Source organism: Parapedobacter defluvii, from assembly GCF_014642075.1.
Lineage (GTDB): Bacteria > Bacteroidota > Bacteroidia > Sphingobacteriales > Sphingobacteriaceae > Parapedobacter > Parapedobacter defluvii.
Window position 1 is genome coordinate 1 of record NZ_BMIK01000012.1, and the last position, 57671, is coordinate 57671.

45 protein-coding genes (1 of these 45 running past the window's edge) are annotated in these 57671 nt (G+C 46.6%); 35 read left to right on the plus strand and 10 right to left on the minus strand.

Annotation, left to right across the window (positions count from 1 at the left end; all coding sequences use genetic code 11):
* Positions 1-152: 152 nt before the first annotated feature.
* The 7 genes from IEX60_RS15970 to IEX60_RS16000 all read left to right on the plus strand — a co-directional run bounded on the left by IEX60_RS15970 (position 153) and on the right by IEX60_RS16000 (position 8984).
* Complete coding sequence (locus IEX60_RS15970) at positions 153-2900, plus strand: helicase-related protein (protein ID WP_188752393.1); 2748 nt, start codon at positions 153-155, stop codon at positions 2898-2900.
* An 18-nt stretch (positions 2901-2918) separates the two neighbouring features.
* Positions 2919-4259 (plus strand): RNA/DNA-binding domain-containing protein, encoded by a 1341-nt coding sequence (locus IEX60_RS15975; RefSeq protein ID WP_188752394.1) that lies wholly within the window; start codon positions 2919-2921, stop codon positions 4257-4259.
* A gap of 16 nt (positions 4260-4275) precedes the next feature.
* The gene (locus tag IEX60_RS15980) at positions 4276-5247 is read left to right on the plus strand and encodes a virulence RhuM family protein/type II toxin-antitoxin system death-on-curing family toxin (protein WP_188752395.1); all 972 of its coding nucleotides are present in this window, start codon (positions 4276-4278) and stop codon (positions 5245-5247) included.
* 4 nt (positions 5248-5251) lie between these two features.
* Complete coding sequence (locus IEX60_RS15985) at positions 5252-5611, plus strand: hypothetical protein (protein ID WP_188752396.1); 360 nt, start codon at positions 5252-5254, stop codon at positions 5609-5611.
* A gap of 39 nt (positions 5612-5650) precedes the next feature.
* A complete protein-coding gene (locus IEX60_RS15990) occupies positions 5651-7237 on the plus strand; it encodes a DUF3843 family protein (RefSeq protein WP_188752398.1) in 1587 nt (528 codons plus the stop codon).
* Positions 7238-7248: 11 nt separating this feature from the next.
* Positions 7249-7764: a DUF6155 family protein gene (locus IEX60_RS15995; RefSeq protein WP_188752400.1), complete on the plus strand. Its 516-nt coding sequence runs from the start codon at positions 7249-7251 to the stop codon at positions 7762-7764.
* Between the two features lie 110 nt (positions 7765-7874).
* Positions 7875-8984, plus strand: coding sequence for a Fic family protein (locus IEX60_RS16000; protein ID WP_188752401.1), 1110 nt, complete (start codon positions 7875-7877; stop codon positions 8982-8984).
* A gap of 215 nt (positions 8985-9199) precedes the next feature.
* Here the strand turns inward: IEX60_RS16000 and IEX60_RS16005 are convergent, their stop codons facing one another.
* Positions 9200-13540 (minus strand): translocation/assembly module TamB domain-containing protein, encoded by a 4341-nt coding sequence (locus IEX60_RS16005; protein ID WP_188752403.1) that lies wholly within the window; start codon positions 13538-13540, stop codon positions 9200-9202.
* Between the two features lie 58 nt (positions 13541-13598).
* Here IEX60_RS16005 and tsaD point away from each other — a divergent pair, with 58 nt between their 5' ends.
* Together tsaD and mgrA are read left to right on the plus strand one after the other, a co-directional pair.
* Complete coding sequence (gene tsaD, locus IEX60_RS16010) at positions 13599-14600, plus strand: tRNA (adenosine(37)-N6)-threonylcarbamoyltransferase complex transferase subunit TsaD (RefSeq protein ID WP_188752405.1); 1002 nt, start codon at positions 13599-13601, stop codon at positions 14598-14600.
* Positions 14601-14643: 43 nt separating this feature from the next.
* Positions 14644-15678 (plus strand): L-glyceraldehyde 3-phosphate reductase, encoded by a 1035-nt coding sequence (gene mgrA, locus IEX60_RS16015; protein ID WP_188752408.1) that lies wholly within the window; start codon positions 14644-14646, stop codon positions 15676-15678.
* A 1-nt stretch (position 15679) separates the two neighbouring features.
* Here the strand turns inward: mgrA and IEX60_RS16020 are convergent, their stop codons facing one another.
* From IEX60_RS16020 to IEX60_RS16035, 4 genes are all read right to left on the minus strand, one after another.
* Positions 15680-17059 carry a LutB/LldF family L-lactate oxidation iron-sulfur protein gene (locus tag IEX60_RS16020; RefSeq protein WP_188752409.1) on the minus strand — a complete coding sequence of 460 codons (1380 nt, stop codon included), beginning with the start codon at positions 17057-17059 and terminating at the stop codon, positions 15680-15682.
* Positions 17060-17107: 48 nt separating this feature from the next.
* Positions 17108-18856, minus strand: coding sequence for an aspartate--tRNA ligase (gene aspS, locus IEX60_RS16025; RefSeq protein ID WP_188752411.1), 1749 nt, complete (start codon positions 18854-18856; stop codon positions 17108-17110).
* A 75-nt stretch (positions 18857-18931) separates the two neighbouring features.
* Positions 18932-19615, minus strand: a complete 684-nt coding sequence (locus IEX60_RS16030; protein WP_188752413.1) for a response regulator — start codon at positions 19613-19615, stop codon at positions 18932-18934.
* 157 nt (positions 19616-19772) lie between these two features.
* Complete coding sequence (locus IEX60_RS16035; RefSeq protein WP_229717597.1) at positions 19773-20177, minus strand: hypothetical protein; 405 nt, start codon at positions 20175-20177, stop codon at positions 19773-19775.
* A gap of 406 nt (positions 20178-20583) precedes the next feature.
* On the opposite strand from IEX60_RS16035, the gene mraZ reads away from it, so the two are divergent.
* The 18 genes from mraZ to IEX60_RS16125 all read left to right on the plus strand — a co-directional run bounded on the left by mraZ (position 20584) and on the right by IEX60_RS16125 (position 42614).
* Positions 20584-21057 carry a division/cell wall cluster transcriptional repressor MraZ gene (gene mraZ / locus IEX60_RS16040; RefSeq protein ID WP_188752417.1) on the plus strand — a complete coding sequence of 158 codons (474 nt, stop codon included), beginning with the start codon at positions 20584-20586 and terminating at the stop codon, positions 21055-21057.
* On the plus strand, positions 21050-21955 hold the full coding sequence (gene rsmH, locus IEX60_RS16045) for a 16S rRNA (cytosine(1402)-N(4))-methyltransferase RsmH (RefSeq protein WP_188752419.1): 906 nt from the start codon (positions 21050-21052) through the stop codon (positions 21953-21955). The genes mraZ and rsmH overlap by 8 nt, the downstream gene beginning before the upstream one ends.
* Before the next feature lie 6 nt (positions 21956-21961).
* Complete coding sequence (locus tag IEX60_RS16050; RefSeq protein ID WP_188752421.1) at positions 21962-22369, plus strand: FtsL-like putative cell division protein; 408 nt, start codon at positions 21962-21964, stop codon at positions 22367-22369.
* A 22-nt stretch (positions 22370-22391) separates the two neighbouring features.
* Positions 22392-24485, plus strand: a complete 2094-nt coding sequence (locus tag IEX60_RS16055; RefSeq protein ID WP_188752422.1) for a PASTA domain-containing penicillin-binding protein — start codon at positions 22392-22394, stop codon at positions 24483-24485.
* Positions 24482-25939 carry a UDP-N-acetylmuramoyl-L-alanyl-D-glutamate--2,6-diaminopimelate ligase gene (locus IEX60_RS16060; protein ID WP_188752424.1) on the plus strand — a complete coding sequence of 486 codons (1458 nt, stop codon included), beginning with the start codon at positions 24482-24484 and terminating at the stop codon, positions 25937-25939. The genes IEX60_RS16055 and IEX60_RS16060 overlap by 4 nt, the downstream gene beginning before the upstream one ends.
* A gap of 7 nt (positions 25940-25946) precedes the next feature.
* Complete coding sequence (mraY, locus tag IEX60_RS16065) at positions 25947-27191, plus strand: phospho-N-acetylmuramoyl-pentapeptide-transferase (protein WP_188752425.1); 1245 nt, start codon at positions 25947-25949, stop codon at positions 27189-27191.
* Between the two features lie 2 nt (positions 27192-27193).
* Entirely contained in the window at positions 27194-28567 is a 1374-nt protein-coding gene (murD, locus tag IEX60_RS16070; protein ID WP_188752426.1) for a UDP-N-acetylmuramoyl-L-alanine--D-glutamate ligase, read from the plus strand.
* Between the two features lie 56 nt (positions 28568-28623).
* Positions 28624-29799 carry an FtsW/RodA/SpoVE family cell cycle protein gene (locus tag IEX60_RS16075; RefSeq protein ID WP_188752427.1) on the plus strand — a complete coding sequence of 392 codons (1176 nt, stop codon included), beginning with the start codon at positions 28624-28626 and terminating at the stop codon, positions 29797-29799.
* Between the two features lie 32 nt (positions 29800-29831).
* Positions 29832-30947: an undecaprenyldiphospho-muramoylpentapeptide beta-N-acetylglucosaminyltransferase gene (gene murG / locus IEX60_RS16080; RefSeq protein WP_188752428.1), complete on the plus strand. Its 1116-nt coding sequence runs from the start codon at positions 29832-29834 to the stop codon at positions 30945-30947.
* Between the two features lie 13 nt (positions 30948-30960).
* The gene (gene murC / locus IEX60_RS16085; RefSeq protein WP_188752429.1) at positions 30961-32316 is read left to right on the plus strand and encodes a UDP-N-acetylmuramate--L-alanine ligase; all 1356 of its coding nucleotides are present in this window, start codon (positions 30961-30963) and stop codon (positions 32314-32316) included.
* Positions 32309-33166 (plus strand): cell division protein FtsQ/DivIB, encoded by an 858-nt coding sequence (locus tag IEX60_RS16090; RefSeq protein WP_188752430.1) that lies wholly within the window; start codon positions 32309-32311, stop codon positions 33164-33166. The genes murC and IEX60_RS16090 overlap by 8 nt, the downstream gene beginning before the upstream one ends.
* A gap of 16 nt (positions 33167-33182) precedes the next feature.
* On the plus strand, positions 33183-34517 hold the full coding sequence (ftsA, locus tag IEX60_RS16095) for a cell division protein FtsA (protein WP_373285056.1): 1335 nt from the start codon (positions 33183-33185) through the stop codon (positions 34515-34517).
* A gap of 139 nt (positions 34518-34656) precedes the next feature.
* A complete protein-coding gene (gene ftsZ, locus IEX60_RS16100; RefSeq protein ID WP_188752432.1) occupies positions 34657-36354 on the plus strand; it encodes a cell division protein FtsZ in 1698 nt (565 codons plus the stop codon).
* Positions 36355-36575: 221 nt separating this feature from the next.
* The gene (locus IEX60_RS16105) at positions 36576-37820 is read left to right on the plus strand and encodes an aminotransferase class I/II-fold pyridoxal phosphate-dependent enzyme (protein WP_188752433.1); all 1245 of its coding nucleotides are present in this window, start codon (positions 36576-36578) and stop codon (positions 37818-37820) included.
* Between the two features lie 285 nt (positions 37821-38105).
* The gene (locus tag IEX60_RS16110) at positions 38106-38291 is read left to right on the plus strand and encodes a BF3379 family histone-like protein (protein WP_188752434.1); all 186 of its coding nucleotides are present in this window, start codon (positions 38106-38108) and stop codon (positions 38289-38291) included.
* Positions 38292-38400: 109 nt separating this feature from the next.
* A complete protein-coding gene (locus IEX60_RS16115; RefSeq protein ID WP_188752435.1) occupies positions 38401-39336 on the plus strand; it encodes a PorP/SprF family type IX secretion system membrane protein in 936 nt (311 codons plus the stop codon).
* A 105-nt stretch (positions 39337-39441) separates the two neighbouring features.
* A complete protein-coding gene (locus tag IEX60_RS16120) occupies positions 39442-41415 on the plus strand; it encodes a T9SS type B sorting domain-containing protein (RefSeq protein ID WP_188752436.1) in 1974 nt (657 codons plus the stop codon).
* Positions 41416-41471: 56 nt separating this feature from the next.
* Entirely contained in the window at positions 41472-42614 is a 1143-nt protein-coding gene (locus IEX60_RS16125) for a sugar phosphate isomerase/epimerase family protein (protein WP_188752437.1), read from the plus strand.
* 2 nt (positions 42615-42616) lie between these two features.
* On the opposite strand, the gene IEX60_RS16130 is transcribed toward IEX60_RS16125, so the two are convergent.
* A complete protein-coding gene (locus tag IEX60_RS16130; RefSeq protein ID WP_188752438.1) occupies positions 42617-43258 on the minus strand; it encodes a response regulator transcription factor in 642 nt (213 codons plus the stop codon).
* 365 nt (positions 43259-43623) lie between these two features.
* Between IEX60_RS16130 and mscL the strand changes: the two genes are divergently transcribed.
* A complete protein-coding gene (gene mscL, locus IEX60_RS16135; protein ID WP_188752439.1) occupies positions 43624-44034 on the plus strand; it encodes a large-conductance mechanosensitive channel protein MscL in 411 nt (136 codons plus the stop codon).
* Positions 44035-44067: 33 nt separating this feature from the next.
* On the opposite strand, the gene IEX60_RS16140 is transcribed toward mscL, so the two are convergent.
* A complete protein-coding gene (locus IEX60_RS16140; RefSeq protein ID WP_188752440.1) occupies positions 44068-44946 on the minus strand; it encodes a ChaN family lipoprotein in 879 nt (292 codons plus the stop codon).
* Between the two features lie 133 nt (positions 44947-45079).
* Here IEX60_RS16140 and rpmH point away from each other — a divergent pair, with 133 nt between their 5' ends.
* From rpmH to IEX60_RS16170, 6 genes are all read left to right on the plus strand, one after another.
* Positions 45080-45238 carry a 50S ribosomal protein L34 gene (gene rpmH, locus IEX60_RS16145; RefSeq protein WP_188752441.1) on the plus strand — a complete coding sequence of 53 codons (159 nt, stop codon included), beginning with the start codon at positions 45080-45082 and terminating at the stop codon, positions 45236-45238.
* 65 nt (positions 45239-45303) lie between these two features.
* Positions 45304-45687: a ribonuclease P protein component gene (locus tag IEX60_RS16150; protein WP_188752523.1), complete on the plus strand. Its 384-nt coding sequence runs from the start codon at positions 45304-45306 to the stop codon at positions 45685-45687.
* Positions 45684-45938 (plus strand): membrane protein insertion efficiency factor YidD, encoded by a 255-nt coding sequence (gene yidD / locus IEX60_RS16155; RefSeq protein ID WP_188752442.1) that lies wholly within the window; start codon positions 45684-45686, stop codon positions 45936-45938. The genes IEX60_RS16150 and yidD overlap by 4 nt, the downstream gene beginning before the upstream one ends.
* Positions 45939-45970: 32 nt before the next feature.
* Positions 45971-46669, plus strand: coding sequence for a tRNA (adenosine(37)-N6)-threonylcarbamoyltransferase complex dimerization subunit type 1 TsaB (gene tsaB, locus IEX60_RS16160; protein ID WP_188752443.1), 699 nt, complete (start codon positions 45971-45973; stop codon positions 46667-46669).
* A gap of 500 nt (positions 46670-47169) precedes the next feature.
* Positions 47170-50280: a SusC/RagA family TonB-linked outer membrane protein gene (locus tag IEX60_RS16165; RefSeq protein WP_188752444.1), complete on the plus strand. Its 3111-nt coding sequence runs from the start codon at positions 47170-47172 to the stop codon at positions 50278-50280.
* 17 nt (positions 50281-50297) lie between these two features.
* Positions 50298-51950 carry a RagB/SusD family nutrient uptake outer membrane protein gene (locus IEX60_RS16170; protein WP_188752445.1) on the plus strand — a complete coding sequence of 551 codons (1653 nt, stop codon included), beginning with the start codon at positions 50298-50300 and terminating at the stop codon, positions 51948-51950.
* 72 nt (positions 51951-52022) lie between these two features.
* Here IEX60_RS16170 and IEX60_RS16175 read toward each other — a convergent pair whose 3' ends face one another.
* Positions 52023-52925 (minus strand): magnesium transporter CorA family protein, encoded by a 903-nt coding sequence (locus IEX60_RS16175; RefSeq protein WP_188752446.1) that lies wholly within the window; start codon positions 52923-52925, stop codon positions 52023-52025.
* A gap of 148 nt (positions 52926-53073) precedes the next feature.
* On the opposite strand from IEX60_RS16175, the gene IEX60_RS16180 reads away from it, so the two are divergent.
* Positions 53074-54570 (plus strand): glycoside hydrolase family 130 protein, encoded by a 1497-nt coding sequence (locus tag IEX60_RS16180; protein WP_188752447.1) that lies wholly within the window; start codon positions 53074-53076, stop codon positions 54568-54570.
* Here IEX60_RS16180 and IEX60_RS16185 read toward each other — a convergent pair.
* Complete coding sequence (locus IEX60_RS16185; RefSeq protein WP_188752448.1) at positions 54559-55569, minus strand: glycosyltransferase family 4 protein; 1011 nt, start codon at positions 55567-55569, stop codon at positions 54559-54561. The genes IEX60_RS16180 and IEX60_RS16185 overlap by 12 nt on opposite strands.
* A protein-coding gene (locus IEX60_RS16190) for a glycosyltransferase family 4 protein (protein ID WP_229717599.1) crosses the window boundary here: on the minus strand, positions 55520-57671 show its 3' portion. 137 nt of this gene lie beyond the right edge of the window; the window shows 2152 of its 2289 coding nt (coding positions 138-2289); its start codon lies beyond the right edge, outside the window — the gene reads right to left on this strand; its stop codon occupies positions 55520-55522. Before IEX60_RS16190 ends, IEX60_RS16185 begins: the two co-directional genes overlap by 50 nt.

Sequence of the window (57671 nt, forward strand, 5' to 3'; positions counted from 1 at the left end):
AATATCTGGTAGTGCAATCCGAAAAAATGAAAATAATATATTAGGTTTGAAATTAGTTGTCCAACAAAAGGGCAGTATCATAAAACAACCAGCTTGCAAAGCGGAAAGGCTTCATAAGTGTTTCATCGTTAACTGACATTCTTGCCAAGAAGTTGTTAAATATTGGAGTAAATCCTGGTGGTCCAAAAGCATCTTTACTAAAAAGTCAATACGGACATAATTGGTTTGAGGAATATGTTTTTGATGACGGAGAAGTTCAATTCAAATGTAAAGAGGATGACGAATTACATGGGAAGATAAAAAGTTCTTTACAATCTGAAATATTATCCAGTCTATTCTCAGGTCGAAATAGATCCCTTGAAGCATTGGGCATCGGCTATGTTGTGGCAGATATTAGCGATTATAAAAGTTATCCTAAAGAATTTATACAAAACAGTATTAGAATATTGGGAGAGTGTGGAAGGATTTATGGGAAATATGAGAATGAACAATCTTCTATTCCTGAAGGACTATGGAAATACTGGCGAAAATGTTATGGTTTCGGGCGATATCGTTCAAATGGATTAAAGGATAATTTTGAAGAAATCTTGCTCGAAAATCGCCTAATAAAAAGTCAGGATGATATTCGACTTACTGGGTATGGATTGAAACTAAAGTATTACAACAGCGGTGATCCAATTTACGAATGTAGTGTGTGCGGTAATATACAATTGGTTAATTTCAAGAATATATGTACACATTGTTGTAATGAAGCGGTTGAAGAAAGAAACTATGGGGAGCTATCAGAACAATTAGAAAATAACTATTACCGGTATAATGCAGGCCTGCTGAAAGGTAATCCCACTCGTTTGCACTGTGAAGAGCTTACCGGACAAACAGGTGCTGCGGAAGCCAGCACACGTCAAAGAAGATTTCAAAGCCGGTTTTTGAAAGACGAAAATAATCTTGTGGAGGAAATTGATTTGCTGAATGTGACCACAACAATGGAAGCTGGCGTTGACATTGGTTCGTTAATGGCAGTGATGTTGGGCAATGTCCCTCCTCAACGGTTCAATTATCAGCAGCGGGTTGGACGTGCGGGAAGAAGGAATGCGTCGTTATCCATTGCATTAACGATAGCCAAGGGAAATTCGCATGATCAAGCACATTATAACCAGTCTTTTCGGATGGTGTCTGCAACCCCAACCGACCCTTATCTCGAAATGGGCCAAATAGACATCATGCTGCGTTTTGTTTATAAGGAAATATTCCACCAAAGTCTAAAGGGTAAAGATATCGGCGGATCGGACGTACATGGTGCTTTTGGCAATGTGGAAGATTGGCCATCAAGACGCTCCCTCATAGAGGGGTTTATTGAGGACGAGAGTGCTATCTGCGAAATCATCGATGCCTTTAAAACGGAAACAAGAATCTCCCTTAGTACAAAAGAGATTTATCAAAGGCGGGTTAAAAATGAGTTTCTAGTCAAAGTTGACAGAGTAGTTAAAGATGATACGTCGTATCCGCAAAATGAATTAGGAGAACGACTTGCAAATGCTGGTTTGTTTCCTATGTTCGGTTTTCCGACGCAAGTGAGAACATTATACGAAGAAAAGCCAAACAGAAATAACAATAATACGATTCAACGAGAATTGGATTTGGCAATTTCCGAATTTGCCCCAGGGAGTGAGATTGTAAAAGATAAAAAAGTGTTGACTGCGGTTGGGGTACTTGGCTATAAAATAGAAAAAGGACGCTATGTTGAGGTAGATGGTAGAGGGAATTTAAGATCATTAAACAGGTGTATGAATTGTAAAACAGTTTATACTGAACCTGTTGACGATACATGTAAAGTGTGCGACTCAAGCGATATTGAAGCATTTGAAGCAATTGCTCCAATAGGTTTCTATATTGAGAAAGATAGGGAGCCTCGTGATTTCGACGGTAGATTTGAATTTAATAACCGTGCAGGAGAAGTTACTCTGGATCCTAATTCAAAACTGGAGACCACAAGAGAAATTAGAAATTTGGTAATAAAATCAAATGCTGATCCTGAAAGTGGAATCGTGCATATGGTCAATGATAATGGAGGTGAGCTATTCTCGATGGGTAATTTGGAAGGTAGCAAGGCCTGGGTCGTAAAAGACCTTTTGAAAGAGAAGAATAGACGGGTTATTGGTCAAGGGGAATACGCATTTATTTCATCTAAACACACAGGCGTTATTACTCTTTCTTTAAAAGGTGTCGACAAAAACAAATATGAATTCAAGTCTGGAGACATATATCAGCAAGCTGCGTTCTTGTCATGGGGCTACTTGATTCGTAAGGCGATATGCAGTATCTTAGATATTGAAACCAATGAATTTGATATCGGATATCGGATTTCGCCTGAAACGAAATTCCATGAAATTTATATGGTTGAGAGGGCTGTGAACGGCGCGGGTTATTGCTCTTACCTTAATGGTAAAGAAGATGAAAATATCGCAGCAGAAGTTTTTATCAGTCAGCTAATTCAAAATGGGGCCGATAATAATCTGTACTCTTTCTTATTAAACAGTAATCACAAAGATTGCACTTCCTCATGCTATGACTGTTTGAGGGATTATTATAATCAGAAGTATCATAATTTGTTGAACTGGCGATTGGCATTAGACTTAGCGGGTTTGGCTAATGATGAACGTTTTGAATTGAATTTTAGGCAAGAATATTGGCAAAATTTTTTTAATGGGGATTTGAGAACTATATTGAAAAATAAGGATAATTATACTTTGGAAGAGGATAATGGGGTTTTCTATTTGAATTCAGATGTTCGCCGGACATTGATTGCTCATCCGTTTTGGAGCGAGTCTTTTATTGAAAGGATTTTGAAATCAAGTGGAGCTGATGTCGACAGTAAATATATCAATGACATTATTTCTTAGTTAAAAAACGATTACAAAATGCCCGAAACCAATCGCATAGAATACAAACGCGAGCCCCATACCGATGTGGATATTGAAAAGGAGGTAATCGCCTTTTTGAATTACTACGAAGGCGGTGTGATTTATATCGGTGTTGACAAGACAGGTAACGTAATTGGTGTCGCGGATGCGGACGGTGATGCGCTAAAGATCAAAGACCGTATCAAAAACAATATTTCCCCATCGGCCATGGGCTTATTTGATGTGGTGGTTGAGGAGCGCGAGGGTAAGGAAATTGTCAAAATCACTGTGGCCAGTGGCAGTGAAAAGCCGTACTTCAAAAAGAAATATGGGATGACCGAGAAAGGTTGCTTCATCCGTATCGGTACAGCAGTGGAGCCAATGCCGCAGGGTATGATTGATAAACTGTTCTCCACCCGTCCCCGTAATCCCATTGGCAAAATCCGATCGAACCGTCAGGACTTGACCTTTGAGCAGCTTCGTATTTATTATGAGGAAAAGCGCAAGCCGCTCAACAATCAATTTAAAAAGAGCTTGGAGTTACTCACTGAAGATGGTACGCTCAATTATGCAGCTTATCTGTTGGCTGATGAAAACGGTGTTTCCATCAAAGTAGCGAAATATCGCGGTACGAACCGGGTAGACCTCATTGAAAACAATGAATACGGCTATTGCTCGCTTATCAAAGCCACGAAAAGCGTATTGGATAAAATTGAATTGGAAAACCGGACGGCGACTCAAATCACGTCCAAAGAACGGATAGACCGCAGGCTTTGGAATCCGGTGGCCATCCGCGAGGCCGTGATAAATTCGATTGTGCATAACGACTTTACCCGAGAGGTGCCACCCAAATTCGAGCTATTTGCCGATCGTATCGAAATTACTTCCGCAGGTACATTGCCGGAGAACCTCAATGAAGATGATTTTTTTGATGGTGTTTCTATCCCAAGGAATCGGGAACTGATGCGGGTGTATCGGGATCTGGAATTGGTGGAACAGCTTGGTTCTGGCGTGCCACGGATTTTGGAAAGTTATGGAAAGGAATGCTTCCGGTTTATGGGTAACTTTATCCGGATGACGTTTCCGGCATCGGAGTCGGTCACCCCCCAAGTCACCCCCCAAGTCACCCCCCAAGTCACCCCCCAAGTAGAGCGATTGTTGGCGGTATTTACGGGAGAGCACAACAGGCAGGAATTGCAGGACTTTATTGGGTTATCAGATAGAAAAAATTTCCGGGAGAATTATTTGAATCCGGCCATTCAAGCGGGGCTTGTAGAATTGGTCGACCCTAATAATCCGACAAGCAGCAAGCAGCGTTACGTATTGACGGCGTTGGGAAAGCGGATAGTAAGTCAGTGAGCTAAGCGAATAGGAAATGAAAAGCCAAATCGAAATATACCAAGCCAGCGATGGCCAAACGCAGATTGAAGTAACGTTCGAGAAAGATACTGTGTGGCTTACACAAAAAATGATGGCTACCCTTTTCCAGACTACCGTTCCAAATATTAATATGCATATTAAGAATGTCTATGAGGAGAAAGAATTAGCCGAAGCGGCAACTATTAAGGATTTCTTAATAGTTCGAAAAGAAGGACAACGGGAGGTTAGGCGGAATCAGAAATTCTATAACCTTGATGTCATCATTTCCATTGGATATCGTATTAAATCACAGGTAGCTACGAGATTCCGCCAATGGGCTACCCAACGTTTAAAAGATTACCTTGTGCAGGGTTACGCCATCAACAAAAAACGTTTGGCACAGAAGCAGCAGGAGGTGCAAACGCTGAAAGACGGCATTCGTATCTTAAGCCGGGCCATCGAAGGCAAAATAGGGGATGCGGGCTTGGAGTGGTTGAACCAATTTGCCAGCGGGTTGGAACTGCTGGATGACTATGACCACGAACAATTGGATGCCAAAGGTGCGACCAAACGCCCGGCCGTTTATCCTGAAATGGACGATTACCAACAGGTTATCGATACGATGAAAGCGGATTTCGAATCTGCCGTGTTTGGTAAGCAGAAGGATGGCAGCTTCCAAAGTGCCATCGCACAGATAGCCAAAGGTTTCGGAGACGAGGATTTCTACCCGTCTATTGAAGAAAAAGCGGCCACGTTGCTCTACCTCATTGTAAAAAACCACGGTTTTGTAGATGGCAATAAGCGCATTGCCGCGACCTGTTTCCTGCTGTTTCTGGAAAAAAACGGATTGCTGTATACAAAGGACGGGCAGACAATCATTAGCAACGAGGCGTTAGCCAGCCTCACACTGTTTATAGCGGCAAGTAAACCTGAGGAGATGGAAACAGTAAAAAAATTGGTTATCAGTGTGCTGAATAGAAATCAATAGCGATATGGAAGAAATGGAAGATGAGTTGGAATACTACGAAATGCTCAACCGTGATGCGATTGTGGTGAAGCCGAAGAAACCGCTTTTCGATTGGGCAAACAGTCTGACACCCGATGAAGATCCGGTGCCGGAGTCGAAAAGAGGGAAAATTTACCTTATTAAGGAGAAGGATACGGAAGAAGCCGTGGATCGTTGGCTCCGCAGGAATTTCGACAGGATTTTCACGGCCGAGCTAGCCGATTGGTGGCTGGATGAAAACGACTGGCCGGAGAAGCGGACGTTCAAGCTTTTTAAGGAATGGTTCGATTACGAAATAGACCAGTTGGTGCTGGATATGGAATCGGAAGATATTTTGAAGGATTGACCGTGGAAGAGTTTTATATAGCATCATTTATGAGTGTAGATGGAATTATCATATGTTAGTAAAGAGTGGTTTCTCGCACGGAAACCATATCACAGGCTCACGGCATACGACCAGTTTTACCTGAAAATCTGCCGCGACCTTTATCGCATCATCCGAAGGGCGATCGGCAACCATGAGTCCAGCAATTCGGAAAGCCGCGAACTGGCCTACCGGATTACTGCCTATTTTGAAGACGTGGTAAATGGTATCGGCTTCTGGGAAGTGGTGGTGGGCCATTTCAAAAACGTATATGGCAAACGCATTCCCTTCTTCAGCAAAGTGCAACTCGATGAGTGGGAAGAGGATTATGAGGATATCAATCCCGCAGATATCCACTTCTTGATCTACCAGCATTTTGCCGTGCTTCACCGCGAAAATTATAAGGTGTCCTATGTCGATGTGCTTTGCATAGACATGCTTCGCGAGGAAATCGTGGATTACCTCGATGCCATTGAAGAAGTGAAGCTCACGGATTTCTACAGCACTTTTTTGCAGGTGCCCGATGATTTTTTCGAACTGAAGGATGTGCTTAGCTGGCTGGTTTACGAGAGTTATCTTTTTGGAAACGAGTTTTCAGCCCGGCTCATTGATTTTGAAGAGAAGTTACTTGAGGAGGCCGATCCATCCATGTTGGAACGCATCAATATGCTTCGGTATGCCGAAAAGGATCGCCTGATGTTTACCGTCCCATCCGCCCTTGGCGCGCTGCACCCGTTGGATATATGGGCTGGGGCACTTAAGGATAAGCCAAGCGATAGGGCATTGCTGCTTGGTTTGAAAGAACAGGTCTACGGGGTGTTCGAAATAGAAAACGAAACGGATACGCATTACCAGTTTCGGCATACGTATACCCACGAGCGCTATGCGGTAGCTAAATCATCCTTCGGCAGCCCTTATGACGCCAAATACGCACAAACCAAGCTTGTTAATTTCAGGGGGGAGTATTTGATAACCGGTTTGATTTTCGAACCATTCGATTTCTCCAAGCCCGTGGATATTTCCGCCTATAATGAGCGGTATCAATACCCCTTCCTCAGGCACCATGGAGGCTTCCGCCAAAAGCTTGCCGAAACCCTGAAACAGCAATACCATACGGCCGTGGAGTTTTTTGGCACGCCGTGGAATGTATTCCCGAGCAAAAAGATATTTGCCGAGCGTATGGATGCCTTTCTTAAGTGGCAGTATCAACGCGCAAAAGAGGAAAATGATGAGCTCAACGATGAGCCGGGAAGCTTTCCCATGCCAGACGATACGGAAGAGTCTACCGTGCTTTACTTTGTGTCGGACGACTGGACGGTGGAGGTCATCTATTCCCCGGAAGAGATGGATGAATGTGTAGCGGGGTTCAAGACAGTTTATGAGTATTTCTATAGTGATTTACTTACCCGTGGATTTGCCACTACGCGGCTGCTCCGATACATATTCAAACATAGGCGTATTCATCAACCACAGCGCAACGGGGCAGATTTCGGGTGGCTGGACGATATCATTGATTTTGAAGCTTTACTGCATATTTATTTTCCGGAAGAATTTTCCACCTACCTGCCGCCAAGGATGACGGTAAAGGGGTTTGAGGTGCATCGATAAATTACTCGCTTATGTCTTTTACCACCGTAAAGAAAGAATTGAACAAGCTTGACAAGGCCAAGCTCATTGCCCTAATGGGAGATTTGTATAAGAAGCACAAAAATGTGCAGGAGTATCTCGACCATTTCGCTAATCCGGATGAGGATGCGTTGTTTGAAAAATATAAAGAGCGGGTTATCCAGGCATTCTTTCCGTTAAGGGGATGGGATTATGATTTGCGAAAAGGTAAGCAGGCCATTTCCGATTTCAGGAAGTTGGAGCCGTTACCGTGGCAACTGGCGGATTTGATGTTGGTCTATGTGGAAACGGGAGTTGAATTTACCAATCAATTTGGCGATATCAATGAAACGTTCTACAATAGCTTGGAAAGCGTTTACCATCAAACGTTGAAGCTGCTCAAAAAAGAACGGCTGTTGCCGAAATTTGAGAAGCGACTGCGTAAAGTGTTGACCGATACGAGTGATATGGGGTGGGGCTTTCACGACACGCTGTCTGATTATTTCTTTGAGTATTTCGATGAAGCTTGACAAAAGATGTTCCATACCCTCACGTTGTCCAGCAGTAGTGAGCCGAATAAAACTTGTAATCGGCTCAATTTATATTTATATTTGAGCCGATTAAGAAATGCAATCGGCTCATGGTGTATAATTGGCAACTACAGGGATGGCCTGACTTTACTTACGACGTCACGGAAGTGCAGCCGTCTATTCTTGCATTTGCGCAGGAAACGGGGGAAGTCAATGGCCTTATCCAGGGATTGCCGGATACGCTCAAGCAAGAGACACTGCTCCAGCTCATGCTTTCGGAAGCGGTGAAAACCTCCGAGATCGAGGGAGAGTACCTAAGCCGCGAGGACGTGATGTCCTCCATCCGGAATAATTTGGGCTTAAATGATACGCCTGTTTTTGTAAAAGACCAGCGGGCATCGGGCGTAGCCCAATTGATGGTGGCAGTAAGGAAAGACTTTCGGGAACCGCTTACACCGGATATGCTAAAAGCGTGGCACCGATTACTTTTTGCGGGCACTACAAGCCGTGTCAATCCGGGCGAGTGGCGGCAGGGAGATGCCCCCATGCAGGTGATTTCCGGTGCTTATGGGCGCGAAATCATCCATTACGAAGCACCACCATCGCTGCGGGTACCGGAGGAGATGGAACGCTTTGTAGGGTGGTACAATTCAGCGACGTTCTCACGACACGGACAAGTGCCCGAGGCCATACTGAAGTCGGCAATCGCTCACCTGTATTTCGAATCCATCCATCCGTTTGAAGACGGTAACGGGCGCATCGGACGGGCGATAGCGGAGAAAGCACTTTCGCAATCGCTTGGCCGTCCTGTCATGCTGAGTTTATCCAAAACCATCGAGGCCAATAAGAAAGCCTATTACGATGCGTTGAAGGAAGCACAGCGCGGGTTAGACATTACAGCATGGATGGTTTATTTTGCAAGCGTGATCCTAGATGCACAGCGCGATGCCAAAGCCATGGTGCTATTTACGTTGAAGAAGGCGCAGTTTTGTGATCGGTATAAAACCCAGCTTGACGAGCGGCAATGGAAGGCCATCAACAAAATGCTGGATAAAGGAACCGAGGGTTTTGAAGGCGGGATGACAGCCAAAAAGTATATGGGCATTACCAAGGTTTCCAAAGCCACAGCTACGCGCGATTTGCAGCAATTACATGAGATGGGTGTGCTGGTGCAGGAAGGGGCGGGGCGTTCCGTGCGTTATCAGTTGAACCTACCATAGCCATTTGGCTCCCGTTTGTACCTTATTCCATTAAATCATTATAAATCAATACAAATTACATATTGCATCGGGAAAATAATGCGTGTCTCAAAAGTTCAATGGCTGCGATCGGGGTTGTTATTCGTAAAAGTATATCGGCCATTCCTGCGATGATCATTGCCATTGAAAATTAAAATGTTCAATGAAAACGTTCCGGCACAGTGAAGCGAGGCATACTAGTTTTCTTCTTCTTCCGTCTTCCGCTTTACCGTAAACAGCCTCCGCAGAAACTCGTCGAATGTGTAGAACTCCTGACGGTAAACCAAACCCAATGCACTGACGTAATTTTCGTTGATGGTAAGTGGTAGAAAATTTCGGCTGTTCAGCCGATTGGATCCACGCAGCACCAAACGCCCGTCTTTGCGGATCAGGTAAAGCAGTTCGGCATCGGTTACCACACGGTCGCTGAACACGTTAAGGTCATTGAGATTACGCTGGTCGGTAACACCTCCCGTAAAAATCAACCGGTCGTTGAAAAGCCGGACAGATGCACTTGCATCGTTTAATGAGCGGATATTCAGGTCGACAAATTTCAGGTTCAACGATTGAGAAATGAGGTTGTTCAGTTGGTTGAAAGCTAATTCTGTGCCCGCGCTCAGCAGGGTATTATTCAGCTCCCGGCTGAAATCTGCAGCAGATCCGGGAACGAAGCTGCGCCGAACAATCAAACTCAGCGCCTGTTGGTTTACATTGTTGGCATCGCTGAGGTAACTCTGTAATTCGTCTTTTACGTAGGGGTCGTTAGGGAAGTTAAGTGCAAAGGTAATATCCGGGCGCATGAGGTTGCCGCTTAGGTTCATCACCGCATGGGCAAGTACCCGTTGTTCAACGGGTTCCCTTCCGGCAGCATTGTAAAGTGGGCTGAGGCTCGTACGTTGACCGTATACAGCAGCCAGGTTGATGGTTGCATCGCTTGGCTGCCCTGTCCAACGGATATTACCTCCCTGGTTGATATCAAATATCTTGTTGATAAAGTCCTGCGCCGTAAACGTGAACTTTCCACTGTTAAATGTATAATCACCGAACATTTCGAAATCACCAAGGCTTGATACCCGTAGTGAAAGCAACCCTTCACCACGGCCGCTCAATTCACCTAAATCTGTGTATAAACTGGTTTCCGCAGCGGGTGTGATTTGTAAATCCATGTTCATACTTAAGCCGCTGAGTAAACGAGATTGGGGGTGCTGCGTATTCAGGGTGTCATGGTTTACAAAATGAATAAAATCGTTGTCGCTTACAGTACCCGTGGCATTCAATGGGATATAAAAATGCGTGTTTTCTTCGGTACGGGCTTGTATGGCTATATTCATACCATCTGTTGGTCCATTGAACACAAATTTTCCCGTACCATAAGCGGTGCCATAATACAACGGATTGTCCCGGAACGTGGTATTGAGAACCAGAAAATTGGTGGCATCGATGTCTATCTGGATATTTGGAATCAGTGGGTTGCGCATATCTACGGTTCCATTGGCAATGGCTTTATTGTTTTTTGGATCTGTAACGGTCAGGTTTTTAAGCACAAGAGTGCTATTGGATAAAGATACCTGATCATTAATCCGATAAGGTGTCCGCAGATAGTTTACGGTAAAACCCGCGTTGTGTAAATAGCAGGTTCCGTTGATTCGCGGTTCCGACATCGATCCCGCGATGTTAATATCGGCTGAAACTGTTCCGCTGATATTCGAAACAAGTTTAGTAAGAAAGGGCTGGAAAAGTATCAGTTCGGTTTCATGGAGGCTGGCGTCTATGGCCAACTGATCGGTTTCGGCGGTTGCATCATAAGTGCCCGTTGCCATTAAGGTGGTGGTTTCACCACGTGTGGTTTCCAATTTTACGTTAACCAGCTCCCGCACACGATCAAAATCAGCCTGCAAAATCATGTCTCCGATTTCAGTGCGGTTCACATAGACATCGGAGGCAGTTATATCTGCCAGCAAATACGGATTCTTTAAAACCGATGATACTTCCATTTGACCATTAAGTACCCCGCTTAGCTCGACACCCGACGGCGAAGTAGCTGAATTGAAAGCGGCAAGGTTGAAATTCTGGAATGTCAATAATGCCTTGTCATCCGCACTATTGGATATCAGGCCTTCTAAGCGGGCAACTTGCCGGTTGTTAGATATATTAAGGTCTTGTACTTCGAGTTTTCCGTTATCTAAGTAAAATAAGGCCTTTTCGTCGAGCTGCCAAAACTCGTGGTTCAATACCAGGGTGGAGGGAAGTACGCGCATTTTAATGGGCCTGTCTTTTTCGAAGCTTACCAACCCGTTGAAATCAAGTTGGTTCCCCGCGGTCACATCGGCCAATTTTAGATTAGTATAGAGACTATCATTCGCCAAGGTATGCGAGAGGTTAACATTGTTGATATATAGACTGTCTGAGATACTGATCCGGTCGGCGGTAAGAAATAGGCGCAGTGCGCCCGAATGGGTTGACTCGTCGATGATCAATCGGTCTACCACGATGGCATCGTGAGACAGCTTGGGTACCAGTAAGTTGATATTGGCTGTATTGTTAGCAGTAGAAAAATGCCCATTCATAGACGCTCCTTCCGGTAACAGTAATTTAGGTGCCCAAAGGGCTGTTACCGCTTCAACATTTTTGAGTCTCAAATCGAAATCAAAAGCTTGTTTTCCCAATGGTCCAACCTCCAAATCCATGGAAGGAGCATATTGCATCACTACCGATTTAAAATAGCTGTCCAAGCTGGTTAGATCTATCTCTCCATGTAGCGTCGCAGTTGCGATATCCGACTGGATGTGTAAGGTACGGTGTTCCTGACTACCGTTGGCAGACAACGTCAACGAATCTATCAAATACCGGTCTGTATTGGTTAGAAACTGTACATCGCGTATCGCAATGTCTCCCTGAATGTCATTGATGGTGCTTCCTTTGAAATTGCTGATCACCGAAGCATTCTCTACAGTGATCGGCGTTTTTTTATATAAGTGAATGGGGTAGAGGTTTGCGTAACCCACTTCCGCGGTGAAGGTATACTCTGGAAATTTAGGATTGAAATTGACATCTCCGTCAAAATGCAGTTGTAAATTGGGGTCATCGATCGCTACGTCGCCTGCAAATTGCATTTCTGCAAAAGTTCCTTCGAGGTCAATGTTGCGATACCCGTAGTCTCGGAAGTCCAAATAGTCAACTTTGCCGGTTACGGTGCTATTGATCTCCTTTACGGCAAAGCCGTTCCCTTCAATCGATATATCAAATCCGCTGTTTCCAAATTGTGGCAATTGCAAGAGGGTGCCTAACTCAAATGCTGTCGTAGAAAGCTGGCCAGCATAACGTATTCCGTCACGGATATTAAGATCGATATCGGTTATAACCGTGCCTAATTCCGTTTCCAACAATCCATTGGCGGCGAAGTGATAATAATGTCCCTGAAGGGTACCTTCGTACGTAAGATTGCCCATGTGGTCAAAAATTGCGGGTAGCTTTAACACAGGAGAATTACCCAACTGGGGCACCAGGGTTTCGATATCGTGACTATTGGTAGAGAGACGGCTTAATTGCATGTCGAACAGGGTGTGGTCAATGTCCGGTAAACCATGAATCGTGAAATTGCCCGCCAAATAGGTGTTTCCACTTGCGCGTAATGTAACGTGCCTTGCATGGATGGCCGGTATTTTTCCGAAAAATGACCCGGATAAGGTGACGTCGAACAGTGTGGTCGCTACATCAGGGGCAAAAAATTCGATGTCTTTCGAGTGGACCCGTGCGCCGTTCAGATTTAATTCAATATCGACTGCATCTATAAATTTGCGGAACGACGAAAAGTCATCGTATCCAAGGCGGATGTAATCGCGGAGTCGGCTCCGGTTAGTCTCCAGGTATAACTCACGGAGTTCAATGGAGTTTGTGTCGACCAATGCCAGCGTATTCATTTCCCGGACCCGGAATCCGCTTTGTTCACGGAATCGGAGATTTTTGACGGTTGATTTAAATAAATGATTGACGAAATCGATGTCTGTGAAATCACCGTTGAGTTCGGTGAGCTGAATGTTGTTGAAATCGATACCCTGACGTACGGTAGGTGCCCCAATACGTTTATATCCAACTGAAGTATTGGAAAGTGTTACGGTACGAATGTCGAGTTTCATTCGTTTTCCTTGTTTTTTGGGGGTCGGTTCAGTTCGAAAATAATCGATTAAAAAGGAAAGATTGGTATGCTCTTGTTGGCGTTCCATAAAAAACCGACCATCGGTAATACCTATTTTTTTCACAATGATTTGCCCCTCGCGTAATTTCCAGAGATCTACCGCTGCCGTCAATTTGTTGGCGTATAATAGCGTGTCGCCTTCTTGGTCTGCTATGTAAAGGCCATTGAGTACAAGTGAGGAAAACGGTTGGAAATACAAGCCATCCAATGAGATCGTTGTATGAAGCTCATTAGCGAGGTAGGCAGCTGCTTTTTTTGCGAAATAGGTTTGGACAGGTTTATATCGCAACGCAAAGACGAGGCTCGCCGAAAGCAATAAGATTCCGGTTGCAGTCCATAACAATATCTTTAATATTTTTTTGATATTTTTGCCTCTCAATTAAGCATTCAAAATAGGATCCATGTCCATTATTCTCGGCATTGAATCGTCATGCGACGAAACGTCTGCTGCTATTTGTATAGACGGAAAAATCTGCTCAAATATTATTGCAAATCAAACCGTCCATGAAAAATTTGGTGGAGTAGTGCCTGAGCTGGCTTCACGCGCACATCAACAAAACATCATTCCTACCGTAGGACAGGCTATCCGCGAGGCAAAAATACATAAAAATGACATAGATGCGGTAGCCTTTACGCGAGGGCCCGGTTTATTGGGATCGTTGCTGGTAGGAACCTCCTTCGCGAAGGCGTTTGCACTGGCCCGGAATATCCCGCTGATTGACGTCAATCACATGCAAGCGCATATCCTTGCGCATTTTATCGAAGCCCCGGTTCCTGACTTTCCGTTTTTATGTCTCACTGTTTCGGGAGGACATACACAACTGGTGCTGGTAAAAGATTATTTTCAAATGGAGCTGGTAGGGCAGACATTGGATGACGCGGCGGGAGAAGCTTTTGATAAAACCGCGAAGATCCTGGGGCTGCCATATCCCGGTGGTCCGCTGATCGATCGTTATGCCCAGTTGGGTAACGCGGATGCATTTACGTTTCCCGAACCACAGATTCCGGGACTGAATTTCAGCTTCAGCGGCCTGAAAACATCGATTCTTTATTTTGTGCAGCAAAGGGAAGCAGAGCAGCCGGGTTTCGTTCAAAATCATCTGAACGATATATGTGCATCCGTACAGGCACGTATTGTATCCATTTTAATCAATAAACTGAAGCGTGCGGCGAGAGAAAACAGCGTAGCGGACATCGCGATTGCTGGAGGGGTTTCTGCCAACTCCGGATTGCGCGCAGCGGTGAACAAGTTGGGAGAAGAACAGGGATGGCGCATATTTATCCCCCGGTTTGAGTATTGTACAGATAATGCGGCTATGATTGCTATCGCTGGACACTACAAGTACTTCGCCCGCGATTTTGTAGGACAGGACGTGGCCCCGCTCGCCCGGTATAGTTTGTGAAAAAGTAAAAAATCTGATAGCCGATAACTAAAAATCAAAATAAATGAGCTGGAAACCCAAGGAAGATCGTTACGACCACATGATATTTAACCGGTGCGGCCGGAGCGGACTGAAGCTCCCGGCAATCTCGCTCGGCTTATGGAATAATTTTGGAGATAATGTCCCACACCGCACAAAGCAAGCGATATGTAGACAGGCGTTTGATTTAGGGATTACGCACTTCGATTTGGCTAATAACTACGGTCCTCCCCCCGGTAGTGCCGAACAGGTTTTTGGCCAGATTCTTAAAGAAGATTTCGCTGGCTACCGCGACCAACTGGTTATTTCCTCGAAAGCAGGATATGACATGTGGCCCGGGCCTTATGGCGAATGGGGCAGCCGGAAATATCTAATCGCAAGCTGTGACCAAAGTCTGAAAAGGCTAGGGGTTGATTACGTTGATATTTTCTATTCCCATCGGTTTGATCCGGAAACACCTTTGGAAGAAACCATGATGGCATTAGATCACATCGTGCGGTCGGGTAGAGCATTATACGTAGGCATCTCCTCCTATAATTCAAAACGTACCCGGGAGGCAGCGGCCATTCTGAAAGAATTAGGTACTCCTTGTCTCATTCATCAGCCTAGCTATTCGTTACTCAATCGTTGGGTGGAAACAGATGGGCTGCTGGATGCTTTGGACGAGTTAGGCATCGGGTCGATCGTTTTTTCGCCATTGGCGCAGGGGTTGCTAACCGACAAATACCTGAACGGAGTGCCTGCTGACAGCCGGGCAAAGAATATCAAACAATTTTTTCATACGGACTTTCTGAGCGAACAAAACTTGGCTAACGTAAAGGGACTTAATGCGATTGCACAGCAACGTGGACAGACACTTGCACAGATGGCCATCGCCTGGGTACTAAGGGGCAGGCGTGTTACTTCTGCATTGATTGGCGCCAGCAGGCCGGAGCAGGTCGCAGATTGTGTGGGCGCGTTGCGTAATCCGGATTTTTCCACGGATGAATTAGCAGAAATTGACAAGTATGCCAAAGATGGCGATATTAACATCTGGGCCAAGTCGGCCGAACTGGAATAAGTCATTTGGACCGCTCTTTCCATTGTTGACTAAAAGATTTTTCCGCAAGCTGGGGCAAATTCCGATGTTTGCCCCACGCTTTCCTAAAAATGCGGCGGAGAAAGAAATTTTTGGCTTTTCCACCAAAAAGATCAATAATCCGGCGTTTGGTGATTGCGAAAGTAAACCCCTTCCAGGCTAATTTTTCTGTTTTGGAGACGATACCATTGCTCACTGCATCCCGACGGTTGAGCAATAATAGCTGATGGATGTCTATTTTGACCGGGCAGACTTCAGAGCATTTGCCACATAAACTTGAAGCATAGCTAAGGTGCTTAAAATCTTCCATGCCCCGCAGGTGGGGCGTAATAAGTGACCCAATGGGTCCGCTGTAGGTCGTGTTGTAAGTATGTCCGCCTACATTTTTATAAATAGGGCACGCATTCAGACAGGCACCGCACCGGATGCAGTATAAGCCTTGGCGTTGGTCCTTCTGCGCCAGGAGATTGGTACGTCCATTGTCCAATAGAACCACATACATTTCTTCTGGTCCATCCGTCTCGTCCGCTTGCCTTGGGCCACCGATAATGCTGTTGTATACCGTAAGACGCTGTCCCGTCCCATGACTGGCCAACAGGGGCCAGAACAAATCAAGGTCCCCCAGCGAAGGAATAATTTTCTCGATACCTACAATCGCAATATGTATTTTGGGAAAGGTTGTAGACAGCCGGGCATTGCCCTCATTTTCTGTAATCGCAATGCTGCCGGTATCGGCAATGAGAAAATTGCCTCCCGTAATGCCTACATCGGCCGACGTATACGGTTCGCGGAGCAGCTCCCTTGCTTTCAGCGTAAGTTCCTGTGCGCTCGCATCAATCGGCGTACCGAAACGCTCATGGAAGAGCGCTGCGATGTCCGGTAGGCTGAGGTGCATGGCGGGCGTGACGATGTGATAAGGCTTTTGACCGAGGAGTTGCACAATATATTCACCCAAATCTGTTTCAAGGGTGTTTACGCCTTTTTCTTCCAAAAAGTGATTCAGCTCGATTTCTTCCGTGGTCATTGATTTGGATTTTACCACGGTCTTTGCGCCGGCACGCTGCATGATTTTCCAGATTTCCTCCCGTGCTTCTTCCGCATCGTTGGCCCAGATAACTTTCCCGCCCTTTTGGATGAAATTCGATTCAAACTCCGGCAGCAGCTTATCCAGGTTTTCCATCATCCGCCACTTAATGATATGCGCTTTGCGCTTGGAATTTTCAATGTGGTGGAAAGAAGTAAGCCCGATTTGGACCGCAGCATCGTATTTGTCAATATTATAATTGATGATCTGCCGATGGCGCGGTTCGAAAGCCTTGGTCGCACTGTCTTTCAGGAAAGCGGTTTCTTGTACAGACGGCATATGCAGCGTATTTCTATACTAAATAACGTATAAAAATCAAAAGTGTTGTTATGGGCGCTTTGTGGCAATGGCCAATTCTGCCAACTGCTCATCAGAAATGGTCGCTGGCGAGTCAATCATCACATCTCTTCCCGAATTATTTTTGGGGAAGGCGATCACGTCCCGGATGCTGTCTAATTCGGCAAATATTGAAACCAACCGGTCAAAACCAAAAGCAATACCTCCATGCGGGGGTGCCCCGTAGGTGAATGCTTCCAAAAGGAAACCGAACTGCTTTTGTGCCTCTTCCGAGCTAAAACCAAGATGCTTGAACAGCAACGATTGCAACGGACGGTCGTGTATACGGATGGAACCACCGCCCACTTCCGTGCCGTTGATTACCAGATCATATGCATTGGCCCGTACTTCGCCCGGTTGACTATCCAACAGTGGGATATCTTCGGGTTTAGGGGAAGTGAAGGGATGGTGCATCGCATGATAGCGCCCGCTTTCTTCGTCCCACTCCAACAGCGGAAAATCCACCACCCACAGCGGCGAGTAGGTACCTTTATCCCGTAACCCCTGTTGAGCGGCCACTTCGAGTCGGAGCTCACACAGCTGTTTTCTTACTTTATCCGTTTGTCCGGCCATCACCAGTAAGAGATCACCCGGCTTCGCGTTAAAAGCCGCGGCCCATTGTTCGAGTTGTTGGGGTGTATAAAATTTGTCGACCGACGACTTCAATGTACCATCCTCGTTGTAGCGGAGGTATACCAATCCACTGGCCCCAATTTGAGGCCGCTTTACAAAATCCGTCAGGGCATCCAGTTGTTTACGGGTGTACATGGCACATCCTTCGGCTTTGATGCCAACAACCAGTTCAGCTTGGTCAAATACCGGAAATCCTGCACCTTTGAGCACACTGTTCAGCTCGACGAACGCCATACCGAAACGAAGATCAGGTTTATCGGAACCATAAAGGCGCATCGCCTGTTGGTAAGGCATCCGCGGAATATCACCCAGATCAATGCCTTTCACGGCTTTGAAAAGGTGTTTGATTAAGCCCTCAAAAATCTGGAGGATATCTTCTTGTTCTACGAACGCCATTTCGCAGTCTATCTGCGTAAATTCGGGCTGTCTGTCTGCACGCAGGTCTTCGTCGCGGAAACATTTTACGATTTGGAAATACCGGTCAAAGCCCGCAACCATCAGCAATTGCTTGAAGGTTTGCGGCGATTGGGGAAGTGCATAAAACTCTCCCGGGTTCATGCGGCTCGGTACCACAAAATCACGCGCGCCTTCCGGCGTGGATTTGATCAGTACCGGGGTTTCCACTTCCAGGAAGTCCTGCCCATCAAGGTACTTACGGGTTTCCTGTGCGAGTTTGTGCCGCAATATCAAATTGTTACGTACCGGATTGCGCCGAAGATCCAAGTAGCGGTATTTCATCCGTAGATCGTCGCCGCCGTCAGTATCGTCCTCAATTGTAAAAGGCGGAAGTTTTGCCGGATTCAATACTTCAAGCGACGAAACCTTTAACTCGATATCACCGGTAGCTAACTTCGGGTTTTTATTTTCCCGCTCAATGACGCGTCCGGTGACCTTAATAACGTATTCTCTTCCCAGTTCCCGGGCTTTGCTCCGTAGCGCCTCGTCATCAGCCGCGTCAAACACTAATTGGGTGATTCCGTAGCGGTCCCGTACATCGATAAAGGTCATTCCACCCAGATCACGGGACTTTTGGACCCATCCACTCAAAACAACCGTCTTACCCAAATCTGAAAGGGTCAATTCGCCGCACGTATGTGTTCTATGCATTTTTCGTTGTGTTAAGCGGCAAAAATAGCGGTTTTTTCGGAACAACTACAATACATCCGCATAACTAGCACAGCATCAACATAGGCATCCGGCATATGCACGACCCAATGGTAAATTCTCACCATTGTTAAGTAAAATATTGGATGCACTGCGTGCCCGGATCGCGTCTTTGTTGATGAGGTACGACTTGTGGATCCGGATGAATTTCTTATTGTTTAAGATGGTTTCAGAAACTTCCTTCAGGCATTTGCGGAGTACGATTTTTCTACTGGTTGTAATAAATGTCGTGTAGTTTCCCTCCGCATGTGCATAGAGCATTTCATCTACAGGGATTTTTGTTTTGTGCTTTCCGTCCGGAAGAAAGATGTTCTGATCCTCTTCCTTGGTTTCAGCATGGTTGAAAGCAATCTCAACAGAAGCATATACATCATTCCGGTTAAATGGTTTGACGATATACCCCGCTGGCTTGGTTGATTTTGCTGCCTCAATGGTACCGCGATCTGCATGTGAGGTAAGGAAAATAAAAGGCATATGGTAGCTCCGGTTAATCTCATGAGCGAGATCTATTCCGGTTTTCTCACCCGAAAGAATGATGTCAATCAAAATCAGATCGGGTTGACCGCTATCTATAGCGGCGATAGCATCTTCATATGTCGTAGAAATTCCGCATACCTGATAGCCTAACTCCTCAAGCATATATTCCAAATCCATGGTGATGATAAGCTGGTCTTCTACGATGAGTATCTTTTTTCGTCTCATGTGATCGATAGAGGTTACAATGACTTGTTATTTTATTTCAGTACCATAACGGCGGAACTAAAGTAAAAAGGTTGTTCCAATTTTGTTGTAGGAATTTGCCTACATTGTTTCAATTGGTTCAAAATCAATAATTTGTATGGTTTATTTTCCGGCCAATTTATTGGCAGGTACCATCTTTTAGTATCCACACCCTGGAAGCGGTGCTACTATTGGGGTATGGGCGGTCCTTTTCTTTGATTTCATATCCCAAAATAATACTCCCCTTTTTCGGATTGCCCACGGCTGTCAGCGCGACGGTATCTCCCTTATCCAGTTGGATCGTTGTTTCAAACGGCAGTGATTCGGGTTCAATGGTAACCTTACCCTTACTCGTCTTGTAGGTGATTGTCGACACCGATGCATTCTCGTAGGCAGCTACTTGGTAGGTTACCAGACTGGGTTCAGAAATGCGTAATGCTTCAATGTCGCAATTGCATTGCGAGGGATATAACTCCTGACTTTTATCGCAAGATAAAAGAGGGAGAAGAATAAATAACATTCTGACGACATCGGCTAAATGCATAACAGCTTTTAATAGGTATTTTAATTAATTAAAGGCAAAGATGCCTATAAAACATGCGGGAAAGGGATAAAACACACCGTTATTTTTGGTTTTGTAGAAATTCCACTACAAACGTGTCGCCGATTGCCTTTACATGCGTAACCTGTCCCCGTTTTCGGGGGAGGACAAAGCTTTTCGCGTGGCGGGGTCTCCTGCCTTGAACTTGTTTCGGGATAAATTGCTTTTCAAATGGCGAAAACTTGCTTCCTGAGCGAGAATTTGATTCCGTTAGATATCCGTGATTTTCGTTGTGTTTCCATTCAAATATGAGGTGATTTGGATGTGGAAAACTTTTTTGTGGGAAAAAGTGGGAGAAAGTGGAGTAAATTTCTACTTTTACATCACATTTATTGGGTAAAGTGTTGATATGGGTCACCTCATAGGCGAATTTGATTGCAAGTTAGACACCAAAGGACGGATGGTGTTGCCAGCTGCGCTCAAAAGGCAAATGCCTGAAGTAGAGCAGCATGGGCTTGTAATTAATCGCGGTTTTGAGAAGCATTTGGTTATTTACCCAAGAGGTGAGTGGGACAAGATCACGAATAAGCTTGCGAAATTGAATCAATACGTGGCAAGGAACAGGAAGTTTATACGTGATTTTACCCGGGGGGCCACAGAGCTGGCGTTGGACTCGGCTGGGCGCGTACTGCTGCCTAAATCGTTGCTTGAGTATGGAGGGATTGAAACTGAAATTGTGCTTTCCTGTCAGTTTAATAAAATTGAGGTGTGGTCTAAGGATGCCTATAATAAGTTGTGGGAAGATGAAGAGGATGACGATTTTGCGGCACTGGCGGAAGAAGTGATGGGGGGAGGGAATATAGACATGGAAGACGATGGATAGTGTGTACCATGTGCCTGTAATGCTCCGCGAATGCATGGATGCATTGGTAATAAAGCCCGATGGAGTATATGTAGACGTGACATTTGGTGGTGGTGGGCATTCAAGAGAAATATTAAAACAATTGGGGCCGGGTGGAAAGCTGTATGCATTTGATCAGGATCCCGATGCGTTGCGAAACGCAGTGGTAGATGAGCGGTTCGTGCTCATTCATCAGAACTTCAGGTTTTTGAAAAATAATTTGCGCCTTCACGGTGTCAGGGAAGTTGACGGAATTCTGGCAGATCTAGGGGTTTCTTCTCATCAGTTTGACAGTGCCGGGCGGGGATTTTCTACCCGTTTTGATGCGGCGCTGGATATGCGTATGGATCAATCCGGGGAACGGGATGCCAAATACGTGCTGAACACGTATCCGGAGCCGGAGCTTCACCGCATCTTCGGGATGTATGGCGAGGTGCATAATGCGCGTACGTTGGCAAAAACAATTGTGGCCGCTCGTGCGATCCAGCCGATTCATACGGTTGAAGAGTTGAAAAACCTGGTGAAAAACCTAGTGCCACGCGGTAAGGAGCATAAATATTATGCGCAGTTGTTTCAGGCTTTGCGCATTGAAGTGAATGGCGAACTGGAAGCATTGCAGGAGTTTCTTCAGCAGAGTATATTGTTGCTGAAACCAAAGGGCAGGCTGGTTGTGATGTCCTATCATTCGCTGGAAGATCGATTGGTAAAGAGTTTTATGGCAAAAGGTAAATTTAAAGGTGAGGTGGAGAAAGATTTTTTCGGGCATGAGATTAAGCCGTTTAAGGTGATTAGCCGGAAGGCGATCACGGCAGGCGGGGACGAATTGGCTCGTAACAGCAGGGCGCGGAGCGCAAAGTTGAGGGTGGCAGAAAAGATATAGCGAAGAATGGCAAGGAACGCATACAAACAACAAGAGTTGAGTGAAGAGCAGCAGGTGGAGCTGCAGGAAACCGTGGAAGAAAAGGCCGATGCGACACGCACGTTCTTTCAATCGTTGTTTGCTTCCAACCGGTTTTCATCATCGGTGTTTGTGGGATACATTCCTTTCATCGCTTTTGTTGGCTTGTTAGCCATTATCTATATTGCTAATCGGCATTACGCTGAACGGACCGTGCGGGAGATCGACCGTCTGGGAAAAGAAGTCAAAGAGATGAATTGGGATTACAAATCCTTATCGGCAGATTTAATGAAGTTGACTACCCAAACAGAGATTGCTAAACGTGTGGATAGTATGGGGTTGAAAGAGCGGACGGAGCCGCCAAAAAAAATTAGGGTTGTCAAACCAAAAAAATAGCAGGGAACAAATCTACACATACATGAATATCAGAACCGACATATTACTAAGAGTCTATCTGTCTTTCGGACTGATTGTGTTGGTCGCAGTCGCTGTGCTGGTCAAGCTTTTCCACCTGCAGTATGTAGAAGGTGATGTTTGGCGGGCCAAGGCCGATAGCCTGTCTACGCGTTATGTGGATGTTGAAGCGGTGCGTGGTAATATCTTTTCAAACGATGGCAGTTTGTTGGCCACTTCGGTACCTGAATATGATCTGCGGATGGATTTGCTGGCGCCGGGTATAGAAGATAATGATATTTTCTATTCCAAAGTGGACTCACTGGCCGCTAAGCTGTCGGCATTTTTTGGTGATAAATCATCGGCCCAATACTCACGGCTGCTGAAAGAAGCACGTGGTAAAAAGAACCGCTATTATTTGATTAAGCGGGATGTTGGTCACCAGGAGTTAAAGCAGATACGGGAATTTCCGATTTTCAACTTGGGTAAATATAAAGGCGGGTTGATTGCTGAACGTAAAAATAAACGGATTTTGCCATTCACTAATCTGGCGGCGCGGACCATTGGGTACAAGATACCTACCGAAAACGTGCATGTAGGACTCGAGGGTGCATATGGCGAATACATCGACGGTAGGAGCGGAAAGCGGTTGGTGCAGCGCATAGCCGGAGGTGTGTGGATGCCGGTAAACCGGGAAATTGAGGTGGCGCCTGTCGATGGTTCGGATATCATCTCGACCATTGACGTCAATATGCAGGACATGGCTCAGCGCGCATTGGAAAAGCAGCTGATTGCGAGCGATGCAGACAACGGCTGTGTGGTGTTAATGGAAGTGGCTACCGGCGAAATCCGGGCAATTGCCAATTTTACGAAGGATACCGACGGTAAATACCGGGAAAAATTTAACTATGCGATCGCGCAAAGTGCTGAGCCGGGTTCGACTTTCAAACTCGCATCTTACCTGGTGGCATTGGATGATGGTAAAATTGATACAAACACCATCATCGAAACTGGGAATGGCACCTACCAGGTGCATCGGCACACCATTAAGGATACGCACGCTTATGGCACCGTTACGGTGAAGAAAGCATTTGAAGTATCCTCCAATGTGGCAATTACCAAAATTATCAATACGTATTACAAGAACAACCCGGCGGCGTTCACCAAGCGCCTGCATGCGTTGCACCTGAATGAGCCGCTTGGTCTCCAGATTCCCGGAGAAGGCAACCCGTTGATCAAAACGCCGGAGAGCAAAAGTTGGAGCGGGCTTTCTCTTCCACAGATGGCGTATGGATATGAGTTGAAGCTCACGCCATTGCAAACGCTTACCTTATACAACGCCGTTGCGAATAACGGTAAAATGGTAGCACCACTGTTTGTAAAGGAAATCCGGCACTTGGGTAATACCATCGAACGTTTCGAGCCACGGGTAATCGAAGAACAGATTGCTTCGCCGAGTACCATCGGTAAATTGAGGGCCATGCTGGAAGGCGTAATGATCGAAGGGACCGGTAAGCGATTGCATAACCCGCTCTTCCCAACCGCCGGTAAAACCGGTACGGCACAGATGGCCGACGGTGCTGCCGGTTACCGTAACCGTAAGTATCAGTCGTCATTTGCGGGATATTTCCCCGCAGACAACCCGAAATATTCGATGATAGTGGTCGTCCGGAATCCGCGTAACGGTTACTACGGCGCTTCCATAGCGGGCCCGGTATTCCGCGAATTAGCGGATATGGTTTATGCCAATGACCTCAACCTGCAGGACGATTTTGGTCAGATGCGGTTTGTCGGTAATACCGAACCGCCTCCTTCACTGAAAGGTTCCAAGGCAGCAACACTGCGGGTTTTTGAAGCATTGGGGGTTAAGACCACTTATGCTTCTGCCGAACCGCTGCAGACGATAGATACAATCAAGGGAATCGCATTCTCGGATGAAGAAATCAAAGAGGGTGTCGTGCCTGATGTGAGGGGCATGGGACTCATCGACGCATTGTATGCACTCGAAAATTCAGGTTGCCGCGCGCAGGTGAAAGGCAAGGGAAAGGTAATAGCTCAATCCTTAACTGCCGGACAAAAGATCAAAATAGGAACTCCCATATCGATTGAACTGCAATGAGGGCACTGAAAGACATACTCCACGGCATACCGGTACGGCAGGTGATCGGAAATCTGAACGTAACGGTGCAAAATCTGTGCTTTGATTCGCGCAGCGTGGTGCCCGGTGGTGTATTTGTTGCAGTGGTGGGTACGCATACAGATGGGCATGCTTACATCGATGGTGCAATTGCAGCGGGTGCATCTGTTGTGCTCTGTGAGCGGTTGCCGGAAATAAACCGCGATGATGTTACCTATATACAGGTGGATGATACGGCGTTTGCTTTAGGTGTTTCGGCTTCCAACTACTACGGAAACCCCTCTAGACGACTGCGACTGGTGGGGATTACGGGTACCAATGGGAAGACTACCATCGCAACATTGTTGTACAAGCTTTTTCGGAAACTTGGTTATGAAGCCGGGTTGTTATCCACGGTTCAGAATCAGGTAGGTGATCGTGTCGTGGCCGCTACACACACAACACCTGATCCCATCGCACTTAATAAACTCCTGCACGAAATGGTGGAGGCCGGTTGTGATTATTGTTTCATGGAAGTCAGTTCGCACGCTATTGTACAGCAGCGGATCGCGGGACTTAATTTTGCTGGCGGAATTTTCTCAAATATTACACACGATCATTTAGATTTCCATAAAACTTTCGACGGATACATCAAAGCTAAAAAGACTTTTTTCGATGGACTTGACCGATTTGCTTTTGCACTTTCCAACGCCGATGATAAAAATGGAAAGGTCATGCTCCAGAATACATTTGCCCATAAGAAGACCTATGGGATCAAAAGCATGGCCGATTTCAAAGCAAAGATCATCGAAAGCCATTTTGATGGAATGATGCTTTACCTGGATGGTCAGGAAGTGTGGGTAAAGCTGGTGGGAAGTTTCAATGCATACAACATATTAGCGGTGTACGGTGCGGCAATCCTGTTAGAACAGGAAACTGTAAAGGTACTTACCGCACTAAGTAACATTACCGGCGCAGAGGGTCGTTTTGATACCATGATTTCGCCGAAAGGGGTTGTCGGTATCGTGGATTATGCGCACACGCCGGATGCGGTACTGAACGTGTTGGAAACCATCAACGATCTACGGAAAAAGAATGAACAGATCATTACCGTGCTTGGATGTGGAGGGGATCGGGATAAGGCAAAGCGGCCCCAGATGGCAGCCGTTGCTGTGAACAACAGCGATAAGGTGATCATCACGTCAGATAATCCGCGTACGGAAGATCCCCTGCAAATTATCCGCGAAATGGAAACCGGCATTCCCGAAGATGGGAAGCGGAAGGTATTTTCCATTGCCGATAGAAGGGAAGCGATACGGGCTGCTTGCCATTTGGCACAACCAGGAGACATTATTTTGGTAGCAGGAAAAGGTCACGAAAAATATCAGGAGATCAACGGTGAGCGTTTTGATTTTGATGATAAACAGGTTTTAAGCAACGCATTTAACGAACAATAACGCCTATATGCTCTATTATTTATTTACTTGGATAGAACAGTACGTACATATTCCCGGGTCGGGTCTGTTTCAATACATCTCGTTCCGTACAGCTGTGGCGGTTATTGTCTCGTTGATCATCACGACGGGGTATGGCAGTCGCCTGATCCGTGTTTTGCGGGCCAAGCAGGTAGGGGAAACCATCCGGGATCTGGGACTTGAGGGCGAGAAGAAAAAGCAGGGTACACCAACCATGGGCGGCTTGATTATTATAGCCGGTATCATGATCCCAACGTTATTATTTGCCAAACTGGAGAATATTTACGTGATCTTGATGCTGATTACCACTGTTTGGATGGGAGCCATCGGTTTTCTGGATGATTATATCAAAGTATTCCGGAAGAATAAAGAAGGGTTGGCAGGCCGCTTCAAAGTCGTCGGACAGGTAGGCTTGGGAATCATCATTGCCTGTACGATGTATTTTCACCCGCAGATCGTCGTACGTGAAACCGTAAAGAACCCTGCGCCGGGTAGCCAGGTCGAGGCGCATATTCAGGAGGGGACCGGACAGAAATACTACACACGGGATGTCAAGTCAACAAAAACGAATATCCCGTTTTATAAGAATAATGAGTTTGACTACGCAAAAGTATTAAGCGCATTTGGCCTAAATGGTCCTGTCCTTACGTTTATCGTTTTCCTGTTGGTGGTCGTTGTGATCGTGACAGCGGTATCCAATGGAGCCAATATCACAGATGGTATCGACGGGTTGGCAACGGGTACGTCGGCTACCATCGGTGGCACACTCGCAATTTTGGCATATGTATCCGGCAACGTAATCTTTTCCGATTACCTCAACATCATGTATATCCCCAATTCCGGCGAGCTGGTTATCTTCGCCGGCGCATTCGTCGGGGCCTGCACCGGATTTCTCTGGTACAATTCCTATCCGGCACAGGTATTTATGGGGGATACCGGGAGTCTCGCCATCGGTGGTATTATTGCGGCGTTTGCCGTTTTAATACGAAAAGAACTGCTCATTCCCATCTTATGCGGCGTCTTTCTCATTGAAAACTTATCCGTAATCATGCAGGTATCCTATTTCAAATATACCAAGCGTAAATACGGAGAGGGGAAACGGATATTCCGGATGGCTCCCCTGCATCATCATTATCAGAAAAAAGGATATCACGAAGCCAAGATTGTTACGCGGTTCTGGATATTGGGTGTTATCCTGGCAGTACTTACCATCGTAACCTTAAAAGTAAGATAGTGATGGCGGCAATACCTACATATCATTATCCGCAGCAAGGCAAGCTGACCGTATTAGGCGCCGGCGAAAGCGGTGTGGGTACCGCCATACTTGCTCAGAAAAAGGGATTTGACGTATGGGTGTCAGATAGTGGAAAGATTGCTGAACGCTACAAAAAAGAGCTACAGGAGACGGGTATCCGGTATGAAGAAGGCAAGCACAGCGAACAGGAAATAATCAGCTCAGACTTGGTGGTAAAAAGTCCGGGAATACCGCAAAACGTGCCCATCGTGCAACGGCTTAAAGCCGTAGGTATACCGGTAATTGCTGAAATCGAATTTGCCGCGCAATATACCGATGCCAGGCTGATTTGCATTACCGGGTCCAATGGAAAATCGACCACGACGATGCTCACCTGGCACCTATTGAACCACGCGGGGCTCAATGTCGGACTGGCGGGCAATATCGGCCGGAGTTTCGCTTTACAGGTAGCGCGTGAGCAATACGATTACTACGTGCTGGAATTAAGCAGTTTTATGTTGGATGATATGGAACATTTCCGTGCCAATGTGGCGGTATTGCTGAACATTACACCCGATCACCTTGACCGATACGATTACAAGCTCGAAAATTATGTCGATTCTAAATTCCGGATCATCCGGAACCAACAACCGGAAGACCTGTTTATCTACTGCGCGGACGATCCCGTTACCGTGCAGGGTTTAGAGAAACATCATCCAATCGCTAAAATGCTCCCATTCAGTATCGTCAAGCATGTCGAGCCTGGGGCATACCTAACTAGCAACAATGAAATAGTGATTAACATACCACATCAAGATACATTTACAATGGATATCAACGAACTTTCGCTTCAGGGCAAACACAACGTGTACAACAATATGGCTTCCGGTTTGGTGGCCAAAGCGCAGGAACTTCGCAATGCTACCATGAAGGAAAGCATGGGATCGTTTAAGAACATCCCTCACCGCCTTGAATTTGTAGCCTGCATTGCAGGGGTCAATTACATTAACGATTCCAAAGCAACCAACGTGAATGCAGTATGGTATGCACTGGAAAGCCTCGCTCCGCAGGTTGTACTGATCATGGGCGGTGTAGATAAAGGCAATGATTACGAGATGCTCCGTGACCTGGTACGTACCAAGGTGCGGGCAATCGTCTGCATCGGAAAAGACAATTCGCGGATCTATGACTCGTTGGAGGAAGACGCACAAATCATCGTGAACAGCTCCAGCATGCGCGATGCGGTCGAGATCGCTTCCCATCTTGCCCAAAAGGGTGATACTGTGCTGTTGTCGCCTGCCTGTGCAAGTTTCGACTGGTTTAAGAATTTTGAGGATCGGGGAGAGCAGTTCAAGGAAGCCGTAATGGATTTATAGTAGCCGATAGCTGACAGCCAACAGCTGACAGCCGATAGCTGATAACTAACAAAAACATGGAAAAGGCATTTTCGAAACTAAAAGGAGACCGCTGGTTATGGATCATTATTATTATCCTGTCGGTTTGGTCGTTGTTAGCCGTATATAGTTCGGTTGGAACACTGGCTTATAAAGAGGGCAAGGGTACGGAGGTATACCTGATTAAACATACTTTATTGATATTCGGTGGTTTTGCGCTGATGTATTTTTCACATTTGCTGGACTACCGTTGGTATGCGGGCATTTCCAAAATTCTGATGGCTGTCACCATTCCGCTATTACTATACACACTTATTTTCGGAGATACCATCAACGATGCAAACCGTTGGGTGACGATCCCGGTAATCAACCAGACATTCCAGACGTCCGATTTGGCAAAGTTGGCACTCATTACGTTTCTCGCCCGGACGCTGACCCGTAAACAGGAAAACATCAAAGACGTAAAAAAAGCGTTCCTGCCCATTATGGGGTCTGTCTGCCTCATCTTTGCATTGATAGCCCCAGCCAACCTTTCCACGGCACTGATGCTGTTTGGCGTGAGTGTGTTGTTGTTAATCATCGGTCGTATCAGCATCAAGCAGATCGCTTACGTTTGCCTGGGGGTTTTTGTATTGTTGGTTTTGGTGGTTTCGCTAGGGCCAAGAAAGCAGACTTATATGTCGCGCGTGCAAACATATATGAGTGGCGAAGCTGCCGATGACGACAAGTCGTTTCAGTCCGATCATGCCAAGATAGCCATTGCAACCGGCGGATTGTTTGGCAAAGGGCCTGGCAATAGTTCCCAACGGAACGTGCTGCCTCATCCGTATTCAGATTTTATCTTCGCCATTATTGTTGAAGAATATGGCGCGATTGGCGGCTTCGTGCTGGTATGTCTATACGTAGCCCTCATGTTCCGGTGTATCCGTATCGTAACGCTTAGTCCCAAGGCTTTCGGTGCCTTACTGGCCGCCGGTTTGGGTTTCAGCCTTACCTTGCAGGCGCTTGGAAATATGGCGGTAGCTGTAGGGCTCGGTCCGGTTACGGGAATCCCGTTACCGTTAGTGAGTATGGGGGGGACCTCAATATTGTTTACCAGCGTAGCTTTTGGGATTATCTTAAGTGTGAGCCGGAACATTGACGAACTGAAAGAGAAGGGAACGGAACGCACAGCCAGAAAAGTGGTAATTGGCGAAATTCCAGCGATGGGATAAGTTTGAAGAATAAATAAAATCAGGTAAAAGACATGGCAAAGCGGATTATCATCAGCGGCGGGGGTACCGGAGGGCATATCTTTCCTGCTATTGCTATTGCCCATGCAGTGAAACGACTGGCCCCCGATACTCAGTTTCTTTTTGTGGGGGCCAACGGGCGGATGGAAATGGATAAGGTACCTGCAGCAGGATATGAGATCGTAGGGCTGGACATTCAGGGAATTGATCGGAAATCAATATGGAAAAATCTCACGCTGCCCTTCAAACTTTACAAAAGTATCAGCAAAGCACGGCAGATTGTCCGGGATTTTAAGCCGGATGTTGCCGTGGGAGTAGGAGGATATGCATCGGGACCGCTGCTTCATACCGCTGCACAAATGGGTATTCCCTGTTTGATTCAGGAGCAGAATTCCTACGCTGGTGTCACCAATAAGCGTTTGGGAAAGAAGGTTAATAAGATATGCGTCGCTTTTGACGGAATGGAACGGTTCTTTCCCAAGGAAAAAATTCTATTTACGGGAAATCCAATCCGGCGGGAGTCGGTGGAGATTTATAATAAACGATTCGAGGCGGCCGAATTGCTGAGCCTTTCTCCACACCGAAAGACCGTTTTGTTAACCGGTGGAAGTTTGGGCGCACGCACGTTAAACGAATGCATGCTGGCTGGCCTTGATAAACTCGTCAACGCAGAGGCACAGGTAATTTGGCAATGCGGTGCATATTATTACGACGAGCTGAACCGCGTTGTAGCAGATAGGTATAAAGACCAGGTGAAACTGACGGCCTTCCTTCATCGGATGGATTTGGCGTATGCAGCTGCCGATATCATCATTGCGCGGGCAGGCGCAGGCACCATCGCAGAGCTCTGTGTGGTAGGCAAGCCAGCCATTCTGGTGCCTTCGCCGAATGTCGCCGAAGATCATCAGACCAAAAATGCGCTGGCATTGGTAACTAAAAATGCAGCACTGATGGTGAGCGATGCGGAAGCTCCCCAGAAATTGATCGATACGGCGTTGAATCTGTTAAATGACCGGAAACAGGGCGCCATATTGGAGGCGAATATTAAACAACTTGCCATTTTGGATGCAGACGAAGTGATTGCACGGGAAGTGCTGAAACTGGCGGGAGAACATCACACGAAAAAATAGGTATAAGACAAATATGAACGTAGATAACATCAGACAGGTATACCTTATCGGGATTGGCGGCATCGGCATGAGTGCCTTGGCACGGTATTTCCGTCACCTGGGCTGTTTGGTGGGAGGGTATGACAAGACGGAAACCATATTGACGAAACAACTGGTTGCCGAAGGTATCCCCGTTACCTATACCGATGATTTTACATTGGTAGATGATTCCTTCAAGGCTACCGATGAACATACATTGATTATTTATACGCCGGCGGTCCCAAGTGAATTAGGTATCCTTAATCAATTTCAACAACTGGGACATACCCTATTTAAACGTTCGCAGGTGCTTGGATTGATCAGTCAGAAACGGTTTACAATAGCCGTGGCAGGTACACATGGCAAAACGACTACTTCTACACTTATTGCACACATCCTGACCGACAGTGGGTATGGATGCGCTGCATTTTTGGGTGGAATCAGTACCAATTATAACAGCAATGTGCTTTTCTCTGACAGCAAGGTTGTGGTGGTAGAAGCGGATGAATACGATCGGTCATTTCTGACGCTGTATCCTGATATTGCCGTGGTGACATCGGCAGATGCAGATCATTTGGACATCTATGGAGATAAAAATCAGCTGCGCGAATCTTTTTCGCTGTTTCTGAATCAATTGCACCCAGATGGAATAAGTATTGTAAAAACGGGATTGCCGTTTGAAGCGGATATACGATATGCTGCCGGTATACCAACGGACGCTTATGCCGATCGGATTCGTGTGGAAGGAGACGCGTTCTTTTTTGACTACATCGGGCAGGGAGGGAAGTTGGCAAATGTGCATTTGGGAATACCGGGTAAACACAACGTCGAAAATGCGGTCGCTGCTATTACGGTCGCGCGGCAATTGGGAATTCCCGATGCGAAGATCGTTCAGGCACTGTCGTCGTTTTCCGGCGTAAAACGTCGTTTTGAATACATTGTAAAGACAGATGATACCATCTATATTGATGATTATGCGCATCATCCCGAAGAATTAAGGGCTTTTCTATCGGCAGTGAGACAACTGTATCCCGAGAAGAAATTAACAGCGGTTTTCCAACCCCATTTATTCACCCGGACGCGCGACTTTGCAGATGGATTTGCGGAAGTACTTTCCGAGGTGGATACGTTGCTGCTATTGGAGATTTACCCCGCAAGGGAATTGCCGATAAAGGGCGTCGATTCACGGATGTTGCTTGACAAAATAACGATAACCGATAAACACATTGTAACGCCAGACAACGTAAAGGATTATGTACGCAAATGCAGGCCGGAACTGCTGGTAACCATTGGGGCGGGAGACATCGATTTATTAGTGGAACCCTTGAAAGCGATTTTAAAAGATGCTTAAACAACTCGCATATCAATTCAATTGGCGCGGTTTGCTGTATGCCGTGACGGGGCTTCTTGTATTGGCAGGATTGGTGTTGCTCATGGGATTTATCGGCACAAAAAGCAGTGAACAAGGCTGCTCCGACGTACAGGTTGTTGTGTTGGGTAATGAATCATTTATTGAACAGAAGGACATTATGGCACTACTGGTTGAAAAGTACGGCGAACTGGTAGGACGTACGTTGGAATCGATTCCCATTCACGAGATGGAAACGGATTTGCGGCAGATTCCATTTGTCTTTTCCGCTATCGTGACCATTGATATGGATGGCGTATTGACTGTGCGGGTTAAGCAACGGGAAGCTGTGGTACGGGTCATCAATGAAAAAGGACTGGATTTTTATATCGATATGCAGGGGCATAAAATGCCTGTGTCACTCAAGTATGTGCCACATGTACCGGTTGTGAATGGATACATTTCCGAGCCTTATAACGGTGCACTTGATAGTATCGAGAGTCAATTGGTTAAGGATATATTCAAAACGGCGCAATTTATCAGTAATGACAGTATTTGGAATAGCCAGGTGGTACAGCTATACGTCAACGAACAGCGCGATATCGAACTCATACCCCGGGTGGGCAACCAGCAGATCATTTTGGGCAATGCAGACTCGCTGGAGCGAAAATTTGATAAATTGAAATTATTTTACAGCAAAATCGTACCGAAAACGGGCATCGGAGCGTATAAATCAGTTAATTTAAAATTTGCGGGGCAGCTTGTTTGCGAACGAAGCGAACACTTCAAACCCGAGGATATCATCGTTCAGGATTCAACACAACAAAATAATAGTAGCAACAATACACAATAGCGTTATGAAAACCAAAATGAAAACCGAAAGAGACTCGCCAATCGTAGTGGGACTTGATATTGGTACCACTAAAATATGCGTCACAGTGGGAAGACGCAGCGGGACGAATAAGATTGAAATCCTTGGCGTGGGTAAAGCCGAATCATCAGGTGTAAGCCGCGGAGTAGTGGCCAATATCCAAAAGACGGTCAACAGCATTGTCCAAGCCGTGGAAGAGGCGGGGGGGCAATCCAATGTGGATGTGAAAGTCGTCAATGTGGGTATCGCCGGACAGCATATTAAAAGTATTCAGCATCGGGGCATTCTTACCCGGAAAGACGACAACGAAATCAGCCGCTGGGATATTGAACGGTTGATCGAAGACATGTATAAACTCGTGCTGCCTCCGGGTGAGGAAATTATCCATGTGCTTCCACAGGAGTTTACCATAGACAATGAGCCGGGTATCAAAGATCCCATCGGGATGGCAGGCCGGCGGATGGAAGCCAATTTCCACATCATTTCAGGACATGTAAGCGCAATCAAGAACATCAAAAAATGCATCGATAACGCTTCTTTGGAAGTGCAGGATCTTATCCTCGAACCATTGGCATCTTCCGAAGCCGTATTGGATGAGGCCGATAAAGATGCCGGCGTCGTGTTAGTGGATATCGGTGGAGGGACAACAGACGTTGCGATCTTCCACGAGGGAATTATCCGCCATACCGCAGTAATTCCATTAGGAGGCAACATCGTAACGGAAGATATCAAACAAGGGTGCGCCGTATTACGTAACCAGGCCGAGTTATTGAAAATCCGGTTCGGCTCAGCATTGGCCGATGAGAATAAGGAGAATGAGGTCATCTGCGTGCCGGGACTCCGGGGGCGTGAACCCAAAGAAATTTCTGTAAAAAATCTTGCCTATATTATCCAGGCACGGATGGAGGAGATTATTGAGCACGTTTATTACGAAATTAAATCTTCGGGATACGAAAATAAACTGATCGGTGGAATTGTCATTACAGGTGGAGGAGCGCAGCTGAAGCACCTCGTGCAGTTAGTGGAATACATCACCGGCATCGATTGCCGCGTCGGATTCCCCAACGAGCATTTGGCGAAAAACGAAGTGCTGCCTAAAAATGTGTATGACGAGCTGAAAAGCCCATTGTACGCAACCGGCATCGGCCTGTTAATTAAGGGAATACAAGCAGAAGAAGAGCAGGCTGAGCTGAATGAAAAACCCGGAAGCCAGGTGTCTGTGAAGGATATTACAGAGAAGGGCTATAAAGAAAAAGGGCTTTTCAAGTGGTTTAAAGACATCATTAAGGACGGAAACGAAATTGATGACGAAAGTTATTTAGGCAAGAAATAATTTTCAACAATTGCTGTTTTTTCCACATTATTAACAATTGTGGAAAACTATTGTGTAAAAAGTGCTATTATTACGCTACGATTATAGTGTAGAATTGAGTTTTGTATACCGCTCTGTTCGAGCAAAATACGATTGAGTTATGTCTTTTAAGTTTGAAATGTTAAAGGAACAGTCGGCAATTATCAAGGTAATTGGCGTTGGTGGAGGCGGTGGAAATGCAGTCAACCACATGTATAAGCAAGGGATCAGTGGTGTAGATTTCATTGTCTGCAACACAGATGCGCAAGCACTTGAACTGAGCCCCATTCCCAACAAAGTACAGTTAGGAGCAAGCCTAACAGAAGGGATGGGAGCCGGGGCAGATCCCACCGTAGGGGAGAACTCAGCCATCGAGAGTATCGAAGATATCAAACGCATGTTGGGCTCGAACACCAAAATGCTGTTTATCACGGCCGGGATGGGTGGCGGTACCGGTACAGGTGCGAGTCCCGTGTTGGCCAAGGCGGCAAAAGAATTGGGAATCCTTACGGTAGCTATTGTCACCACGCCATTTGCTTTTGAAGGCAAAAGGAGGCGTGTGCAGGCGGAGGAAGGTTTGGGCGAATTAAGGAAATATGTAGATTCCTATCTGGTTATTTCCAACGACCGGCTCCGGGATATCTTTGGAAACCTCACCATGACAGCAGCTTTCGCAAAAGCAGATGATATCCTCACTACCGCGGCAAAAGGCATTGCTGAAATTATCACCATTCCCGGGTATGTGAATGTGGATTTCAAGGATGTACGGACCGTGATGAACGATAGCGGTGTAGCCATCATGGGCAATGCGGTTGCCGAGGGCGAACAACGGGCATTACGAGCGGTGGAAGGAGCGTTGGCATCGCCACTCCTGAAGGACAACGAGATCGAAGGCGCACGCTATATTTTGCTTAATATCACTTCCGGCAAGCAGGAAGTAACCATGGATGAGGTGACCATCATTACGGATTACATCCAGGATAAAGCGGGTTTATCAGCCGATTTGATCTGGGGTAATTGTATCAATGAATCCTTTGAGAACGAATTGTCGGTAACCATTATCGCGACCGGTTTCCAAACCTCTGAAGAACGGATAAAGGAAAAGGAAAACGAGCGGATTGAAATTCCCCTTACCCCCGAAGAGTCAAAAGCTCCTTATGTAAAGCCGATTAATCGCTTTGTTCAACGGGAAACCGCAGCAACCGACAGCGAACCGGTTCTCAAATCCGATGTGGAAGAACACAGCGAACCGAAGTCCACTGTACAGCAAGTCGATCTATTCAGCAATCCGGTATCAAAACCCCAGTTGCGGAACAGCACGCCTGATAAGGATGGAATCATCCGTCACACATTGGCCCCCCAAGAGCAGCAGGCCGAGGAAAAAGAGACAGACGATGGGTACGAGGTGAAAACCACACCGTCTGCTTTTCATTTTGAGTTGCCTTCGGTAGTTGATGACAAGGCACCCGAAGTTGACGATACGCCCACCAATGATAAGGATTATCCGGCTGCGGCAGCACCCGCACCGGTAGAATCCACTTACAAGGCGGATGAACATAAAACTCCGGATTACGTGGAAAAAGAATTGCTCAAAACCAAAGAACGCATTTTACGGCTTAAGGAGCTGAGCATGAAATTGAAATCGGCAAACGGTCTGCAGGAACTGGAAACGGAACCGGCCTACCGCCGGAAACAGATGGCATTGGACGATGTACCGCACTCATCGGAGTCTCAGGTTTCAAGATTTACGTTATCGACCGATGAGGGCATTACGGAAATCCGACCAAACAACTCTTTTTTACATGACAATGTAGATTAGGCACCGGTTGCCTAGTTGTGAATCATAACTGTTTGGTGGAAGTTCGTTAGAATGGAACACCAAGCAGTTTTTTTATACCCATTACGGATAGCAGTTATGTAAATTTAGTGTAAACAACCGGGGTGTATGCCAACAGTTATGAACGCCTTGTATTGGTAACATTTGATTTAAAGTTTATCTTTGCAACAATTTTTTTGTACAAATTATATTGAAACACGATATTGGACTTATTTGATAAAATCGCAAAAAATTTCGGGCCAATCGGGCAACACTATGAATGGTCACACGGCTATTTTTCATTTCCAAAACTGGAAGGGGAAATAGCACCCCGCATGCTATTCCAGGGAAAGGAACATCTGGTTTGGAGCCTGAATAACTACCTCGGACTGGCAAACCACCCGGAAATAAGAGAGGTGGACGCACAAGCAGCGGCAGATTACGGATTAGCCTACCCCATGGGCGCTCGGATGATGTCCGGAAACAGCATACACCACGAAGAGCTGGAACAGGATCTGGCTACCTTCGTCGGTAAAGAGGACGCATTCTTGCTCAATTACGGTTATCAGGGGATGGTCTCTATCATTGATGCCTTGTTAGACCGTAACGATGTGGTAGTTTACGATGCCGAATCACACGCTTGCATCGTAGACGGTGTGCGGTTGCATCTGGGGAAGCGTTTTGTCTATCGGCATAACGATATTGAAAGCTGTGAAAAACAGCTGGCAAGGGCCAGCAAATTAGCCAATGCCAACGGCGGGTCGGTTCTACTGATCACAGAAGGTGTTTTCGGAATGTCCGGTGCCCAGGGGCACCTGAAAAAGATTGCTGCGTTGAAGAAGCAATATGGATTCCGGATGCTGGTAGATGATGCCCACGGATTTGGTACCATGGGCCCAACGGGGGCCGGTACCCACGAAGCCCAGGATTGTGTAGAAGATATTGACATATATTTCGGGACATTTGCGAAATCAATGGCCGGGATCGGTGCATTTGTGGCTTCCACCCGGGAAGTAATTACCTACCTGCGATATAACATGCGCTCCCAGACATTTGCAAAGTCACTGCCCATGCCGATGGTAATCGGATTAAAAAAGCGGTTTGAATTGTTAAAAAACAGTCCTGAATTACGGGAGAAGCTGTGGAACATCGCACTGACTTTGCAAAAAGGGCTCACTGAGCGCGGGTTTGACATTGGGGCTACCAATACCATGGTGACCCCCGTATTCCTTAAGGGTGATCTTAACGAAGCAACGGCCCTCACGCGCGATTTAAGAGAAATACACGGTGTATTTTGTTCCATTGTGGTATATCCTGTTATACCCAAAGGGCTCATCGAGCTAAGACTCATCCCCACGGCCGTCCATACGGCAGAAGATGTTGCATATACATTGGACGCCTTTACCGCCATCAGCGAAAAATTGCAAGCAGGTTATTATAAACAGGCGGTTTCTTTACAATCGGAATAGTTTAAATCTATATAATCACAAAAAAGGGGTCAAAAAGCGATTTTATAAGCTTTTTGACTCTTTTTGTTTTGTTGGTTGATTTTTAAGTTATTTTATTGTAAATCAGTTAGATATAGTCTTTATCGCACTGTCCGTTGTATGGATGTGGTGTTGATTGTGGAAAAAAAAGTGCATTTAGAGCTTGTTTTGCGCGTTTTTTAGTTTTTTTTTCCGAAAAAAGATTCTACTTTTAACGCACTGTAGATTATTAACTTAATTAAATTTTAAACTAAAGGAGTATTTATTATGGCAAGTATTCAAAAATTCAATGAGCTTAAAAGCTTGATCGAGGGATTAGATGGGGATGCTGACAAATTCTTCAACAAAGGCAATAACGCTGCCGGAACACGGGTACGGAAAGGCTTACAGGATGTGAAAAACCTGGCACAGGCAATTCGCTTGGAAATCCAAGAAGCAAAAAACGCGAAATAGGCATAACCGTAACGATACGTCAAACGTTCGTTGAGCCCTGGTAACCTCCGGGGCTTTTTTATTTTTTGTCGAATAAAATATATAGCTTAGTATTCCAATTACTTGTGCCATGTTGAATTATGGGAAAGTGCTGTTGTTATTCATTGCCTGTTTGCCGATGCGGGTGATGGCACAACAACATCCCCATTATACCATGTACATGGCCAACAATTTTGTACTTAACCCTGCTTTGGCAGGGATCGAATCTTATACGGACCTTAAATTAGCAGCCCGTTCACAATGGACAGGCATCGCCGATGCACCCAAAACCATATATGCTACCGTTAATTCTCCGTTGAATGCGCAGGATCCCAGAAAGAATAGGATTGGGATTGGCGGCAAGGTCATTGCGGATCAGACCGGTCCGATTTCACTTTCTTCGGCTGAGCTGAACGGTGCTTATCACCTGCCTCTGAATCAAACATATCGGCTGTCTTTCGGAGTGGGCGCAGGGGTGAATTATCACCGGCTTGATGTTCAAAAAGTGCAATTAGACGACCCAAGCGATCCCTTATATAACCAAGGTGATTTTAAGCAATTAACACCCGCGGTAAGTGCCGGATTGTGGTTTTATTCGGAGGACGTATATGTGGGTATCTCCGTCCAAAATTTGCTGGAAAATGATTTTGGCTTTTCAGAGACTGAAAATTTACGAATGCCCATACGTCGACATTATTTTGCAACCGCAGGCTATCGGTTTGCATTTAGCGATTTTTATCTGACCCCATCGGCGATGCTGAAATTTGTGTCTCCTGCACCCATGGCTTACGATGTCAATCTTAAAGGGCAGTTTTCGGATACATTCTGGGCGGGTCTTACGTGGCGACACCGTAACGGTGTAGCCGCAATGGCCGGATTTTTCATTAGCTCGACGTTGAATGTGGCATATGCCTACGATTTTGTTGACGCCGATCTACGCAGGCATTCGATGGGGTCACACGAAATCATTCTGGGAATTAATATAAATAATCAATGGGGGCCGAAATGCCCGACAATCGTATGGTAAACCAATGAAACCTGCATGAGCTGCCGTTCAAAAAAAGGATACGAATAAATCCGCTCATGCAAGTTTCATTGCTACTTAAAAGCAAGTTATTCAAATAAAAAAAGCATGATCTCTAATTACCTTACGGGAATAGGTGGTCTGATCGCGGCTCTGTTTATCAGTTTGACTGGATATGCACAAAGCGGTTCAGTGGGTGATCCGATTATCAACATTACCTTTGGAACGGCAACAGATCCGAATTTCGGTGGAGGAACCACGACGTATTTCCACAATCAGACCAGCGAACTGAATGATGGTGAATACCGGCTGGGTAGCAATATCAATCAGGGCCGCACGGGTTGGCATAATCTCCGTGACCATACAAATGGGCAGGGTGAAGGCATGATGCTGATTGTGAATGCCAGTTACGATGCGGGAGAGTTTTATCGCATTCGTGTATCGGGATTGTGCCAAGATACCCGCTTCCGGTTTAGCGCGTGGATTGCAAATGCAAACCGTGCAGAGGAATGTGATGGAAATCCGATACCCCCGAATGTACGGTTTGTTGTTGAAGATCTGAATGGCAATGTGGTAAGTTCACCTTATGCCACAGGGAACATACAGGCTACGTCTTCCCCATTATGGCAGCAGTACGGCTTTGAATTCGATACGGGAAACCAATCCGAGTTCGACCTGGTACTTATCAATGACAATCCGGGTGGCTGTGGCAATGATCTCGCTATCGATGATATCCAGTTCAGGCCCTATGGTCCACAGCTCTCGTTAATCATGGATGAGACCTTTAGGCAAGCGGATACCTTGTTTTTCTGCGAAGATGACGTCTCGCCGATTACGCTCAGTGCCAAAATCATTTCCGACGACAGCTATGCAACGGCTCCTGCGTACCAATGGCAGACCCGGCAGGAGGGACAGGTATCGTGGATAGATATGCCCGGTAAAAATGATCCACAGCTCAGCATCACACCCACACCTAACCAATGGTACCGGCTCACCGTAGCGGCAACGACGGGTAACCTTGATAACTTGCTTTGCCGGATTTCCTCCGATTCCATTCGGCTTGCACGGATTGTGCCGCAGGCAGATATTGCCGATATAGAAATGCCGGGGCCGATATGCGACGATAGTTCCATCCAGTTGGATCCACCTGAATATACAGGAGCTGGTCCCCTCACTTATCAATGGCTCTTGGATGATGGCAACGGGGTGAGTGAGTTGCCGGGAGCCACGTCAACTGACTATGAGTTCCAAGCCCGTGCAGCAGGCACTGTCCGATTGTTGCGGCAAGCCGTTAATGGCTGTGGTGACCCCTTCATCACACATATTTTCGAGGTTGAGGTGACGGAAACCATTCATACTGCCCTTACGCTGCCCCAAGATGTGATCTGTGTGGATGACGGATTCTTATTGCTTTCCGGTGGGATCCTTATCAATAGCGATGGTGAAGGTGTCTACAGTGGCAATGGGGTTGTTGATGGCCGTTTCTACCCGACTTTGGCAGGTGTCGGTGAGCATGCGATTACCTTTTCGCCGCCACCGGGCACATTATGTGCGGTCCCCTCACAGGCGACCATCACCGTGTTAGACTCGATATACCTTGAGCCAATGGCAGAGATCGTACTATTGCGAGGCCAACACATTACGCTGCGCGCTCAAACTGATGCGTCACAATTCCGTTGGAGCAACGAGCCCGGACTGGATAATTATCATATCCAAAACCCGGTTGCATCTCCCGATGAAACCACAACCTACACGCTTACCGCAGCGAATTCTGCTGGATGCGAGAAGACAGTCAACGTCACGGTTACCGTGTTGAAAGACCTCAGCGTGCCCAATAGTTTTACTCCCAATGGCGATGGGTTCAACGATACCTGGCAAATCAACGGACTGGAGGAATATCCCAACGTTGTTATTCAGGTGTTTAATAGATGGGGGACCCTGGTGTTTTCGTCAAAAGGCTATTCGATACCATGGGACGGCTCTTTCAATGGTGCCCCACTGCCGGTGGCCACCTATTATTATACGCTGTCATCCGATGTGTTGCCGCGGCCTATATCCGGATCGATATCCATTTTAAAGTAGGAACTGCCTTTTCCGTTTCTGGTATTTTTTGTATTATCGCTGCAAACATACACACGATGACCAATAAACGAAATAATCCGATATGGGTGATGAGTTCGGCGTTCGATACCCTTGGGTTGCCCGAACTAGTCAAGGCAACGCAATCTATTGGTGCTCAGGGCATCGATCTGTGCGTTTTCCGCCGCGATGGGACACGGCAGGATCACGTAGCCACCCATTTGGATTACGACCGCTTCACTCCTGACACGGCAATGCAACTCATCGATGAGTTTAATGCTGCAGGTTTGCGGCTATCGGTAGGGTCTTTTGAAAACCTCATCGGTGGCGATCCGGCGGAACGGATCAGGAATCAGAACCACCTGCTGAAACTGATCCGGATCGCTTATTTGCTGGGCGGCAATGCCAACGATGTGAAGGTTGGGACATTTGTGGGTTATAACCATGAACTCGGTGCAGAAGATGGCGGGTTCCAGAAGAACCTGGATGAGTATAAAAAGGTTTTTGCACCGATCGTCTCTTACGCAGAAGACCATGGAGTGACCATATTGTATGAAAATTGCCCGATGGAGGGATGGCGTCCAGCATCGTATACCACTACTTATAACAATCTGCCGGGAGTATTGGCAGCCCGCAAACTCATGTATGCGCTTATTCCCAGCAAAGCACACGGCGAAATCTACGATCCTTCGCACGATGTCTGGCAGCATACAAATCCGGTTGATGTGATTGCGCAGAGTGATATCTCACGTATCCACCGCATCCATGTAAAGGCCACACGTAACCTGAAAACCCGGGCACGAATAGATTGGGGAGGCATGTACCCGATGCAGTTGGTGGATGCGGGTTTAGCGGAGCGGGCTGGCGTCGACGTGCCGAAAAGCGACTGGGACCGCCACCATTACGAGGCGATGCTACCCGGTTTCGGTGGATCAGATAGTATGGATTGGCGTGCATTTGTCGACCTGCTTTCCGATCGGGGCTTTTCCGGTCCGTATGAGATTGAAAATGAAGCAAGCAATTCAAAAGACACCGGTAATCCGGCGGCTATCATACAGGGCTTTCAAACAGCTACTGCTTTTTTAGCACCCATGCTATGGGAGATAGATCCCCAAAAAGGGTATCAGCACCGGGATATTGCTCCGTTGTCTCAGCCTGCACTGCCCGATGTGCCGGTTGTGACCATCGACAGGCTATCGTGATATCAAACGCCGGAGTGCAGGCGGAATTTTTCGATCAATTCAGCGATGTTATCGACCTGTAGCTTTTCGAAAATACGTGTTTTATAGGTGCTTACCGTAGATGTGCTGAGATTTAATGCCTTAGATACTTCCATAATGCCCATGCCCTGCACCAGGTATTTGGCAACGTCCACTTCCCGATTGGAAAGTTTATTCAGGGGGTTGTCTGCTCTAAGGACGGATTTTCCCATGGTCAGCGTGTTGTAATACAACTCTCTTACTTCCGGGCTCATGTATTTGCCCCGTTGGATAACCGCGAGTATTGCTTCTTTTAAATCGGCCTTTGACGTGTTTTTGTTTAAGTAACCTGCCGCACCAGCCTGCAGGTAACGGAGCGCATATAAGGTTTCATCATACGAAGAAAACACCAATATTTTAATGTTGGGCTGTACAACCAACACTTTTTCAATCATTTTGATGTTATTTCCGCCCGGCATATTGATGTCGAGAAGCAGTAAGTCGTACGGCCGCTCAGATAACAGTTTGATCATCTCATTAAAATCCTCGGCTTGGGTTACCTTTGCTAAAGGCAAGGCTTCCTTTACGACGATTGATGTGCCCAGCCTAACGATGCCGTGATCATCTGCTATCAAGATCTCTGTCATTTGTAATAAATGTTTGTCATAGACGCACCGTATTCACGGCGCTTGGTTATTTCATAAGTAATGAATGTCAACATCCACAAACTTTGCAAATATAGCGCAAAATATATTTGCATTAACCTTTTAGGTTAAATTTAATGGATTGTCGGTAAAAATATGTGCCGAACGGTTAATTTATGCGGTAGATAAATGTTACATTCGGCCGATGGACTGAAGCCTGCGTGGGTTGCTACTGAAAAAGATACTTGCTAACTCAAACAGGCCTGTTGCCTTTTATGAACAATGATAAAAAAAAATTTGATTAAACGCTAAAAATGTCCAATTTAGGGTTTAGAAAATATTTAATTAAAAATTTAACCTTATTGTTTATGGGATTTTTAAAGGAGTTTAAGGAGTTTGCCATGCGCGGAAGCGTAGTCGATCTCGCCGTGGGTGTGGTTATCGGCGGAGCCTTTGGCAAAATCGTCACCTCATTGGTAGATGATATCATCATGCCTCCTATCGGATATCTGACCGGGGGAATCGATTTCTCGCAGATGCGATATGTGATCCAGCCCGGAGACGAGGCAAGTGGTGCGGCTGAGGTTGCGATCGCTTATGGAAACTTCATCAACGTCGTTATCCAATTTATCATTGTCGCTTTCTGTATCTTCTTGGTGATAAAAGGGATCAATGCACTGAAGCGGAAAGAAGAAGAAGTTCCGGCAGCTCCGCCAGCGCCCTCAAACGAGGAAGTGTTGCTGACAGAAATCAGGGACTTACTCCGAACAAAACAGTAATAAAAACATGGGCGCCCCACGGCGCCTTTTTTATTAAAAGGTCTTAGCGATATCCGGACGGGTGAGAATGACAAAATGCGCCAAATGGCTGAAGGCGGCCCAGTCCGGATCAGGAAACGAATCGTGTGGGAAACAGGAGATGTTGGATACAGTCATGCGCCGAGCATAGTTATGCAATTGGGCAATGGTGCCCAGTTGTTCATCGCTGTGAAAACGGCCGTTTAGGTGCAGGATTTTTTTTACCGACTTCTTTTTTGCCAATTTGCTGATCCGATAAGCCATAGTGGCATCCCATAAATTCTGGCTTTGGTATATTTTTAGATTGCCCATCCCTTCATGACCGCCCATGAGGCCTGCGAATTTGTCAAAGTAGGCGCCGGTCAGGGTGTCTATCGGAAGGGGAGCAAGCAAGGATCTGGCGGATTTATCCAATGCCTGGAGGCTTTCCAGGCCTTCGCGGGTTACCCGGTTGGTATAACGGCTCGGTGCATTTGCCGCCAGTACCGGCAAATGATGCGTTTTGGCATACTCGACCATCGGACGGTAATCCGTATAGTTGTTCCATAGCACAGCGTCTTTTGAGAGGTTGCGCTCGGTAACGATATTGGATAGGTATTCATCCAATACCAGTTGATCATCACTGACAAACATTTCCATAGAAAGTGCTATCCCTTCGTAGCGTTCATCCATTGCCTTCAACAGTTCGTATTCCAGTACATGAGCCACAGAATCGTTGTGCTCTTCGCCGAAGAATACAACATCGGTATTTTGTAAGGCATCTGTCAGTTGCTGCAAGGTAATTTCCCGTTGCGCGCGGGTGTCGTATATGCGATATAAGGCACTGTCTAGTTGAAAGGCGAGCGCTGCTGAAGGCAACAGACCGATCAAGCAGCAAAACATCCATTTTGTCATGTTGCGAATATACAGCTTTTCGGAGGCTTGGTGTCATGTGAAAAAATATCAATGATAAATTTGATATTTATCTGATTAACCTGTACATTTGCGCTCTCATTTTCGAGGGTTATTACTAAAGATATTAAGCGTCATGAAGAGAACATTTCAGCCGTCGCTACGGAAAAGAAGAAATAAGCATGGGTTCAGAGAGCGCATGAGCACCGCAAATGGCCGCCGGGTATTGGCTGCAAGGCGCGCGAAAGGCCGCAAGCGTTTGACCGTATCGGACGAAGGCCGTCACAAAGCCTAATTTCCGCATTACCGGTGACTGCTTGCGTCCGGAGCCTTCAACCGGTTTCGGATAGGTCATCGATGATGAAAAAGCATACATTTCCAAAAGAAGAACGATTGTGTAGTAAAAGGCTGATCGATAGCCTTTTCCGGGATGGTTCTTCTTTTTTCATTTATCCCTATCGGATTACATACCTCCGCGTGGAAGGATTGCAACCCCCTGTTCAGGTATTGCTCTCGGTATCCAAGCGACGGTTTCGTCATGCGGTGCATCGGAACCTACTGAAACGCCGCATGCGGGAAGCCTATCGTCTCCAGAAAAATGAACGGTTGTATCCGGTTTTTGAAAGCCAGCCTTTGGGGCTAGTTTTGGCCATACAATACGTGGGAAAGGAAGTGCTCGATTATGCATTCCTGTATAAACGGATGACCGATGTATTGAAAAGACTGGAGGAAGAAATGCAATGAATCCGCTACGGTTTGTCTGGAAAAAAATAATCGGACCTGCGTTAGGAGGTGTCTTTCTGGTGTTGATCCGGGCATATCAGCTGTTATTGTCGCCTATGCTCGGTGCCTCCTGCCGTTATACACCCACCTGCTCACAATATGCCGTAGAAGCTATTCGCAAATATGGCCCGTTCAAAGGTGGGTGGCTTGCCATAAAACGGATTGCCCGCTGTCATCCCTGGGGAGGGCATGGTCATGATCCAGTTCCCTAACTCCGCAAAATTCATTACTTTCGCATTCAGCTATGTCCAACCATCATATCCTTCAATTCGAAACGGCTACGCAGGTATGTTCCGCGGCATTATCTACCAATGGGGAAACGATTGCCTTCCGGGATGTCAACGAACCCAATATACATGCTTCACGCCTGACCTTACTGATTGAGGAAATACTCCGGGAGACAGGTCTATCATTCCCCGATCTTTCCGCTGTGGCCGTCAGCAAAGGCCCCGGATCGTATACGGGCCTGCGGATAGGCGTTTCCACCGCTAAGGGACTGTGTTATGCAACGGACCTTCCACTCATCGGCATCGATACGCTAGCGGGTATGGCAGCGGGGTTTAAGGAACTCCATAAAAGTTCATTGGACGCAGATACATGGCTGTGCCCCATGATCGATGCCCGTCGCATGGAAGTTTATAGGGCCATTTACGATCAGGCGCTCCGTCCACTTGCACCCGTTTCCGCTACCATCATTGACGCTCAGTCATTCGATACATTGAAATCCGGCCAGCGGATTGTCCTGTTTGGTAGCGGTGCAGATAAATTGAATACGTTGTTTTCGGGCAATGAACGTGTAGAAATCATTGCAGATTTTAAAAATTCAGCCCAACACTTAAGTCATAACGCATACCGGAAATTTTTGGCCGGCGAATTTGTTGATGTGGCCTATTTTGAACCTTACTATCTAAAGGATTTTGTGACTACCACTCCCAAAAAGTAGCACAACGAGCGGGAGACCCGCTGTAATGTTGATTTTCCCATCCCCATCAAACCTGAAATATAAGCTGTTGCGGAACCTATATTAAACAATCGATTGTTTTGTAAGAAATAAAATTACGCAAACGGTTGATGTTAATAAAAGATTGCAGAAATGTCTATTTAAATTTAAGTTTGTTTAAAACACAAGGGATTTTGTAGATAAATTTCAATTTTTTCAGGTGTGAAAGTGAAAAATACCTAATTCCTGTTTTTATAAATTGTGAAAAGAAAGATTTGTTCGCCCGTAAGAATAAACTGCCACTTTTTTTTAATCAATAGCACTGCAATTTGGGTCAATGTGACGAGTATTTGCGACATGGAAGTGTAAATGTGTTGGTTTGGTGTTGCCTTTACCGCGGTTGACAACGAAACAAAGTTGAATACTAAAGGAACATTTTTTACACTCGCACTTCCAACCGGGCGCAATTAGTCTTACGAAGTGCCTTAACATGACGTATGATTATGAAACAAACTCCAACAAACTCCAGCATTGTCCGGCTATGCATATGCATAGCCGTGATATGCAGCGCGACGCCGAAACAGGCAGCGGCAGGTGGCGCAACAAAAGAGGCACAATCGGCACAGCAAAGCGGGTTCAGCCAGCAAGTAGTAACGGGTACGGTAACGGATAAGACCGGTCCGTTGCCCGGCGTGACAATTACGATCAAAGACGATCCGAGAACCAGCGTAGCGACCGACGGAAACGGTCATTTCACGATCAGGGCTCCGGAAAATGGAACATTGGTTTTTAAAACCATCGGTTACAAAACGATGGAAATTCCGATCAACGGGGCGTCTTCACTAAACGTCACCATGGAGGAAGAAGTAGCTAACCTGGATGAAGTGGTGGTAGTCGGTTACGGTGTCCAAAAGAAAGTAGATGTAACCGGAGCGATTTCCTCCGTTAAAGGAGCTGATTTAAAGCAAAGCCCCGCTGCCAATCTCTCGAATTCCATTGTTGGGCGCACGCCGGGAGTTATTATTAGCAATCGTTCGGGCGAACCTGGCCGCGACGCTTCCGAGATATTGATCCGCGGTAAAGGTACATTGAATGACAATAGTCCCCTCATTGTCATAGATGGTATTGCCAATAGGGGCGATTTTGACCGCATCAATCCTGAGGATATAGAAAGTGTGACGATCCTGAAAGATGCGTCAGCAGCGATCTACGGTGCACAGGCGGCAAATGGTGTAATCCTCGTCACCACAAAAAGAGGTATGACGGGTAAGCCCACCATCACATATACCGGAAACTATGGATTGACACAGCCAACGCGCATACCCAAACTGATCGATTCATACCAATTTGTTCTATACAAGAATGAAATCAGTGACAGACTGGGAGTTCCCCGCCAATTTTCCGATGCCGACGTGGAAGGATATAAAAATGGAAATGACGCACTTAATTTCCCGAATACAAATTGGTACGAAGCCGTCGTTAAAGATCTTTCTTCGCAAACCCGTCATGCCCTTTCGTTAACCGGAGGCGGAGAAAAAGTTAACTATTTCCTTTCCGGCGGATATTTGTACCAGGATGGCATTTTTCATAATTCCGGCACCAACTTTAATCAATATAATCTCCGCTCCAATACGGACGCACAGGTGACCGATAATCTCAAGATTTCCGTTGACCTTGCTGGCCGGATCGAAGACCGGAAATACTCCAATTTCGACTCGGAAGAAATTTTCGGAAGAACCTTGATAACGTTTCCAACGCTGGCAGCCTATTATCCGAATGGCCTGCCCGGAGCTGGGGTAGAAGGTGGCTTGAACCCAGCCCTGATGGCAACGGGTGTGACAGGCTATGAGCGGGAGAAGGATTATTTTCTTCAGTCCAATTTGTCCGTCGAATGGAAATTGCCATTTATCACCGAAGGTTTGTCGCTAACGGGGATTGCCGCGTACGATTTTCGTTTTAATAACAATAAAACACTCAATAACAATTGGGATGCTTACAACTACGATAAGGTTTCCGGGGAATACATCAACCTTGTCAACAATGAGGGCCCCATCGACCTGACCGAAGCATTCCGGAACTATAAGCTTACGACCTATAACGTCAGGCTCGGCTATGACCGTACGTTTGGCGATCATGCCATCGGTGCGTTTGTTGCGTATGAGCAAAGCGAAAGTTATGACGAAGGCATAAGTGCCTTTCGGACCGGGTACCAAACCGATCAAATCGATCAAATAACCGTGGGAGGCAGTGCGGGCTTAAATAACGATGGAACGGCATTCCAGCTTGCGCGCCGGAATTTTTTCGGAAGGGTCACATATGGTTACAAAGACAAATACCTGGCTGAATTTATCCTGCGCCGCGATGGGTCTTTCAATTTTGCAAAAGGTAAGCAATGGGGTACGTTCCCCGGGGTATCACTCGGATGGCGGGTGTCGGAAGAACCATTCTTTGAAAGAAGCGTTGCTTTTATCAACGAATTGAAAATAAAGGCTTCCTGGGGAAGATTGGGTAACGATAAAATTGATGCTTATCAGCACCTGCTCCAGTTTAATCCGGACAATGGTTACTATTTTGGAACCGGCAATGACAGGGTACCGGGCCTTTCCATGGGAGTCGTTCCCAATGTCGATGTAACATGGGAGGTAGCCGATAATAAAAACGTCGGAATCGAATCGTCTCTGTGGAATGGCTTGCTGAATGTGAATGCCGACTATTTCTATTCCAAACGATCCAATATCCTGTTGCCGCGTAATGCTTCCATACCCACCAGTACCGGACTGAATAGCACCAATCTGTCTTCCGAAAATATAGGAAAGGTCAATAACCGGGGTTACGAACTGGAAATCTCCCATCATAGAAATGTCAACGACAACTTTTCTTATCACGTCGGGGTCAATCTGACGCACGCTAAAAATAAAGTGGTTTACATGGATGAAGCAGCGAATATCCCCGATTGGCAAAGGATAGAGGGGCACCCGATGGATTCCTGGTTGCTTTATAAATCAGCTGGTATTTATCATACACAGGCAGAGGTAGACGAATCAGCACATCTGCCCGGTGCTATGCCTGGAGACATCCGCTACCTGGATATAAACGGTGATGGTAGGATCACTTCCAATGACCGGATACGGATCTACGACAGCCCAACCCCCATGAATATATACGGCGTTGTTCTGGGGGCAAACTTTAAGGGATTTGGTGTGAATATGCTGTGGCAAGGACAGGGGAGCGCGCAACAAGTCATTTTGCCGCAACAGATCAATGATAACGCAACCATACCCGTTTGGATGTTTGAGGATCGGTGGACGGCAGATCATACAAACGGCACAATGCCTGCATCTTTTGATCGCACCGATTCGAAGAATAACCTGGTGTCTGATTTTTGGATCAGGAATGCGGCGTTTATACGCCTTAAAACCGTTGAAGTATCTTATACAATTCCAAAGTCGGTCGTTTCGCAGCTAAATATGCAGGATTTAGGAGTCTTCGTAAGCGGATTTAATCTGTTTACAATCAGTGAAATAAAAGATTATGACCCTGAGTTAAACGCGGTTAGCGGTAGTTATTACCCGCAAACCAGGATATTCAATTTAGGTGTTCGTGCTTCTCTGTAACGCTAAAAATACGAAAAATGAAAAGGATAAAATTCTCGGTACAAATAGGGGTATTGATTGGTTTATTGATAACCGCCAGCTCCTGTGAACAGGATTTTCTCAATAGGAAATCTTTAAATGCCTATTCAGAGGAAGATGTATGGTCGAATTTGAATTTAGTGCAAACTTTTGTAAATTCCAAATACCGTAGTCTTCCGCATTTCTATTCATCATCCCGGGTCGTGCCCAGTGCATCAGGCCTTTCTGCTTCTTCCGATGAAGGATACTGCCAATGGAATTATGAATCGGTCTGGTTTTTTAATTTGGGTCAGATAACTCCTGACAATCTGAGCATGGATGCCTGGCAAGGCTACTATGGATTTATCAGAGACTGCAATACGTTTTTTGAGCACATCGATGCCGTTGAAGGAGACGAGGCGTTGAAAGAAAGGCTGATAGGGGAAATGAGATTTATCAGGGCATGGTGTTATTTTGACCTCATATCGCGTTATGGTGGTGTACCGCTGATCACCAAAGTGTATAGCCTGTCCGACGATGATTACCTGGTTTCCCGCAACTCATATGATGAATGCATGGATTTTATTATAAAGGAACTGGATGAAGCGGCAGAAACGTTACCGGTCTCTTATAGCGGTGCAGACATCGGCCGGATCACCAAAGGCGCTGTGCTATCCTTGAAATCGCGTGCGTTACTGTATGCAGCCAGTCCACTCAATAATCCGGCTAACGACAGAAGTAAATGGCTGGATGCGGTTGATGCAGCAAAAGCAGTGGTTGATTTGGATGCATATACCCTGTATGAAGGTGCCGATTATAAACAGATTTTTCTCGAAAAATTTAATCCCGAAGTCATTTTGTCCTTTAACATCAATGCAACCCGGAATCCGAGTGGCAGTTTTGAATCCAGGTTGAACGTATTGATAGGGCCGAACGGCCATCATGGATGGTCGGCGTATACTCCGTCGCAATCGCTGGTCGATCAATTCCCCATGAAGAACGGAAAAATGATCACCGAAGAAGGGTCCGGTTACGACGAGAATAACCCCTATGAAAACAGGGATCCAAGATTTTATGCAGATATCCTGTATAACGGAGCGGAATTTAGGGGCAGACCCTATGAGTCTTTTGTCGGTGGTCTCGATAGCCCACAAAGTCCGGTTGAGAATTGGAATGCGAGTTTAACCGGATATAACTGGAGGAAGTATTCGAATGATGCGCTGCCCATAGACGAAAACATCGGTACCGATCAAAATTGGATTATCTTTCGCTATGCGGAAATTTATCTGAACTATGCCGAAGCCGCTTATGAGACGGGGGACGAAGCTACTGCCCGTAAATACCTGAACCTCGTTCGTTCACGCACAAGTGTCGGAATGCCTGATGTTACCGCTTCTGGCAACGAGTTATCTGAGGCGATTAAACTGGAACGGCAGATTGAGCTTTGCTTTGAAGGACATCGTTTTTTTGATGTACGTCGTTGGAAAATTGCGATGGAGACCGAAAACCGTCCACTGCGCGGTGTGACAATAGAGAAAAAGCCATCCGGCGGATTTTCCTATTCCTATTTCATACTGCAGGATAGGAAATTCGAAGAGAGAAACTATTGGTATCCGATTCCGAAATATGAAATGGATAAAAACGAGAATCTTGAACAAAATCCTCAATATTGATAAAAGCAGCATCGGAGAAGCCGTCGAAAATAAACGAAAGACGGCTTCCCGTTTTTTTCAACAGCCTTTCTCTCATAACCACCCCTTCCGCTTAAACCAAAAATAGATTCCGATGGAAATACCGACCATTAATACCATGACCGCCGGATAACCGTAGTACCAGTCGAGCTCCGGCATGTGTCTGAAATTCATCCCATAGACGCCAACCACGAAGGTAAGCGGCATGAAAAACACGGAGAAAATAGTTAGCACACGCATAATTTCATTGGTCCGCTGTGAAGCGATGGAAAAATACATGGATAGCAACTGGGCCGTGTTTTCCGAGAGGTTATCGAAAAATGTCTGTGTGCGCACGTAAAGATCGCGGAGGTCCCGCGTATAAACATCGCTTTTTTCAGGCGAGTCGATGTTATCCACAATCTCATAAGACAGCAGCATCACCCTGCGGATCACGTCGATCTTCCGTTTTACGAAATAAAGACCGCGTAAAATGGGAGACGTTCGCTGGCGCAGAAATACCCGTTCCTCGTAGTAGTCCAATGATTCAGAGAGTTTGAAGCCCGGCTTTTCGAATGTAAGAATAGATTCCCGGATCAACGAGTTCAGCAGATACAATGTATTGTCACATTTACCCGTGTCGATCCGCTTGGTTTTCACCAAATCGATCAGATTGCCTTCCGCCCGGTGAATGGTAATGAGATAGTCGGCATTGAAAAATATGGAAATTTTGTTCGTTAGCTCCTGTATCGTGTCCGCCTCATGAGGAGGATTGGCGGCAAGTACCCTGAAAATTACGAAGGTGTAATTGTCAAATACTTCGTATTTAGGTAAGTGGTCCGGCTGCATGCAATCTTTGATGGAAGCCTCGTGCAACGTGTATTTTGCAGCCACTTCCCTGATTTCCTCATCGCTCGGGGCAGACAGGTCTACCCAGTCAAAACCGTTTCTGTCCTTGGTCGCCAGCAATTGAACCATTATTCGTTAACATTAGTCAGCCCGGCTCCGCATTGGCCGGATATACACAACCGAATGTCTAAAAAAAACTTGGCTTTTGTGCTATTTTTTCTGATAAAAATCCGTTTTTTGTCCCGACAGTGAAGAACATAACCAGTAATCAGACTACATGCCAGTACCAGTAATCAGAAAAGAAAAGATATTCGAACCGGATTCAAGTCGGGTCATTACGAGGTTCCTATATGCGGGGGAGGAACGGGCCAAGCGATTGATTATGGCGTTAATGGAACTTGCTGACAGTCAGCAAAATGAGATACTTAACCAAGTGTTACGTAAGTATTCAAAACGCCACCGGAGTATCCAGAAGATATTTACCAATCATTTCAAGCGACTGCTTCCCGTAATGGAGTTGATGGAAATCGACCATGCCAAATTGCCGGAACATTCCAAGCAGCTCATCGGAGCATATTTCACCATGGAATATTCCATTGAAGCAGCGGCCTTTTTTAACCCCTCCATCATCGAACATCCCGACCAGTCATCACTGGCGCCGGGGCAAAAGCGGATCATCATCAGTTTCAGGGCAACCGGTGAAGGACATATTTCATCCATTGTTTTCAGGCAGGGTGTGCTGGACAACCACATGGATATCGATATCGAACCGCCGGGTAAGATGCTTGAAGTGCCGGAGCACGTCAAAAACCACACCTATCATAAAAAAGCTTTTCTCCGCAAATTGAGGGAAATGTGGAGCGATAGCGGCTACCGCAACGACGAGGCCTATGAGATCATCAGCGACCAACTCCACGATACGTTTACGTATGAAGAGCTGAAGCACGCACTCCGGGAAGTGCAGGTGAAGCTGGAGCCCCGCCAGGAAAACCTTGCCTTTCTACAGGAAGTCCGCTGGTTGGCATCTTCGCATTATGAGATGACTTTTTCGCCGGATACCTCCGTATGTGAGCGGGTTATTTTCCCCATTGCTGATACCGAAAAAAACGGGATAGAAGATGCCCGGTTTGTACGGTTTGTAGGCGAAAAAGGGGCCGTTACCTATTACGCTACCTATACCGCTTACGATGGGATATCCATTCTTCCCAAGCTGTTAATGACCAAAGATTTCAGGCATTTCCGGGTCATGCCGATGCATGGCTATATCGCCCAGAACAAGGGGATGGCATTGTTTCCCAGGAAAATTAAGGGCAAGTATGCCATGCTGTGCCGGATCGATGGCGTGAATAACTACATCGCCTATTCGGATTCGGTCAATGTGTGGCGGGAAGCCAAACTCATTCAGACACCAAACCAGCCCTGGGAATTGGTACAGATGGGCAATTGCGGCTCCCCGTTGGAAACCGAGGCCGGATGGCTGGTGCTGACCCACGGCGTAGGCCCTATGAGGGAGTACGCGCTGGGGGCGTCATTGCTGGACTTAAACAACCCCGAGCGCGAGATCGGTCGGCTGAAACAGCCGTTGCTCACGCCCAACCGGAAGGAACGGGAAGGTTACGTGCCCAACGTCGTGTATTCCTGTGGCGCTTACATCCACCAGGGGCAGTTGGTTATTCCATACGCGATGTCGGATTATGCGTCAACCTATGCCACGGTTGATCTCCGTGAACTGTTGGATGCACTGAAAAAAAGCGGTTCGTCTTCAGCGGTGTAACAGTTCCTTATATACTTCGATATAGCGGTCAACCATCCGATCCTGAGAGAACTGTTCGTGCGCCCATTGGGCACAGCGTGCCCTTGAAATCGACGGAAGCTGATCGATAAAACGGATTACCTGATCAACATGCGATGAGAGGAATCCCGTTTCGCCGTGAAGAATCAGTTCGGACATGGAGCCTCTGTCAAACGCAATAACCGGCGTTCCGCAAAGCATCGCTTCCGCCACACTGAGCCCGAAAGGCTCCTCAAAATTAATAAGGTGCAGCAGCGCCGCAGCATTGCCCAGAAGCTGGCTGCGTTCTTCGGGGCCTACATTGCCAACGTACTGAATTTGGCTGCCGTCAATATACGGCGACACGTCCGTTGCAAAATAGTGTTCATCCTGCACGAGTCCGGCAAGGATAAGACGTCGGCCCGTACGCCTGGCCACTTCAATGGCGGTGTGCGCCCCTTTTTCCGGATGTATGCGTCCGAAGTACAGCAGGTAGTCATCGGGATGTTCCACGTATTCAAACTGCGAGACGTCAATTCCGTTGTATACCGTAGCCAGGTAATCCAGTTCGGGCGACCGGTCTGCGTTGCTGATCGAAACGTAGGCACAGGTGTCGTTGTATTTCTTATATACAGGGATGATTTTCGGCGATGAAAATCCATGAATCGTAGTGATCATGGGTTTGGAAATCAACCGTGAAAAGGAAAGGGGAAGAAAATCAAAATGATTATGAATAAGGTCAAATTCATCCGCACTTTCCATTACCTGACTGATGTGCAGGCATTCTTCCACTTTCGGATCCATGTCTGGATTTTCCGCATACCCCCGGGGTGCACTGTACCTGAGGTTGGCCTGCGTAAGGGAGTCGCCCGTCGCAAACAAGGTTACATCGATCCCCCGCTTCACTAGCCCTTCAGTGAGTGTGGACGCTACCTGCTCCCACGGGCCGTATTTACGAGGCGGCGTGCGCCACGCTATGGGAGCCAGTATCGCTATTCTCATCGTTTTCGGAGCCTGATGGGCGGTTAACGGGTTTTTCAAACGTCTGTTGTACGGCCAGGTACGAAATCAGGTAAGCAAGTGTGCTCTCCGCCCCCTGATTGCGATTTACGCCGTCTTTTTCCAATCCGTCGCAGCACCCGCCGGTTTCAAAATCGTAAAGACTCATCCGCAGGTCATTTTCACCGAGAAACCACATAAAAGCGGTGTAAACCGATTGCAGATAGTGGGGGTCTCCGGTATCGTTGTAGGCCTGGAGAAACAGTAGCACCGTTGCCATGGCATCTACGGGCTGCTGGTCAAACCGGGAGAACATCCCGTTGCGTCTGAACCACCCTTCGTTCCCAACCAGGCTCAGGTGGCCGCGTTGCATGGTATGCTTTTCAAGAAACGACATGCTTTCAAGCCCTACGCGGCGGAATAGGGCGTTATTCAGTAATTCACCTGCCCGCAGCATCGCAAGCGGTAGCAGGGCATTGTCATACGCGAGAAGTGACTCATACCAATGCCAGTCGTCGTGCCGGTGCGCCTCATATTCCTGCTGGAGCCGGAACGCCAGTCGGTGCATCATTTCCACCATGCCTTCGTCTGTGGGTTGGCTTTTCAGGTAGTGGTACAGTCCGAGGATGACATTAGCAATGCTCCGTATGGATTGCAACCGTTCAAATTGAGGCACCGCCTTGAAAAAAATCATGCGGGCCACTTGAAAATAGGCATCTTTGGGCGCGTGGGCGATGGCATAACCGATGGCCCACATGGCCCGTCCAAATGCGTCTTCAGACCCGACCTCGTCCACGAACTTCCGGTCAAAGCTCATGAAATTCCGGAAGGTACCATCTTCGTTCTGCGCATAATGGATATAAGCCAGGTAAATGGGAATATACTGCAATGCCGTTTCATCCTTCATCCTGCGGTACGCCATCAATGCCATCAGCAGTGCCCGCGCGTTGTCATCCAGGCAATACCCTTCGTGATAATTGGGGATACCATAGGTAGCATGCTGGAAGATGCCCGTGCTATCGGTAAGCCGCGCCACATGGTCCAGTCGCAAGGGTGGTAAGATGCTTCGGTCAAATGCCGGATCTTTCTTCGGCGGATTGGAGGTCCGTTGCTTGTTCTCCTGAAAAAGCATACTGTATAGCTCACCTATTTTGGGCCACGTGATGGTTTTTCCAAATTCAGCGGCTTTTATCTGCATCTGCCGGAGTTTTTCCGGCTGATTGAATAAGTCGATCAAGATTTGCGATAGCCCCTGGTGATCGGCGAAGTCAAACAAAGCCCCCCTACCGCCTGAAAGCAGCTCCACGGCATGCCAATAGGGGGTCGAAACCACCGCAGAACCCACGCCCAAAGCGTAGGACAATGTCCCACTGGTGATCTGGACTTCGTTGAGGTAGGGGGTTATGTAAATATCGGACGCGATAAGGTACTTAAATAAATCTTTCTGCGATGCATATTCGTTTATGAACACAACGTGCGATTCAAGGTCCAGTTTCTTGACCAGCCGGTGCAGGAACAACCGGTACTCTTCGCCCGAGTGTTTAATGACATTGGGATGCGTCTTTCCAAGGACAAGGTAAACCACATCCGGATGGTGGGCAACTATACTGGGTAACGCACAAATAACGGTTTCTATCCCCTTATTACGTCCAATGAAACCGAACGTCAATAGCAGCTTTTTATCGGCGAATCCCAGTTCCCTTCGGACGGAATCGCGGTCGTAATGGATATCGGGTACGCCATGGTGAATCACGGAAATCTTGTCGGTGGGAATCGCATACACATCCCGGAGTAGTTCCACTGCCTTGCTGGCCATCACCACGATCCGTTGTGACAGTTTGGTGATTTCTCTGGCGATGTATAATTCATTGTAAGAGGGTCTTTTAAGTACGGTATGGAATATCGTCACGACCGGGATTTCCAGGCTGTGCAATAGTGAAAGTATGTAGACACCGTTTTGTCCGCCGAATATACCGTATTCGTGTTGGACGACGCAGATATCAGCACCGCTCCGGTTGATGAACTCGGCAGCTTTCAAGTAGGTGTCATGATCGTCCTGAAGAATGACAAACTGCACTTCCGGCGGATACGTATAGTCGCTTTCC

Bases quoted from the DNA above. Each gene is read 5' to 3' on its own strand.
- IEX60_RS15975 (WP_188752394.1), top strand. From the start codon at position 2,919: ATGCCCGAAACCAATCGCATAGAATACAAACGCGAGCCCCATACCGAT.
- IEX60_RS15980 (WP_188752395.1), top strand. From the start codon at position 4,276: ATGAAAAGCCAAATCGAAATATACCAAGCCAGCGATGGCCAAACGCAG.
- IEX60_RS15985 (WP_188752396.1), top strand. From the start codon at position 5,252: ATGGAAGAAATGGAAGATGAGTTGGAATACTACGAAATGCTCAACCGT.
- IEX60_RS15990 (WP_188752398.1), top strand. From the start codon at position 5,651: ATGGAATTATCATATGTTAGTAAAGAGTGGTTTCTCGCACGGAAACCA.
- IEX60_RS15995 (WP_188752400.1), top strand. From the start codon at position 7,249: ATGTCTTTTACCACCGTAAAGAAAGAATTGAACAAGCTTGACAAGGCC.
- IEX60_RS16000 (WP_188752401.1), top strand. From the start codon at position 7,875: ATGGTGTATAATTGGCAACTACAGGGATGGCCTGACTTTACTTACGAC.
- tsaD (WP_188752405.1), top strand. From the start codon at position 13,599: ATGTCCATTATTCTCGGCATTGAATCGTCATGCGACGAAACGTCTGCT.
- mgrA (WP_188752408.1), top strand. From the start codon at position 14,644: ATGAGCTGGAAACCCAAGGAAGATCGTTACGACCACATGATATTTAAC.
- IEX60_RS16020 (WP_188752409.1), bottom strand. From the start codon at position 17,059: ATGCCGTCTGTACAAGAAACCGCTTTCCTGAAAGACAGTGCGACCAAG.
- aspS (WP_188752411.1), bottom strand. From the start codon at position 18,856: ATGCATAGAACACATACGTGCGGCGAATTGACCCTTTCAGATTTGGGT.
- IEX60_RS16030 (WP_188752413.1), bottom strand. From the start codon at position 19,615: ATGAGACGAAAAAAGATACTCATCGTAGAAGACCAGCTTATCATCACC.
- IEX60_RS16035 (WP_229717597.1), bottom strand. From the start codon at position 20,177: ATGCATTTAGCCGATGTCGTCAGAATGTTATTTATTCTTCTCCCTCTT.
- mraZ (WP_188752417.1), top strand. From the start codon at position 20,584: ATGGGTCACCTCATAGGCGAATTTGATTGCAAGTTAGACACCAAAGGA.
- rsmH (WP_188752419.1), top strand. From the start codon at position 21,050: ATGGATAGTGTGTACCATGTGCCTGTAATGCTCCGCGAATGCATGGAT.
- IEX60_RS16050 (WP_188752421.1), top strand. From the start codon at position 21,962: ATGGCAAGGAACGCATACAAACAACAAGAGTTGAGTGAAGAGCAGCAG.
- IEX60_RS16055 (WP_188752422.1), top strand. From the start codon at position 22,392: ATGAATATCAGAACCGACATATTACTAAGAGTCTATCTGTCTTTCGGA.
- IEX60_RS16060 (WP_188752424.1), top strand. From the start codon at position 24,482: ATGAGGGCACTGAAAGACATACTCCACGGCATACCGGTACGGCAGGTG.
- mraY (WP_188752425.1), top strand. From the start codon at position 25,947: ATGCTCTATTATTTATTTACTTGGATAGAACAGTACGTACATATTCCC.
- murD (WP_188752426.1), top strand. From the start codon at position 27,194: ATGGCGGCAATACCTACATATCATTATCCGCAGCAAGGCAAGCTGACC.
- IEX60_RS16075 (WP_188752427.1), top strand. From the start codon at position 28,624: ATGGAAAAGGCATTTTCGAAACTAAAAGGAGACCGCTGGTTATGGATC.
- murG (WP_188752428.1), top strand. From the start codon at position 29,832: ATGGCAAAGCGGATTATCATCAGCGGCGGGGGTACCGGAGGGCATATC.
- murC (WP_188752429.1), top strand. From the start codon at position 30,961: ATGAACGTAGATAACATCAGACAGGTATACCTTATCGGGATTGGCGGC.
- IEX60_RS16090 (WP_188752430.1), top strand. From the start codon at position 32,309: ATGCTTAAACAACTCGCATATCAATTCAATTGGCGCGGTTTGCTGTAT.
- ftsA (WP_373285056.1), top strand. From the start codon at position 33,183: ATGAAAACCGAAAGAGACTCGCCAATCGTAGTGGGACTTGATATTGGT.
- ftsZ (WP_188752432.1), top strand. From the start codon at position 34,657: ATGTCTTTTAAGTTTGAAATGTTAAAGGAACAGTCGGCAATTATCAAG.
- IEX60_RS16110 (WP_188752434.1), top strand. From the start codon at position 38,106: ATGGCAAGTATTCAAAAATTCAATGAGCTTAAAAGCTTGATCGAGGGA.
- IEX60_RS16115 (WP_188752435.1), top strand. From the start codon at position 38,401: ATGTTGAATTATGGGAAAGTGCTGTTGTTATTCATTGCCTGTTTGCCG.
- IEX60_RS16120 (WP_188752436.1), top strand. From the start codon at position 39,442: ATGATCTCTAATTACCTTACGGGAATAGGTGGTCTGATCGCGGCTCTG.
- IEX60_RS16125 (WP_188752437.1), top strand. From the start codon at position 41,472: ATGACCAATAAACGAAATAATCCGATATGGGTGATGAGTTCGGCGTTC.
- IEX60_RS16130 (WP_188752438.1), bottom strand. From the start codon at position 43,258: ATGACAGAGATCTTGATAGCAGATGATCACGGCATCGTTAGGCTGGGC.
- mscL (WP_188752439.1), top strand. From the start codon at position 43,624: ATGGGATTTTTAAAGGAGTTTAAGGAGTTTGCCATGCGCGGAAGCGTA.
- IEX60_RS16140 (WP_188752440.1), bottom strand. From the start codon at position 44,946: ATGACAAAATGGATGTTTTGCTGCTTGATCGGTCTGTTGCCTTCAGCA.
- rpmH (WP_188752441.1), top strand. From the start codon at position 45,080: ATGAAGAGAACATTTCAGCCGTCGCTACGGAAAAGAAGAAATAAGCAT.
- IEX60_RS16150 (WP_188752523.1), top strand. From the start codon at position 45,304: ATGAAAAAGCATACATTTCCAAAAGAAGAACGATTGTGTAGTAAAAGG.
- yidD (WP_188752442.1), top strand. From the start codon at position 45,684: ATGAATCCGCTACGGTTTGTCTGGAAAAAAATAATCGGACCTGCGTTA.
- tsaB (WP_188752443.1), top strand. From the start codon at position 45,971: ATGTCCAACCATCATATCCTTCAATTCGAAACGGCTACGCAGGTATGT.
- IEX60_RS16165 (WP_188752444.1), top strand. From the start codon at position 47,170: ATGAAACAAACTCCAACAAACTCCAGCATTGTCCGGCTATGCATATGC.
- IEX60_RS16170 (WP_188752445.1), top strand. From the start codon at position 50,298: ATGAAAAGGATAAAATTCTCGGTACAAATAGGGGTATTGATTGGTTTA.
- IEX60_RS16175 (WP_188752446.1), bottom strand. From the start codon at position 52,925: ATGGTTCAATTGCTGGCGACCAAGGACAGAAACGGTTTTGACTGGGTA.
- IEX60_RS16180 (WP_188752447.1), top strand. From the start codon at position 53,074: ATGCCAGTACCAGTAATCAGAAAAGAAAAGATATTCGAACCGGATTCA.
- IEX60_RS16185 (WP_188752448.1), bottom strand. From the start codon at position 55,569: ATGAGAATAGCGATACTGGCTCCCATAGCGTGGCGCACGCCGCCTCGT.